Genomic DNA, 57,367 nt, shown 5'->3' on the forward strand with positions numbered 1-57,367 from the left:
GTCCAGCTCATCGGCCATCTGACGCGCAATATCAGAAACGCCAAGGCCGATCTGCGTTTGCAGATCAGCACCGGATCGCTTGCCAATCACAAAGCTCATCAATACAGTCAGGCCAACCAGCAGCAGCGCCGTTGCCAAAGCGACTTGCACGCGGATTCCGACCTGCAACAACTTGTTCAAGGCAGACACTCTCACTCTCGATCTCCGGGGTCTTTTCTTTTATCTGGGACCCTCGACAGCGGTTAATTTATCACACCGCTTTTATGATCGTCGATATAAGCATCCGCATCAGACTTTTTAAGACGACAAGCCAAATAAAAAAAACGCGGCACCCAATTTTGGGTGCCGCGCTGTCATTACGTTGGGTGTTGCGCTCAGATATCAAAAAACACAGTTTCGCCGTCACCCTGCAAGATGATGTCAAACCGGTAAACCGGGATCGGCCCACTGTCATCGCGGGTTGCGATCAGGGTCTTGCGACGTTCGTGTTGCTCGATCAGGTTCAGCACCGGATCATTTGCATTTTTATCGGCTTCGTCAGCGAAATACATCCGTGTGTTCAAGCCGATATTGATCCCGCGCGCCACGATCCAGAAATTGATATGCGGGGCCATATCGCGATTATTGCGACCGGCAACCACGCCCGGTTTGATGGTTTCAAAGCGATAGACAGCCGTATCAAAATCCGTGCCCGTTCGCCCCCAACCACGGAAGTCGTCATCAATCTTGCCGGATGTCTGACGATCGAGTTCGTTGTTATATCGCCCGTCCGCATTGGCCTGCCAGATTTCAAGCAACGCATCACGGAGCGGCGTACCGGTGCCGTCAATCACCCGACCTTCGATGATGATCCGTTCGCCGCGTGTGTTTTCATCAGCCAGAATGTTGGTGAAGTTGTTTTCAAAGATATCAAAACCGGCCTGCTTGGGAATGAGCCCGATATGAACATAGGGCCCTGCTGTCTGGGAGGCTGTTTCTTTGAGATAATCAAGGTTCTGCACCATGGTTCAGTTTCCTTCCAGACGGTTTTCAAACAGGGTTGAACGACGGCCTCGCAAAACGATGTCGAACTTGTAGGCTATGGTATCGAGCGGCACCGACCCTTTCAGATCAATGGGCGCAATCAGTCGGTTAATTGCGTCTTCGTCCGGGATGACATGGACAATCGGGCATTCCTTGATAAGCGGATCACCTTCGAAATACATCTGGGTGATCAAACGCTGGGCAAAGCCGGATCCGAATACCGAGAAATGGATATGTGCCGGACGCCAGCTATTGACGTAGTTGCGCCACGGATACGGACCCGGCTTGATGGTGCGGAAGAAATAGTAGCCGTTTTCATCACTCAGGGCCCGACCACAACCACCAAAGTTCGGATCAATCGGCGCAAGATAGGTATCTTTCTTGTGGCGGTACCGACCACCGGCATTGGCCTGCCAGAATTCGACCAGCGTATTGGGTACCGGGCGGTTGTTTTCATCAAGAACCCGTCCATGCACGATGATGCGTTCACCAATTGGATCGCCATCCTTGGCATAGTTGCGGATCAGGTCGTTATCAAGCGGCCCCAGCTCGTTCTGACCAAAGACCGGACCGGTGATTTCAGACAGCGACCCTTGAAGCGACAGCAGGGACTGGCGCGGTGAACGCGCAACCGACGTTTTGTAAATCGGCGCATAACCAGCAGGCTGAAGCGTTCTGTCACGCTGATAAAATTCCATGATGTTTCCTCCGCAGATGATGCTCCGGACAGTTCAATGTCCGTGTTAAGTCCATCCTGCGTGGACAATTGCATAAAATAAATGCATCATTTATCATCTTATTCATGAGTAATTTTGATCATTTGGAACTGGACGGTCATGCGCTGCGTCTGTTTCTGGCCGTTCTTGAAGAAGGGTCCGTCACCGCAGCGGCCGAACGACTTGGTTTGACGCAGTCCGCGGTCAGCCATAACCTGACCAAATTGCGCCGGATCATGCACGACCCGCTTTTCACCAAATCCGGTCGCGGGATCGTGGCAACGGCGCACGCGCAAAACCTGGCCGAACAGGCCCGGTTTCTTCTCGATCAAATGCAGGCCTTTGCCAGTGGTGCGGATTTTAAGCCCGATGGCGCATCGATGACGCTAACGATTGCGGCCAATGATCTGCAGCGCGATCTATTGTTGCCAACCCTGTTTCATAATCTTGACGAAGCACTTTCCAATATCCGGATGACCGTGGTGCCGTCGCTTCTGCCGGGGCCGGCATTGCTGCGCGAAAATCACTGTGACCTTCTGATTTCGCCGCGCCCGCCCGAAGGGGTCGATATCGTGCAAAAGCGCCTTCTGACCGATCATTACATGGTGTTTTACGATCCGGATATGCGCGACGCACCGCAAAGCCATGACGACTATCTTGGAGCACGCCATATTACGGTGCGCTATGGCAATAACCGCACACTTGAATTTGATGATATGCTTGAAAGCCAAGGCATTGATCGCAACATAGTTTTGCGGGTGCCGAACTTTACCGCCATTGCCGAATTCCTGCGCGGAAGCAACATGATCGCGACCTTGCCGAGCCTTTTGCAAAAGCATGCCCTGCGCGATTTCGCGCGCGCACCAATGCCTTTGAACGACCTTAAAGACGGGACGCTTGATCTGCCGATTTTCATGTGCTGGCACCAACGCTATCAGCATGATCCATCGCACCGCTGGTTGCGTGAGCAGCTTGAAGATGTCGCAGCAACCCGGCTACGTATGCCTGCAAACCGCCCCGTTTCACAATCCACACGTCACGCACATCCCCGCGAAGGACACCATGACGATTACTGAAATCATCTATTGGCTTGAACTGGCCGGGGTTGCTGTTTTTGCGATTACCGGCGCACTTGAGGCATCCCGTCGTCAGATGGACATGGTCGGGTTTGTCCTGATCGCCACCTTTACAGGTATTGGCGGCGGCACGGTGCGCGATGTCATCACCGGCGCAACACCGGTTTTCTGGATCCGCGACACCACATGGCTTGTGACCTGTATCGGGGCTGCGGTTCTGACCTATTTCACGGCCCACCTTGTCGAACGGCGGTATGTTGCCTTGCTGTGGCTGGATGCGCTTGGCTTGGCGATGTTCGGAGTCACCGGGGCGGCCATCGGATTAAATCTGGGCGTATCCCCACTGGTCGCAATCGTTCTGGGCATGATCACCGCCACTTTCGGCGGGATGGTGCGTGATGTGGTCTGTAATGAAATCCCGCTGATCCTGCGGCCAGAGATTTATATCACCTGTGCACTTGTCGGGGCGGGGATCTACGTGATCGGCACCGCAATGCTTGAACTGCCGCGCGGGCCCATCGCCATGATCGCCTTCTTTACTGCCTTCCTGATGCGCGCATGTGCGATCAAATTCAAACTGAGCTTCCCGGTCTACAAGGCCCGTCCGGGTCGGGAGTACTAGGCAACAGGCGCATACAATCGAGAACCTATTCGACGATCAACTGAACCCGGTCGCTTGAAAAGGCGGTCACGCCATATTCGATTGGTACCCCTGCGGAATCGACATCGATACTTTCGGTCGAAATCACCGGCCGGTTGCGCGCCTGTTTCAGCAGGTTCGCAACCCGCGACGATGGCAGGGTCGCGGAAATACGGGTGGTTTTGCGGCTGTAATCATCAATCCCAAAGCGTTTGAGGGCCTCTGTCAGCGATTTAGTCTCGACGAAGATTTCAACAATCCCGTCAAAGCGGGCAGCCGGAAGATAGCTTGTCGCCACCGCAAGCGGCACACCATCAGCCTCCGAGACAGAGAACAATTCAATCACCCGCGTGCCCGGTTTGACATCAAGGCACTGGGCGACCGTCGCATTGGCTTTGAGCACCTCGGACGAGACAAGACGTTTATCGGGCAACCGATGTCGGCCGGATACGATCTGTGAAAAACGGGTTTTGGACCCCAGCGGGTAATCAAGGATCTGTTCCTGAACAAATGCCCCGCGCCCCTGTTCGACACGGACAACATTGGAATCGACCAGTGCAGCCATGGCACGTCGTACCGTGTGGCGATTCACCCCGAAACGCCGGACCAGTTCCATCTCGGTCGGCATCTTTTCACCCGGTGTGAAGACACCATCAGAAATATCCGCCAGAAGCTGCTTTTCTATTTGCTTCCAAATGGATAAGCCCGGTTCCCAATCCATTGCATTCCCCGTTCATAAAACTTTCATGGCAAGACCTTTGCCTTTGGTGCTGGATCGCCTTATAACGTCAATAGGTATAGACGTCTAGACAAATTTTGAATTTGTCGACATAAGTTGAAAAGGGATCAGTTTGATGACGGCGCACCCCGCCCCGAATGCCCGGGCCGATCAGAATCACACCGCAGACACCCCGGTCGATCCGCACATTGCAGCACGCCAAAAATGGATGTCAGTTCTGGCCCGCACATCACGTGCCCGCCTCGAAGCCGAATGGTCGGACCATTACAGCACCGAAAGCTGGAACCACCTGCGCGAACCCCAGATCGGTATGGTGATGGTACGTGGTCGTGCCGGCGGGGCCGGACAACGGTTCAATCTTGGTGAAATGACGGTGACACGCTGCGCGGTCACCCTGTCGGACGGGACTGTCGGCCATTCTTACGTCAAGGGGCGTGACCGCATTCAGGCGCAGTATGCCGCCCTGTTTGACGCGGTTATGCTGCGCAACGGATCAGCAAGCGACTTCATCGACACCCTGGCCAATGAACAGGCAGCCGCCAAGCGCGACCATGCCCGCAAGGTTGCCGCCACCAAAGTTGATTTCTTCACCCTTGTCCGCGGAGAAGACGAATGAACCTCCAAACCAGCGAATTGCTGCCCGGCTTTGATCATGCGGCCTTTGATTCAAACGCCGTGTTTCGCGCCCTTCTTGATGCTATGTCGCGTCCCGGTCGCATCTATGATCTGCCGGTCAATATCTCTGCACCCGACGGGTTGAACGCGGCCGCAACCGCAACACTTCTTGCCATGGCGGACATGGATACCACTGTCTGGCTTTCAAAATCCTGCTCGACCAAGGCCGCTGGCGACCATTTGAAATTCCATTGCGGCTGCCCGATCAGCACGGATGTCAAACAGGCCGATTTCGCCGTTGCCCGCATTTCCGATGACCTGTCCTTTGTCACAGATCTTGCCGTGGGCAATGCAGAATATCCTGATCAATCCGCGACCCTGATCCTGATGGTTGATGAGATTTCAGATAGCCCGTCCATGACCCTTAAGGGACCGGGCATCAAGGATACGCATAGCCTTGCGATCAAGAACCTGCCTGAAAGCTTTCATCGCTGGCGGGCAGATAACCATCACCTGTTTCCGTGCGGCGTTGATGTGATTTTCGCAAGCCCAACCCAGATCGCCGCCCTGTCGCGCACCACCCGGATCGAGGTCAATTAATCATGTATGTTGCGGTAAAAGGTGGCGAGCGCGCCATCAACAACGCCCATAAGCTTCTGGCCGAGCAGCGCCGGGGCGACAAAGACATTGCCGAAATCGAAACCGATCAGATCGAACAGCAACTGTCGCTTTCCGTCACCCGTGTGATGGCCGAAGGATCGCTGTATGACCGCGATCTGGCCGCCCTTGCCATCAAACAGGCGCGTGGCGACTTGATCGAGGCGATCTTTTTGATGCGCGCCTATCGCACGACGCTGCCGCGTTTTGCGTTTTCCAAGCCGATCAAAACCGCCGAGATGGATATATCACGCCGCATTTCGGCAACCTTCAAGGACCTGCCCGGCGGACAGATATTGGGCCCGACCTTTGATTATACCCACCGCCTGCTTGACTTCACCCTGATGGCCAACGGCGAAGCGCCCGCCGAAGCACCGCAAGGCGAACAGCCGGTTGATGAAAACATGCCGCGCGTTCTCGATGATATCCTGAACTATGAAGGCCTTATTCAGGACGAACCAACCCCGGTTGATGACGATGCCCCGGTCGCCGATCTGACGCGGGAGCCGGTCAAATTCCCGGCCGGTCGTGATCTGCGTCTGCAAAACCTGTCGCGCGGGGATGAGGGATTTGTTCTGGCACTCGGGTATTCAACCCAGCGCGGCTATGCCAACAGCCACGCCTTTGTCGGTGAAATCCGATACGGCACGGTGTCGGTCGAAATTGAACCAGAAGAACTCGGCTTTGCGATTGATATCGGTGATATCGAACTGACCGAGTGTGAGACGGTCAACAAGTTCAAGGGATCGAAAACCAAACTGCCGCAATTCACCCGCGGCTATGGCCTTGTGTTTGGTCAGAACGAGCGCAAGTCGATTTCGATGGCGCTGGTCGATCGCGCCATGCGCGCCAATGAAATGGGCGAACAGATCATGGGCCCGGCACAGGATAGCGAGTTCGTGATGGAACATAGCGACAATGTCCAGTCCACCGGCTTTGTCGAACATATCAAGCTGCCACACTATGTCGACTTCCAGGGCGAGCTTGAGCTGGTGCGCCGCATGCGGACCGAGGTCGAGGAACGCCTTGCAAAGCGTGACGCCGAAGATGGCATATCCCACCCCAAAGCTGCGGAGTAATCCCATGGAACAGACTGTCAAAAATCCGGCGGATGGGACCAGCGCCTATAACTTCGCCTATCTGGATGAACAAACCAAACGCATGATCCGGCGCGCCCTGCTCAAGGCCGTTGCCATTCCGGGCTATCAGGTGCCGTTTGCCGGGCGTGAGATGCCGATGCCTTATGGCTGGGGTACCGGTGGTGTTCAGGTCACCGCTGCCGTGATTGGCCCGAACGATACATTGAAGGTCATTGACCAAGGCGCGGATGATACCACCAACGCGGTATCCATCCGTCAGTTCTTTGCCAAGACCGCACAGGTGGCAACGACGGAAAAAACCGCCGAGGCCTCCATCATTCAGACCCGCCACCGCATTCCCGAAAAGGAACTGCGTGAAGATCAGGTGTTGGTTTATCAGGTGCCAATCCCCGAACCACTTCGCTTCCTTGAGCCGCGCGAAACCGAAACGCGGAAAATGCACGCGCTTGAAGAATACGGCCTGATGCATGTGAAGCTCTATGAAGACATTGCCCGCCATGGGCATATCGCGACCACCTATGCCTATCCGGTAATGGTCGATGATCGATATGTCATGGATCCTTCGCCGACGCCGAAATTCGACAATCCGAAAATGAACGACATGGCCGCATTGCAGCTTTTCGGTGCCGGTCGCGAGAAACGTATCTATGCCCTGCCGCCTTACACCAAGGTCAAAAGCCTCGATTTCGACGACCACCCGTTCGAGGTTCAGACTTGGGAAGATGAATGCGGCATGTGCGGCGCGCGCGACAGTTACCTTGACGAAGTCATCCTCGATGATCAGGGCAACCGCATGTTTGTCTGTTCGGACACTGATTACTGCGCAGAACGACAGGAAGCCGGCCATCGTGGCCCGCAACATCATGACCAGCCGCTTAGCAATTCAAAGCGTGAAAAGGCAGCAGAATAATGACCCAGATAAACGAACCGCTTCTGCGCGTTGATGACCTGACCATGATGTATGGCGACCGGATCGGTTGCAAGGATGTCAGCTTTGAACTGCGCCCGGGTGAAGTACTTGGCATCGTTGGCGAATCCGGATCGGGTAAATCAACTTTGCTGCGCAGCATTTCTGCCCAGCAGGAACCGACCAAGGGCACCGTCGAATACCAGACGCGCATCGATGGCATCTGCGATGTCTATCAGATGTCAGAAGCTCAGCGTCGCCTTCTGATGCGGACCGACTGGGCCTTTGTGCACCAGAACCCGCGTGATGGACTGCGCATGAATGTCAGTGCCGGGGCCAACATCGGTGAACGGATGATGGCGATTGGCGATCGTCACTACGGCAATATCCGCAGCAATGCGGACAGCTGGCTGGGCAAGGTCGAAATCGCGTCTGAACGCCTTGACGACCTGCCATCAACCTTTTCGGGCGGCATGCAGCAACGTTTGCAGATTGCCCGCAACCTCGTAACCAGCCCGCGCCTCGTCTTTATGGACGAACCCACGGGTGGGCTTGATGTTTCTGTTCAGGCCAGATTGCTCGATCTGCTGCGCGGGCTGGTTCACGACCTTAATCTTGCGGTGATCATCGTCACCCATGACCTTGCTGTCGCAAGACTTCTTTCGCACCGGCTGATGGTGATGCAACAAGGCAAGGTCATTGAACACGGCCTGACCGATCAGGTCCTTGATGACCCGCAGCATGCCTATACCCAGCTGCTTGTTTCTTCCATTTTGCAGAACTGACCGGGGCGCAGAAAATGTCTGAAATGCTTCATGCTAAAAACGTCGCAAAAAGCTTTACCCTGCACACACAGGGCAGCGTGACAATCCCGGTCTTCGAAGGTGTTGAATTCATGCTTTCGGCAGGGGAATGCATCGCGCTGACCGGTGAATCCGGCTCGGGAAAAAGTACCTTCATGCGCATGCTTTATGCCAATTACACCTGTTCGCAAGGCTCCATCAAGGTGTTCCACAATGGCGACTGGCTTGATATCACCACCGCCAGCCCGCATTCGATCCTTGATATCCGCAAACGCACGCTGGGCTATGTATCGCAGTTCCTGCGTGTCATCCCGCGTGTGCCAACCCTTGATATCGTTGCCGAGCCGCTTGTTGCGCTTGGTACGGACCGCGAAACGGCAACCGACAAGGCGCGTGATCTTTTAACCCGTTTGCGCATTCCCGAACGGCTGTGGCAGCTTTCGCCCCTGACCTTTTCGGGTGGTGAACAACAGCGTGTAAATATTGCGCGTGGTTTTATTGCCGATTATCCGATCATGCTGCTGGATGAACCGACCGCATCGCTTGACGCCCAAAATCGCGCCACAGTTCTGGAACTGATTGAAGAAGCCAAAAGCCGTGGCGCGGCCATTGCCGGCATTTTCCACGACCACGAAACCCGTGATGCGGTCTGCACCGGGTCGTTTGATGTGACTTCCTTTAAAGTTGGGGCCAATGACTGAACAGATTTTCACCAATGCCAAACTGGTTCTGGCAAACGAAGTCATTGATGGTGCCGTGCAGGTCAAGGATGGCCTGATCATCGATATTTCCGATCGTCCATCTAACCTGCCGGGTGCCGCGGACATGGATGGTGATTACCTGATGCCGGGTCTTGTCGAACTGCATACCGACAATCTCGACAAGCATCTGACACCACGCCCAAAGACCCGTTGGCCAGCCACGGCCGCAGTTATTGCCCATGACAATCAGGTGGCCAGTGCCGGGATCACCACGGTGTTTGACGCGGTTTCGATTGGCGATGTCAATGAAGGGTCCGAACGCATTGTTCGGCTGATTGAATCGGTCAAGGCGCTTGAACATGCGCTGGAAAATGCGTTGCTGCGTGCCGATCACAAATTGCATCTGCGCTGTGAAACATCGTTCCCGGGCATGGTCCAGGCGCTTGGTCAACTGATCGACCTGCCACTTGTCAGTATGCTGTCGGTGATGGATCACACACCGGGGCAGCGCCAGTTTGTCAGTCTTGATGCCTATTACACCTACTATCAGGGTAAATATGGCCTGAATGACGAAGAGATGCGCAAATTCATCGCTACCCGTCGTCGTGATTCGGAACTCTATTCCGAAAAGCATCGCCGTCACGTGGTCGAACAGGCCCATGCCAAGGGTTTGGCGCTGGCCAGCCATGATGATGCAACTGCCGAGCATGTGGCCGAGGCCGTTACCGACAAGATGACGGTGGCGGAATTCCCGACCACACTTGAGGCTGCCAAGGCATCGCATGAAGGCGGGCTTGGTGTGATGATGGGCGGACCAAACCTTGTGCGCGGTGGATCGCACAGCGGCAATGTCGCCGCCGGTGATTTGGCAAAGCACGGCTATCTCGACATCATTTCAAGCGACTATGTCCCGCACAGTTTGCTGCACGGGGCGATGAAGCTGTTTGAAGAGTTTGATGGCTATGATTTGCCACGTGCCATTCGCACGGTCTCCCTGACCCCGGCCACCCAGGTCGGATTGAATGATCGCGGCGAGATCGCGGTTGGCAAACGCGGCGATCTGATCCGGGTGCATCATTCGCCGCACCATCCGATTGTGCGCGGCGTGTGGCGCGAAGGTGTGCGGGTGTCATGACCAAGGGCCATACATATAGTGGCCCCAGCGGATATGGACATCTCGTCCTTGTCGTCGGCCCAAGTGGCGTCGGCAAGGACACCCTTATGGATGCGGCGCGTGATCGATTGGCAGATGACAGGCAGTTCTGCTTTCCACGGCGCTGCATAACCCGCCCGGCCGGATCGGTCGGCGAAACCCATATCCCCGTTCGTCCGGAGGATTTCGGGCAGATGGCCCGTCAGGGCGCCTTCCTTCTGAGTTGGATGGCCCATGATCTGGGGTACGGCATCCCACGCCATGTTCTGAACGAAGTCGAGGCGGGCAAAACCGTCATCGTCAATGTATCGCGCAGCGTCATTGCAGATGCCTGTGCGCTTGTCGGGAAGGACAATGTCCGCGTCATCAGCATCCGGGCTAGCAGCGATGCCCTGCGCAAGCGTCTTGAAGCTCGCGGGCGCGAAGATGCCCTTGATATTGAACGCAGGCTCGCGCGGGCATCAGCCTATCAGATTGACGGCGATCATGTTGTTCATGTGGATAACGACGCCGATCTTGAAACCGGCATTGCGCGCTTTATCGCGGCACTTGAAATACCCCAGTCGATTGCAAACCGCGCCTGAGGCGGACTTAATCACCCTAAAATGCTGCACCTTTTAAGTGCAGCATTTTTATCTGATTTTATGGGGCCAGAGGGAAGCGTTTAAGCAATCTGAACGGCTTCTGATCACCCGGATCACCAAACAAGCAGACCTCTTTTACGGTAAACGGCGCCTGACACAGCGGCGCGACCAAACCTGACAGTGCCGCCTTGAAAGGCTCGATCTGATCGTCAGACAGCTTGTTGGTTAATGTCAGATGGAAGCGGAATTCTTCCATGACATAGGGATACCCCCAGCGCACAAGATAATCTTCCTGCCGATCCGTCAAACCAGCCGCACGGCGTTTGTTCATTGCGGCTTCGTCTTCGGGTTGCCGAAAGTCATCAAGCTCCCTCACCAGCGTCTCAGCAAGATCCGCCAGATCTGCGACCGGTTCGGTCGGAACAAGGGCAAGAAAACGACCAATCGCCTTTAAGACCAAAGGTCCGCAAGCTATCGACGCAGTCCTTTTGCAAAGGTCTGAAACGGCTGCTTCCAGATCACTCCGATTAATACCACTTGGCAGGGCGAATGGCGGTTTCAGCGTCCCGTGAAAACCATAGCGGGTCGGCGATGAGGTTGCCGCCACGATTTCAGATTCCGTCAAGCCCGCAACAGTTGGACGGGACAACAGATGTCCGGTTTCCGGATTACGCCCCAGCCAGGCATTGCCAAACTGCCCCAATGCGCCTTGCGGTTCTGGCGCATAATAAAGGCCGTAGCGTTTATACTGGTCGGTCATGATTGAACTCTGGAAAAGGTGTCGCGGCAAGAAACGCCGAAGGTAAATAGCTTACCCTTCGACGCATCTCATATCACAGGGAAATGTTGATCGGTTAGACCGTATCGTATTTCAGGCAAAAGTCCCGGACCGGAAGGCTGCGGAAATCGTGCAACCTTTCGCGCAGAATATCGTGCGACCAATCCCACCAGCGAATGCGTAACAGGGTATCGACGATGTGGTCCTCAAACCGGGGCCGCAACGGCGCTGCCGGAATGCCGGTAACGATCGTGTAGGGCGCAACATCCTTGGTGACCACCGCACCGGATCCAATCACCGATCCGATCCCGATGGTGACACCACCCTGCACAATTGCCCCGTGGCCGATCCAGACATCATGTTCAAGACGCACGCGCTTTTCGCGGCGCCAGTCAAAGAAGGCCGGATCATCCTCACCCAGCTCATAGGCGCTGGAGCGATACTGGAAATGATGCATCGATGCGCGGTCCATCGGATGCTGTCCGGGATTAATGCGGGTATGGGCGGCGATGTTTACGAACTTTCCGATGTCGGAATAGATGATCTCGCTGTCATTCACGACATAGGAATAATCATCCATTTTCGTTTCGCGCATGGAGGTCCGTGCACCGACTTCGGTCCAAGCCCCCATTTCGCAATCAACGACAATCGCAGTCTCATCGATCGTCGGCTGTTCCGACAATGCCTTCATTGCCGGTTTCGCCTGCGTGATCTTGTATCCCATGGATCAGGTTACCAATTTGCGCAGACGCTGGGATGCCATATCAAGCAGGCTGACCGAAATGATGATGATGATCATGACAGCTGCCGTTTCGGCGTAATAGAAACCTCGGATATATTCCCAAAGCACCATGCCGATACCACCGGCCCCAACGATGCCCAGCACAGTTGCCGAACGCACGTTGGACTCAAACCGATACAGCGAATAGGAAATCCAAAGGGGCAGGACCTGCGGGATTACGCCAAAGATGACTTCCTGAAGGGCATTGGCCCCCGTAGCACGAATGCCTTCGACCGGTTCGGGATCAATCGCCTCGACCGCCTCGGAAAACAGCTTGGCCAAGACACCCGTCGTATGAATCCACAGTGCCAAAACACCGGCAAACGGGCCAAGCCCGACCGCAACAACGAACAGCATGGCAAACACCATTTCGTTGATCGCGCGGAAGGAATCCATCAGACGGCGTACTGGCTGATAAACCCAGACCGGGACAATATTTTCAGAGCAGAGAATACCAAACGGGATTGAGCAAACGATTGAAAGTGCCGTCCCCCAGATTGCGATCTGGATGGTAATCCACATTTCTTCGACATACATCTTCCACATCAGGAAGTCTGGCGGAAAGAAGCCATCGGCAAAGTCGACCATGTTGCCGCTGTTTTCAAACAGCGCCATCGGGCGCATGTCAGCCCCTTCCCATGACCAAGCCAGAAGCCCCAGAATGATCGCCCAAAGCAGAAAGCTCGAAGCAGATCGTTTCAGGTCACGCGGCGGAAGTTCCGTTGCGACAGATGATGTCGAAGAAATGCTGCTGTTCATGGTTCTAATCCCGGAAGTAAATGCAAACAGGGAGCGCACGTTTGGTGCACTCCCTGTCGAAAAGTCGGTTACTGGTAGGCAACCAGAATGTCGAGTTCAGCAAGCTTCTTGTCGATTTCAGCAACACGCTCTGCTTTCTCTTCATCCGAAAGCTCTTCGGTGTTCTGGATTTTCAGCTTGTCTTTGAAAAGTGCAAGCTGACGGATCGGGTAAAGCTGCGCGTTGGAGCTTTCCATGAACAGACCCATGCCGTCCGAGTTGTTGGCGAGCACTTCTTTCGCGCCTTCGATATCGCCGAAACGACCATACCCGAGGAAGAACGCCTTGATGCGTGACTTCAGTTCACGCGACATGTCTTTACGGTAAACCATCGGATCAGACGGGATCAGCGGCGAGGTCCAGATAACTTTGACCTTTTCGGTGACTTCCGGTTTGTTCATCTCGGTACGTGCAAGCTGCTCGGAGTTATTTGCAGCGGCATCAACCTGTGCATTGGCGGTCGCCATCAGGTTGGTTTCATGGTTGGCGTTACGTACGGTTTTGAAGCATTCCTTCGGGTCAGCACCGTTCTGTGCGAACACATAATAAGACGGGACGAGGAAGCCCGAGGTCGAGTTCGGATCACCAATACCGAAGTTCAGCGAACCATCACATTTCAGCAGGTCCTCAAGCGAGTTCAGCTTGTCGTTATCTGCCTGGGTGATGATGTGGGAATAATAGCCGTTCGAACCATCGGATTTCGAGGTCTGAACGAAGATTTCGCCACCTGCACGGTCAACAGCTTCCATCGCCGATTTGTTACCGAACCAGCCAACATGGACCTTGCCGAAACGCATGCCTTCGATGATGCCGGCATAATCCGGTGCAAAGAATGCCTCGACTTCCATGTCGAGTGCTTCGGACATGTCATCGATCAGCGGCTGCCACTGGGCTTTGAGGTTTGAAGTGGATTCAGTCGAAATGATACCGAAAACAAGGCTTTCCGGATCCTGTTCGAGCGGCTTGAATTCAACATCGGCTTTGGCAACGACGGATGCCAGCATCGTCGCCGCAAATGCTGCGGATGCGATTGTCTTAACGTTCATAAGAAGTCCCCTGTCAGAATGTATTTGGACATGTTTCGAGAAGGTAAGGCAGTCATGACAACTGGCCCGGCTAGCTTGTTGCGACAGCCAGGTCCTTTTCTGCGATGGGCTTGGCAACCGGCTTGGTCGATACCGCCGCGCCATCGGCAAAAAGTTCGGAAGAATGTTCGCCATACAGTTCCTGAAGGAATTGCGGCGTCAGTTCGCTTGACGGTCCGTCAAAAACAACTTCACCATCGCGCATGGCGATGGTGCGTTTGCAGTAGTCTTTTGCGTAGTCAACCTGATGAAGTGATACGATGACGGTAACGTTGTCTTCGCGGTTTACGCGATCGAGCGTGTTCATCACCTTGCGCGAGGAAGCCGGATCAAGCGATGCAATCGGCTCATCTGCCAGAATAAGGCGGGCACCCTGGGTGATTGTGCGGGCAATGGCCGCGCGCTGCTGCTGACCACCCGAAAGATTGCGCGCCTTTTTGGAGGCATGTGCATCAATACCAACACGCGAAAGCGCGCTCATCGCGCGCATCTTTTCGGCTTTGGTAAACAGGCCAAGCGATCCGCGCCACGCCGGAACACGACCGAGAAGACCCATTAGAACATTGGTCAAAACCGAAAGGCGGCTGACCAAGTTGAACTGTTGGAACACAACACCGATCTCGGTACGCACCTTGCGTGCGCCACGTGAAATCTTGCCGTTTTCCTGAATGGTTTCACCAAACACGGCGATCTTGCCGCCGTCGCGATCCCCGCGCAGCAAACCGGCAATATGACGGATCAGAGTGGATTTACCTGAACCCGATGCGCCAATCAGCGCCACCATCTCGCCTTCCCGCACCTGCAACTTCACATCGTTGAGTGCGCGCTTGTCACGGGTAAAGCTTTTGTTCAGTCCAGAGATATCTACAACCAGCATCAAAGAATCGCCTGCATGTGTTTCGCTGGAGCTAGAAGCTACGCACAAACCGCGACTCTACGGTGACACTGATGTTACAGTTCGATGATTAAGGTGGGCATATTGCCCCGACAACAATTAAACTTGTCTATACATCAAGAATTAATCGAAGTATTTACCTGTAATTCTGACATAATTTCTGTAACATTCGCACATATCTCAACTTATAATTAGTATATTAATTTAAATCTTTAAATATATGTGGAAATCAAAAAACCAGAATAAACGCTCTAAACATCTAAAATTGGCTCTGGTCGTGGGTATTATTTAATCTGATTGATGGTTTCCATGACATCGTCTTCAATTTCAATCCCCTCGGCTTCGGCAAGTGCGCGTGCCTGCTTGCCACGGCGCCCCGGCAGACGAACGCCTTCTTCTGCGGCGATCTCGTTGGCAATATAGGCAAGGTGATCCATTACACCCACACCACCCGTTGCCTTGGGATCAATGGCAATGATCAGTTGACCAAGGGCCGGTGGCGCACCTTTATCATCAAAAAGTGACGATGACTGATGGCCGAACTGTGCCCCTGTAAGACCAGCGGCAAGAAGTTCAACCATCATGGCAAGGGCTGCCCCCTTGACCCCACCGGCCGGGATCATCGTGCCATCAATCGCCTTCACCGCATCAGTTGTCGGGTTGCCATCAACATCGAGCGCCCAGTCATCGGGAATTGCGACGCCCTTTTGTTTCGCCGCCATGATCTTGCCACGCGCCACTTTCGACAGCGCAAGATCAATAATGATCGGATCACCGGCATCATCAACCGGCACACCAAAGGCAATCGGGTTTGTTCCAAACATCGGCCGACGACCGCCCCATGCCGCCATTGCTGCCGGGGCATTGGCAAACATCATCGCCGCCAGCCCCTGTTCCGCCAGTCGTTCGACCGTAAGACCCATGACCCCTGCGTGGTGGGACCGATGGATTGACGCAATCGCAATTCCCTGACCGCGCGCCATATCGGGCAAGTGATCCATCATCAGATCAAGTGCCGGATAGGCAAAGCCATGTTGCGCATCAATCCGCAACACACCGGGTGTTGGTTTTTCAAAGACCGGGCTGGTCATGCCATCGACTTTGCCTGCTTTGGCCTGTGCGGAATAGGCCGGAACCCGACGAAATCCATGCCCACCCTGCCCGGATGCCTCTGCGGCCACCAGTGCCTTTGCCACCGAGGCTGCATTTTGCGCGGTGACATTGCATCGCATCAGAGTATCACGCACAAGCGTATGGGCATCTTCGAGCGAAATCTTCATCGGTGGCGGACCTTGATGTTTGAAAGTGGGAATAATGGCGCAAGGATCATGCGCTAAAGGGCGTTACAGCATAGCCGCAAGCCATCGTACTGCGCAAAGGCGATTTCAACCAAAGGCACATCGGCATGACATGACGTTCATTGGAATTATGGTTTCGTAATCAGCGATGATCGGCAGTAAGGTTTAAGCATGACCGGTCAAGCAACACAGGAGCTCTGATATGCATCGCGTAAAATACAGGTTCTTTTCGCCATTTGCATTTGCGGCCTTGATGACGCTTGCGGCCTGCGACACGACGTCAGGTGTCGGTACGACCACTGACTGGTCGGCGGTGACAGACCAAGAATGGCAATTGGTCAGCGTGAAAGACGGCCGCGCTACCGTGTCGCCAACACCGCAAGTCAAAGCCACAGTGACTTTTTCCGATGATGGTATGGTGACGGGCAATGCCGGTTGCAATCAGTATTCCGGCGGCTACACACAAGCCGGGTCATCACTTGGCATCACCCAACTCGCCATGACGCGGAAGATGTGTGTCGCAGAAGAGGCCATGAAAATCGAGAATGCGCTAAGTGGCGCCTTCGTCCTTGTCGAAAGTTGGGATGTAACGGACGGGCGCCTTGTTCTCAAGGACACCGACGGGAACGCGACGATCATATTGCGCAAAACAAAAAGGGACACCGTTTGGTGCCCCTTTTGCAATACATACATGAATGTATTCTAGTCTTTGCTGTCGGACGCTTCTGCGCCTGCACCGACCGCTTTGGGCTCTGAACGCAAACCCTGAATGATCGAATAGCAGGCAAACAAAAGTACAATCGCGAACGGGAAGCCCGTCGAGACGGCCATCGCCTGCAATGATCCGAGACCACCGCCCAACAACAATGCAATCGCGACCAGACCTTCGAAGGTACACCAGAACACACGCTGTGGAACCGGTGCATCGACCTTGCCGCCAGCAGTGATGGTATCAATCACAAGTGAACCGGAGTCCGACGAGGTCACGAAGAACACAATCACCAGAATGATCCCGATAAAGGATGTAATGGCCTGCATCGGCAACTGGTCAAGCATGGTGAACAGCTTGATCGGAAGGCCTGCCTCGGCAATGGCCGAAACACCTTCACTGACCATGTGGACTGCAGTGCCGCCAAAAGCAGTCATCCACAGAACACAAACCAGCGACGGAATGATCAGCACGCAAGTGATGAATTCACGGACGGTACGGCCACGCGAAACACGGGCAATGAACATACCGACAAACGGTGACCAGGAAATCCACCAAGCCCAATAGAAGGATGTCCAGCCCTGGCTGAAGTTGGCATCTTCACGGCCAATCGGGTTCGAAAGCGCCGGCAGATATTCCACATACGACACCAGACTGGTGAAGAAGCCTGTGATGATATCCATCGTCGGACCAACCAGCACGACAAACAGCAGCAACAGCGCTGCCAGAACCATGTTGATTTCCGAAAGGCGTTTCACGCCTGCATCCAGACCAGCCAGCACCGAAATCAGGGCAACACCGGTAATGCCGATAATCAGGAACACCTTGGACGTGTCAGATACAGAAATCCCGAACAGGTAATCGAGACCGGCATTGGCCTGCTCCGCCCCGAAACCAAGCGAGGTCGCAAGACCAAACAGGGTCGCGAACACGGCAAGGATATCGATGATATGACCAGTCCAGCCCCAGACACGCTCACCAAAGATCGGATAGAAAATCGAACGAATGGTTAGCGGCAGGCCCTTGTTAAAGGAAAACAGGGCCAGTGCAAGGGCCACGGTGGCATAGATCGCCCACGGGTGAAGGCCCCAGTGGAAGATGGTCGCAGCCATGCCAAGATCAAACGCGGCATCTGCATCACCGGCCGCAGCACCAAGAGGAGCCCAGTCGGTACGAAGACCGTCTTCGCCGACCGCAATTCCGCCCATCGAGGATGTGAAATGCGAAATCGGTTCCGATACGCCATAGAACATAAGGCCAATGCCCATGCCCGCCGCAAACAGCATGGCGAACCAGCCGGAATAGGAATAATCCGGTACTGCATCCGCACCACCAAGGCGCACGCGCCCGAGTGGCGAGACAATCAGGAACAGACACAATACGACAAATACATTGGCCGCAGACAGGAAGAACCAGTCGAGCGAAGATGTCAGCCAACCACGCAGGTCGTTGAACATCGGCCCGACACTTTCCTGAAAGGCCAGGGTAAGAAAGACGAAAGCAACAATTGCAAGACCCGAAATCAGAAAGACCGGGTTATGGACATCCAGTCCAAATGGCCCGATCTCGGCCTGAATATTGTCTTGCCCGATTTCATATTCTGTATCAATCGGGTTCGCTGCACCGTCCGGGCTTTCAATGCCCGTGTCAGCTTCAGACCCCATTTGAAACTCCCTAGGTTAAATGAATATACAGCTACCCCTAGCCGTAATAGTTCTTCCGCATTCCTTAACGCACAAGGAACACAGAAAGATCCGAGTGAGACGCCACATATCCGCCATGAGAGGCAAAAATATAGTCCGCAACGCCGGGAACGTGCGATGCCATGACGATAACGTCGACACCAAGTTCGTCGGCCTTGGCGACAAGTTCCTTGCTGAGATCCACCGCGGGATCATGCGAAATATGGACGACTGCCTTGGTGCTCACACCATGCTTGGACGCCAGATCTTCAGCGAATGCCTGAAGTTTCTGTTCGAATTCCTTTGGTGTATGCGCAACCGATGACGGCGTATTGGTACCGACACCGAGAAGGCTTATCTCGGCCTTGTAATGCTTGGCTAGATCGACCGCCGTTTTAATTGCTTTATCCAATTTTTCAACGTGGGCCAAATCGACAGGCACGAGCATCTTCTGATACATTCATTCCTCCGTTATGTGCACCACCCCTGAAGTCCATGATTTCACGAAATATCAGGGTAGCGAGCGAAGCGTAACATCGAAGGTGTTCAAAATCAAAAACCGACTTTCGAAATTGTGCATAAATATTGCTGCAGTATTTCCTGCAACAATTCACGCGAAGGTTTGACAATATTTATGTATGAAATCTGCCAGACTGCGTAGCAATTCTGGACTTCGCAGCGAATCGTCGATCTGAATATTTTTCAAATTCGAATGCGGAAATGAGGTCGCCTTCGTCGCGGATTTTGATGTTCGAACCTGAAAATTTTAAAAATTTTTTCACGGAGAAATCCCCGGTTCCAAACAAACCTTTTCAACGCTTCCAAACCCCTTATCGGACAAGGCATTTCTTGGAAAAATCCATCGAATATCTATTCTATTTTCCAGAGAATATTTGACGGCAAAAATCTATCCCCAGATGCCTGTAAACGGCACACAGATACGCACTTGGCTTGATGAGGCACCACACTCGTGTCACGATGTGCGCGATTTGTGCACTGTCTGTCCCACACAACATGTGCTTCCAGACCAGAACATCATAAGTTCTGTCTGGACATATTTGCCGGATGAGTCCTGCAAAAGGCAATCATCCATGGCCGTGCACATACCCGAAAGGGGAAATTATTGTGGCCAAACGGGGGAGTTCAATTACTGCACACAAACGGTGGCATGGCACAACAGCACACCTTTCCGCTGCATGTCCGTTTCTGTCTGAACGACACCCGACCCTGCACTACCAAACACAATCAAATCGCGGGTGGGAACTGCCACACTATTATAAATAATTCAGCAAGATCAAAAGCATCAGAGAAGGAACAGGGATGACTGACCCTATCAAGCATTTCGCGTCACGCGTCACCGCACATGAAATGAACCGCCGTGAATTCATCGGCCGTTCGATGGCCGCCGGCCTGACCCTTGCAGCTGCTACCAGCCTCTATGGCAAAGCCGCCATGGCACAGGAACCCAAACGGGGCGGGCATCTGAAACTTGGCCTCCAGGGCGGTTCTTCGACCGACGTTATTGATCCGGCAAAATCATCATCGCAATTCACCTTTGCCATGAACCGCAACTGGGGTGACACCCTGGTTGAATCGCACCCGACCAGCGGCCTCGCCGTTCCGTCGCTTGCAGAGTCCTGGGAACCGAATGCGGATGCATCAGTCTGGACGTTTAAAATCCGCAAGGGTGTCGAGTTCCATGATGGCTCCGAACTGACCATCGACGATGTTGTCAAAACCCTGAACCGTCACACCGACGAAAAGTCCGAGTCTGGCGCACTGGGTGTTCTGGGTTCGATCAAGGGCATCGAAAACAAGGGCGGCGATCTTGTTCTGACCCTTTCCGAAGGCAATGCCGATCTTCCGCTGCTGCTCAGTGACTATCACCTCGTCATCCAGCCGGGCGGTGGGTATGACAACCCGAATGCCGGTATCGGTACCGGTCCGTTCAAAATCGACAACTTCGAAGCTGGCGTGCGCGCAACGTTTGTGAAAAACGAAAATGACTGGCGCACCGATCGTGGCTTTGTTGACTCGGTCGAAATGATCGTGATGAACGATGCGACCGCACGTATGGCCGCCCTTTCATCGGGTCAGGTTCATTTCATCAACCGCGTTGATCCGAAGACCGTCGGGCTTCTTAAGCGTGCACCGAACGTCGAAATTCAGACCACGTCGGGCCGCGGTCACTATGTCTTCATCATGCATTGCAATACCGCGCCGTTCGACAACAATGACCTGCGTCTGGCGCTGAAATATGCGATGGACCGCGAAACCATGGTCGAGAAAATCCTTGGCGGTTACGGCAAGGTTGGTAACGATTTCCCGATCAACGAAACCTATGCCCTGTTCCCGGAAGGCATCGAACAGCGTACCTATGACCCGGACAAGGCAGCCTTCCACTTCAAGAAGTCCGGCCATGACGGTTCGGTTCTGCTGCGCACATCTGACGTTGCATTCCCGGGTGCTGTTGATGCCGCGGTCCTGTATCAGGAAACCGCAAAGAAAGCCGGTATCGACATCGAAATCAAACGCGAGCCGGGTGATGGTTATTGGTCGAACGTCTGGAACGTTCAGCCGTTCTCGACCTCTTACTGGGGTGGTCGTCCGACCCAGGACCAGATGTACTCGACCGCATATCTGTCGAGCGCAGACTGGAACGATACCCGCTTCTTCAACACCCACTTCGACAAGATCCTTCTCGAAGCGCGTGCTGAACTCGATCAGGCCAAGCGTAAGGAAATGTATCGCGACATGGCACTGATGGTCCGTGACACCGGTGGTCTTATCCTGCCGATGTTCAACGACTTCGTGAACGCAACCACGACCAACGTTTCCGGCTTTGTCGATGACATCGGTAACGACATGTCTAACGGTTATGTTGCGACACGTCTGTGGATCAACAGCTAATCAGTCGGGGTGCGCTGCATCCCTATGATTGAAGATAGGCGGGATCACGGCCTTTTTGGTCGTGGTCCCCGTCTTGCTGTCACCTGTTTGTTTTAAGACATGGTCTGATCGAAATTTCCAGATGGAGGCAAAACATCCTTTGCCGTCCCACCCGTCTTGAATTTCCGTTCAGGCCACTAAGGGGGAGTATGTGTTCATGGCCAATCCCTTGGCCGGCGTGCGAGCCGCGCGACACAGACTGAAAGAAACCCATCCGTTATCGGTCCTGATTGCCGAACGACTGGGCTTGAGTGTGTTGTTGCTTTGGGCTGTTTCAGTCCTGATTTTTGCCGGTGTAGAAGCCCTTCCGGGCGACTTCGCTGAAACCTATCTTGGGCAGTCTGCGACACCGCAGGCGATTGCCAATATCCGCGAAGACCTTGGCCTGGATCGCCCGATCACGACCCGCTATTTCGAATGGCTTGGCGGTGTTGTTCAAGGCGATTTTGGCAATAGCTGGGCCAGTGGCGCCCCGGTAAGCGAACAGATCACCAAACGTCTGGGGAACTCGTTGTTCCTGGCCTTCTTTGCAGCGGTCATTTCGGTTCCGCTTGCAGTTGGTCTTGGCATGGTCGCGGTTCACTATCGTAACCGGATCCCGGACCGCGTGATTAACGTTGTGTCTCTCGCGGCGATCTCGCTACCAGAGTTCTTTATCGGCTATATCCTGATCGTGTTCTTTGCCGTTCAGATGGGCGTCGCGACCTTCCCGTCCACGGTCTATGACAACATGGGGTGGTCGGAACGCCTTGCTGCCATCGCTTTGCCAACAGCAACGCTGGTTTTGGTGGTTCTGGCCCACATGATGCGCATGACCCGCGCAGCGATCATCAGTGTGATGTCATCTGCCTATATGGAAACTGCCGAACTCAAGGGACTTGGCGCGTTCAAGGCGATCGTCAAACACGCCGCCCCAAATGCCATTGCGCCGATTGTCAACGTGGTTGCCCTTAACCTTGCCTATCTCGTGGTGGGTGTTGTCGTGGTCGAGGTGGTCTTCGTCTATCCCGGCATGGGCCAATATATGGTCGATGCCGTGACCGTGCGTGACATGCCCGTCGTTCAGGCTTGCGGCCTGATCTTTGCGGCGGTGTATATCCTGCTTAACATGGCGGCCGATATCGTCGCCATTGTCGCCAATCCGAGACTGAGGCATCCGCGATGAGATTACGTGAAATCCCGCTGACCGCCTGGATCGGAATTCTGGGCATTCTGTTCGCATTTGGCTGTGCCGTCTTTGCGCCATTAATCGCCCCCTTTGGGGAACGCGAAATTGTTGCAGGTGTTTGGGAACCGGCCAGTGACCTTTACCTTCTGGGCACCGACAACCTTGGCCGTGATCTTCTGTCACGTCTGATTTACGGTGCGCAGACAACCTTGTTTGTGTCGCTTGCGGCATCGATCCTGTCATTCTCGATCGGCATCTTCCTGAGCTTCACGGCCGCTGTTTCCGGTGGTCCGATTGATCAGGGGCTGTCGCGTCTGAATGATTTGATGATGTCGATCCCGACCCTGATTTTCGCCCTCGTGGTTCTGGCTGTCCTGCCGCAGAACATCTTCATCCTGATTGCGGTGATGGCCATTCTGGACTCAACACGTGTCTATCGACTGGGCCGCGCCGTTGCCCTTGATGTGGCGGTGATGGAATTCGTCGAAGCGGCCAAGCTGCGTGGGGAAGGACGGATGTGGATCATCTTCCGCGAAATTCTGCCCAACACGCTTTCGCCGCTTCTGGCGGAATTCGGGCTTCGTTTCGCATTCTCGATCCTGTTCCTGTCGACCCTGTCCTTCCTGGGGCTTGGTATTCAGCCGCCGGCTGCCGACTGGGGTGGCATGGTCAAGGACAACAAAGATGGCATTATCTTTGGCATCCAGGCCGCCCTTATTCCGGGCGGGGCAATTGCAGCCCTGGCTGTCTGTGTGAACATGGTTGTCGACTGGTTGCTTAAACGCACATCCAGCCTGAAAGGAGGCCGCGGCGATGTCTGATCTTTTATCGGTACGCGATCTGCGCATTGGCGCGACCATCTTCCCGCCGGGCGAAGCCCCGCAGGATATCGAGATTGTCCACGGTGTTTCCTTTGATCTGCAAAAGGGCAAGGTGCTTGGCCTGATCGGGGAATCGGGTGCGGGCAAATCCACCATTGGCCTTGCCGCACTGGCTTATGGCCGGGGTGGTGTGCGCATCACAGGCGGCGAGGTTTTCCTCGACGGGCAGGATATCCTGCCGCTGGACAAAAAAGGTATCCGCAACATTCGTGGTGCGCGCGTCTGCTACGTTGCACAATCGGCTGCGGCATCCTTCAATCCGGCGCACAAACTGGGCGATCAGGTGATTGAAGCCACCGTCGAACACGGCATTATGTCGCGCGAAGAAGCCCACAAACGCGCCGATTACCTGTTTGAAATTCTCGGTCTTCCGGACCCCAAGAATTTTGGCAACCGGTTCCCGCATCAGGTATCAGGCGGACAGTTGCAACGCGCGATGACCGCCATGGCGCTGTGTTCCAAACCGGAACTGATTGTCTTTGATGAACCAACCACCGCCCTTGATGTCACGACCCAGATTGACGTTCTGGCCGCCATCAAGAATGCGATTGAAAAAACCGGTACTGCAGCCCTGTATATCACCCACGATCTGGCGGTTGTCGCCCAGATTTCTGATGACATCATGGTGCTGCGCAACGGTGAAACGGTTGAATATGGGCCGGTTCAGCAGATCATTGAAAACCCGCGTCAGGAATACACCAAGGCGCTGGTCAATGTGCGTCAGACCAAACAGACCGAAGCCCGCGATCAAACCGATGCGTTGCTGAAAGTTGAAAATATTTCGGCTGCCTATGGCAACGGGGTGCAGGTTCTTCATGACGTATCACTGCATGTGCCGCGTGGCCAGACACTTGCCGTGGTGGGGGAGTCCGGTTCTGGCAAATCCACGCTGGCCCGTGTCATTACCGGTTTGCTGCCGCCGTTCAAAGGTACGGTAACCTTCGGTGATGAGGAACTTTCCAACGCTCAGAAGGATCGCTCACGCGATCATTTGCGTCGTATCCAGCTGATCTATCAAATGGCTGATACCGCAATGAACCCGCGCCAAACGGTCGGGCAGATCATCGGTCGCCCTTTGCAGTTCTATTTCGGCAAGCGTGGTGCGGAGCGCAAAAAGGAAGTTATCAAACTTCTTGATGAAATCGAGATGGGCCAAGCTTTCTATGACCGCTATCCGGCCGAACTTTCCGGCGGACAAAAACAGCGTGTCGCTATCGCCCGTGCCTTGGCGGCACAGCCGGAACTGATCCTGTGTGACGAGCCGACGTCGGCCCTTGATCCATTGGTTGCCGAAGGCATCCTTGATCTTTTGCTACGCCTGCAAAAGGAACGACAGGTGTCATACCTGTTCATTACCCACGATATCGCGATTGTGCGCGCCATTGCCGACTCTGTTGCAGTCATGCTGCAGGGTAAGCTGGTCGATTTCGGCCCCCGGTCCGAAGTCCTGAACCCGCCGTTTGACGATTACACCGACCTTCTTTTGAAATCGGTGCCGGAAATGGAATTGGGTTGGCTGGAAAAAGTTTTGGCCACGCGCAAAATGGAAAGTGCCGGTCACTAAAATCCGTGCGAAAACACAAAAAGGCGGCCCATCATCCGGGTCGCCTTTTTGAATAAGCCCCACACCTGCAACTCGCCACCAAAAGGACGACGCCCCACTATGTCCGAACGAAACTTCACTGTTATTGAAAACACCTTTATCACCATCGCCGATGGCACCCGCTTGGCTGCACGCATGTGGATGCCCGAAAACGCCGAGAATGATCCGGTCCCGGCGGTGTTTGAATTTTTGCCCTATCGCAAGGGTGACGGCACCTGCGCACGTGATGAGTCGACCTATCCCGAATTTGCCAAGGCCGGCATTGCCGGTGTGCGTGTGGATATCCGCGGATCGGGTGAATCCGATGGTGTGATTGACGGCGAATATACCGAACTTGAACTGGCCAATGCCTGCGAACTGATTGCCTGGATTGCCGATCAGCCATGGTGCAATGGTTCGGTCGGTATGATGGGGATTTCCTGGGGCGGGTTTAACTGTCTGCAGGTCGCGGCCCTTAATCCACCAGCCCTTAAAGCCGTCATTTCCATCGCCTCGACTGTGGATCGCTACAACGACGATATTCACTACAAAAACGGATGTCAGCTGGCCGTGCAATTGTCATGGGCGGCAACCATGCTGGCCTATCAGTCACGAACACCGGACCCGGCTCTGGTCGGTGATGACTGGCGGGCAATGTGGCTGCATCGTCTGAAGGACGAACCGTTCTTCCTTGAAGAATGGTTGCAACATCAGACCCGCGATGACTTCTGGAAGCATGCATCGATCTGCGAGGATTTTGATGCCGTCAAAATCCCGTCGATGGTTCTGGCCGGTTGGGCCGATGGTTACCGCAACACACCAATGCGCGCGATTGAAGGCATGCCTGATCGGTCCAAGGCCCTGATCGGCCCATGGGTGCACAAATACCCGCATTTTGCATGGCCAAAGCCGCGTGCGGATTTCACCGGCGAAGCAATCAAATGGTGGAATAAATGGCTCCGCAACAAAGACAATGGCATCGACGACCTGCCACAGATGCGCGCCTATATCCTTGATGGACCCAAACCGGCCAAGCGGCGCGATTTTGATCCGGGCTTCTGGATTGCCAAGGACACTTGGTCAGAGCCCGAAACCAAAACCCTTTATGTCAATGACGGCAAGCTTGCCTTTGATGCGGCCGAGGAAACGTCAACTGTAGCCGACATTTACCTGAAGTCGCCGCTTGATACCGGCACGGCGGCGGGCGAGTACTTCACACTCAAACCCGATGCCGAAATGGCAATTGATCAGCGCCCTGATGATGCCGGGTCGCTGGTGTTTGAAACCGCCCCGCTTAAGGCAGAGGTCGACCTTCTGGGGCGCCCAGTCCTGCGTGTTGATCTTGAGTGCGACGCGGACTGGTCAAACCTGTGCGCGCGTCTAGTGGATTTGCATCCTGATGGCACGGCGACCCGCGTATCGTTCGGGGTGCTTAACCTTGCCCATAGCGATCTGGATGCGAACTACGCCAATCCCCAGCCCATGCCGCGCGGCAAAAAGGTTACCATCACGCTGGTTCTTGATGCCTGTGGGTATCGGTTCAAACCCGGACATCGGATGCGTCTGGCACTTTCGACATCCTATTGGCCAATGATCCTGCCACCGCCCTTTGACGCGGGACTCACCATCGCGCCATCTTCCATCGCGTTTGATTTGCCGCTTCTGGGCGATTATGAGGCGATTGAGGTCAAGGAACCGGATAACCCCGATCCGTTGCCCAAATATATCGAACACAAACCCAGCCGGACGGAACGCAGCGTTCAGCGCAATCTGACGCAAAATGAAACGCGCTATCGCATCTATGAAGATACCGGTCTTTTCGAACATCCGGACTCGCGCCTGTCGACCCGCGAAGTGCGTAGCGAAACATGGACGATCAATCCGCTTGACCCGACCTCTGTCATGGGTGAGGCCGCTTGGACCTGTGATCTTGAACGCGATGGCTGGTCAGTCCGCACCGATTGTCACGCCGAACTGAAATGTGATCACGACAATTGGTATGTCTCGGCCTGGGTCATCGGCTATGAGGGCAGCGAACAGGTCTTTGAAAAGAAGTGGGAAAAAGCCATTCCCCGAAACTTCATGTAACCTGATGCAAAAAGGGCCGGTCATCCGGCCCTTTTCTTATGACTGGTCGATGATCATGGTGCAACCAGCATCACGCAAGGTTCAGAACTTCAGATCGACTGTGATCAGCATACTAGCTCTTTGCGTCCCCGGATCGCCGGACACACTGAGCTTACTGGAAAACCTGTCATCAAGATCAATCAATGTGGCCCCAGCAGAAATTTCCGGAGCCCCGCTGTCTGACAGGCTGGTACTGACATAAGGTGACGCTATTGCTGCAAAGCCGCCATCAGCCCCAGAGACCTGAAAACCATAGGCAACCAAGGCACTCAGTGTATATTCGCTGTAATCGTCCCGACCAAACAGCCGTGAACCTTCGATAGAACCCGACAAGCCGCTCCCGGCTGCCGCCACACGCAGACCGCCACCAAGGTCAAAGGCCCCGGCATCTCCATTGGTCTGGTCTGTAAAATCGTGGACATAAGCCCCCTTCACAAAGGGTATCAGAGCCGTTTCACCGATTTGAGCCGGATAAGCCAGTTCGACATTCGGCTTCAACTGCACGGTATTGACCGAGGATTCTGCGACGTGGCTACCGTCACTTTCGGTGTAGGCATCCAAAGTACTGCGCGACATTAATGCACCGATTCCGCCGGTCATTTGAAGCGGGTACTCTGCCATCGGTTGGAAAGATTGGCGCATATCGACCTGCAGATACCAGCTTTGGCTATCGGTGTCCCCGGTCACGCTCGTATTACGGCTCTTGACAACATCCCCGAACGAATAGCCCGCAATGGCGGACAAAATCAGTGAGTCGGATGGTGTATAGATGACATAAGGAGAGAGGTTCCACGTATCCTCGTCATATGTGCCTGTCTCAAAGGTGGTGGTAATATCGCTCTGAGCATAGCCAACGGACAGACCCGCCACGATTGCTGGCGAAAAACGGTAGTCCGCCCCCAGATTGTACCCCCAGACACTGCCGTCGTACCGGTTGTCCTCGCCAGTCCGGTTGCGCGTGTTCTCGATATCCGTAAAGGATCCATGCCCCCAGATCGTAATAGGGCTTTCTCTGGATAGCAGCGTGCGTTGTTCAGCTCCATCCGTTGGAATATCAGCCGTTTGCGCAGCGGCGAGCACACGTGACGTATCGAAAGACGCAAGCATCGCCAGCCCGCGCATCGTTGTCCCCTTGGTCCCCGTCTTTTGGTGCAACGTATCGTCGAACACGGTCGTTGAAGCAAAATCGAATTGCTGTGTCGACGTGGTGTTACCGGGCACAGTTCCGCCGGACGGACCAGCCATAACGTTGGCCACACGCGTTCCAAAGTTCTGGCCGATCACAACAGATTGCGACCGCGTCACAGAACCCTGAACCGCGCGCTGTGCAGCAGCAGAAGTGCCGGAGGCCACGTCCGGCGTGGTGATCGTGACCGAGGCGCTATTGTAGGTGAAATTGTTCCCAAGGCCGCCGGCGAGGGTGTAGGAAACGGTCATTCGGATCGTCGACCCGTTTTCCCCGTCGATTGAAACCGTCGCCGTTTCGGTGCCGTTTGTCGTCCGGTTGCTTGAGCAGTTGGCACCTGCTGCGGCGGTAAAGCTCCCCATGGAACAGCCCTTATGCGCCGTAAGACTATGCGTGGCGCCAGTACCGATCCGGAACTGTTCCGGAGCGCCGATCTGATTGAAGAAGACGATATCGAATTGGGCGCTGCTGGGCGAGATCGTATTTGCGGTCAGGGTGCAGGTGCCTGCACTATGATCGTATTGCAGAGTATTCACGTTAGTCTGATTGAACCCTGCTACCGAACAGGTGATTGTCGTAGTGGCCGCAGATGCGTCACGCCCTTCACCGATTACAAGGCCACAAAACAGGATTATCGCCAAAATCAACGACCTTGGCGATTTAGCGATATTAATCATACAGGTCCCCCCGAACCACTACCCACCCGAACGGATTAATCGCACTCAACACTGGCTTGCATAAGAATCTTATAAACTAAAAGTTTTATTTGGATCAATATCGTATCAGTTACAAAGAACCACGCGCAGTTCCGGCAAGCGCAAACAGTACGCCCCGCGTCGCTTTTTGATCAAGCGGGCAACTTCGATCCAAGGCGACGTGATCGCCCCTTTTATGCGGTTTCCAACATAGCCAAAATGGCGTCACACAGATGCCCGAACGCTGTTTTCGTCCCTGGGCTCATATGCCGGGCACGCAGCCAGCCATGGATCATTTGCGGTTCTTCACGGTATTAAACGGAAATGCCCGCACGGGCAAGACGGGCGGTATATACCCGACCATCATCAGGCCTCAGTGATAATGGTCGGCGGCAATCAGCAAGATCACCGGCGGACAAACCATCCGACCTTTTCACGCCACGAAAACATCGCTTAAGGTTCAGAACTTCAGATCGATTGTGATCAGAATATCAGCGCTGCGTGTGGCCGGATCACCTGAGAAATTCAGTTTGCTGGAAAATCTTTCATCAATGTCGGTCAGCGTTGCGCCAGCGGAAATTTCAGGTGTGCCGCTATCAGACAGGCTGGTACCGACATAAGGCGACGCAGTTCCGGCAAAGTTTCCATCCCGACCGCTAAACGAAATGCCATAAGCAACCAGACCGCTCAGCGTGTATTCGCGGTAATCATCACGCCCGACCATGCGCGTGCCTTCGATAGACCCCGACAGACCTGTCCCGCCCGAGGCAAACCGCACACCACCGCCAAGGTCAAAGGCCCCGGCATCACCGTTGGTCTGGTCGGTGAAATCGTGGATATAGCCCGCTTTGACATATGGCGTCAGGGACGTCTGGCTTATCTGGAAAGCATAGGCCAGCTCTGCATTCGGCTTTAACTGAACTGTATTGACCGAGGATTCCGCAACCCGGTTGCCGTCACTTTCGGTGTAGGCAGAAAGCGTATTGCGCGACGTCAACGCACCAAGCCCGCCCGTCACCCGAAACGGGCTATCTGCAATTGGCTGGAAAGTTTGGCGTGCATCAACCTGCAGATACCAGGTCTGGCTGTCGGTGTTGCCTGTCACAGTGCCATTGCGGCTTCTGGCAACATCCCCGAACGCATACCCCCCAATAGCCGAGAATGTCAGCATGTCAGACGGTCTATAGATGACATAGGGCGAGAGGTTCCACGTATCCTCGTCATACGTGCCGCTATCAAAGGTGGTCGTAATATCGGTTTGAGCGTAGCCAACGGACATACCCGTCACGAGTGCAGGCGAAAAACGATAGTCCGCACCGAGGTTGTAGCCCCAGACGCTGCCGTCATAACGGCTGTCCTCGCCGGTCCGGTTGCGCGTATTCTCGACATCGGTAAAGGACCCATGCCCCCAGATCGTAATCGGACTTTCACGAGACAACAGCGTGCGTTGTTCCGCCCCATCCGTCGGACTATCAGCGGTTTGCGCCGCCGCAAGCACACGCGAGGTATCGAAAGACGCAAGCATCGCCAGCCCGCTTAGGGTTGTCCCCTCCGTGCGCGTTTTCCTGCCCATGGGATCATCAAGCAAGCCCACCGAAGCAAAACCGAATTGCTGTGTCGGTGCCACGGTATCTGGCACTGTACCGAGATCTCGACCGGTCGTCGCATTGGCCACCCGCGCCCCAAAATTCTGCCCGAGGATCACGGATTGCGACCGTGTCACCGAACCCTGAACCGCGCGCAGGGCTGCGGCCGCGCTGCCCGAGGACGCAGAATCAGCAGTCGTGATTGTGACCGATGCACTGTGGAAGGTCGCATTACCTCCTAACGGTAGGGTATAATTGACGGTCATCCGGATCGTCGCCCCATTCTCCCCATCAATGGTGACCGTCGCGGTTTCATTAGTGTTAGTAGAGCGATCGCTTTGGCAAGGATTACCAGCGGTGGCGTTAAAACCACCCATGCTACATCCTCTATGCGCACTAGAGCTGCTGCCACTGCCGGTTCCGATCTTGAATTTCTCGTCTACGAGGTTGGTGTTGTCGACTTCGAAGACGATGTCGCGCAAATCGTTGCTGGAGCCACTACCGTTTACTGCGGCGCAGGTACCGGCACTGTCGTCGTAGAACACATAAGAGATCGATGCCTTGGTTCCGAGGTTGGTGCAGGTGATTGTCGTCGTTGCCGCAAATGCGTCACGCCCATCAGCGATCATAAAGCCACAAACGATGGTCATCACCAAAAGCAGCGACGATGGCAATTTAACGATATTGATCATACAGGTCCCCGAACCATTCCGCCCCAAACGGCTTAATCGCACGCAACACTACGTTGCATAACAACCTCGCACGCGAAACTGTGTCACGTAGCAACCTGATTAGCTAAAATTTTGATTTTGATCAACATCTTATGAGCAACAAAGAAAGACACGCGGTTTCACCGCACGCACACTGCAGGTCCTGTCTCGCTTCTTTTTGGTCGGGAGTGCATTCTCAACCCATAGTAGAATATCTGGCCTTCTATGCGGTATCTCGCATGTCAGAAATGGCATCGCACAAATGGCCAAACGCGGTCTTAGCGCCCGGGCTCATATGCCGGGCACGCAGCCAGCCATGGATCATTTGCGGTTCTTCGCGGTACTGCACGGAAATGCCCGCACGGGCAAGACGGGCGGTATATTCCCGACCATCATCGCGCAGCGGGTCAAAATAGGCCGCGGTAATAAAAGTCGGCGGCAGCCCACGTAAATCATCAACCGACAAGGCATGGGCAAACGGATCATCCATCGGCGCCTTTAGCACGTCACGATAGTAAATAACGTCATCGGTGCTGAGCCCGGGTGCACTGGCCATTTGTCCGTAACTTGGCCAGTTCAAATCCCCGCCAAGGGCCGGGTAAATCAGGGCCTGCCCCAACACGCGATCGCCAAAACCTTCTTCACGTGCCCGAACAGCAATGCCTGCGGCCAACATGCCACCGGCACTGTCGCCCACCAGAACAATCTTCTTGCCCGATGCCAGGATGCTTTGGGTCACGCGATGGCAGTCTTCATGCTGAGCGGGCCAGATATGTTCCGGCGCAAGACGGTAATCAATCGCGATTAGTTCGGCCTTTGCCGCCTCGGAGATTTCGGCGCAAATCGCATCATGACTGTCGCGCGACCCGACGACAAAACCACCGCCATGCATATAGACAATCTTGTGATTTGAGGTGCAGTCGGCAGGGCGGTAATGGCGCACCGGAACATCGGCAATCACGTCGTCTTCGACATGCATCCCTTCCGGATGTGGAAAGGCGAATTCGGCGCATAACGCATCATACCAGCTGCGCTGCTGATCAATGGATGCCGCCACCGCATCTGGCGGGTAAAACCCGTCGCATTTGGCGATGAAGGCGCGAATACCTTCTTCTTCTGGCATTGGGTCATAGGTCACTTCGGAGGAAACCTGATCGGAATTGGCCATCAACGGATCCTTGGTCAAAGACGTGATGGTCTAGCCTAACGCGGATGCCCCTGCAGTTAAAGGCTGCAGGGGCATAGCACAACGTTATTGTGAACTGGTTCGATGCAAAACCGACAAGGCATTCGACCTAACCAATTGCGCGGCCAAGCTGATCGCGCATGGACGACCGCGCATGAGGTCAACCAAACATGATGGCCGCTTGGTTTAAAACTTTATGTCGACTGTTATCAACATCTTGGCAATCTGGGTGCCCGGATCACCAGAGAAATTAAGCTTGCTGGAAAAACTGTCTGCAAAACCCGTAAGTGTCGCGCCAGCAGAAATTTCCGGGCTTCCGTTGTCAGACAAGCTTGTACCAAGATAGGGGGACGCAATCCCGACGAAGGCCCCGTCGGCCCCCGTGACAGAAATACCATAGGCGACAAGGCCGCTGAATGTGTATTCCTGATAATCATCGCGCCCGACCAGCCTCGTTCCTTCGACCGAACCTGACAAGCCCGTTCCGCCTGCAGCAAAGCGCATACCACCGCCAAGGTCGAAGGCCCCGGCATCGCCATTTGTCTCGTCAGTGAAATCGTGGATATAGCCCGCCTTCACATAAGGCGTCAGATCCACCTCCCGGATTTGCGTCAAATAGGACAGTTCGGTATTTGGCTTGATCTGTACAGTATTGACCGACGATTCCGCGACCCGGCTTCCGTCGCTTTCGGTATAGGCGTCCAGCGTGTTGCGCGACACCAAAGCACCAAGCCCCGCCACCACCCGGAACGGGCTTTCCGCGATCGGCTCAAAAGTCTGACGTCCATCGACCTGCAGATAGATGCTCCGACTATCGGTATTTCCCGTCACGCTGGTGTTGCGGCTCAGGGCGACATCGCCAAAGGTATAGCCGGCGATGGCAGAAAGCGTCAGCGTTTCGGACGGCGTATAGATGACATAGGGAGACAGGTTCCAGGTATCCTCGTCATAAGTGCCTGTATTAAATGTTGTCGTAATGTCTGTTTGGGCGTAGCCGACAGACAGACCTGCCACAACCCCGGGAGAGAAACGATAATCCGCGCCAAGATTGTAGCCCCAGACAGTACCGTCATATCGGTTGTCCTCGCCGGTCCTGTTGCGTGTGTTCTCGATGTCGGTAAAGGACCCATTCCCCCAAATCGTGATGGGGCTTTCACCAGACAAGAACATGCGCTGCCCTAGACCATCCGCGGGTTGATCGGCTGTATCTGCTGCGGCAAGTACACGCGACGTATCAAAGGATGCAAGCATCGCCAGCCCACGCAAGGTCGTTCCAGCCTGCGTATCGTCCTGCGTTTCCGATGGACCAAGACCGAATTGTTGAGTCCGTGAAGTGTCGCCTGGCAACGTTCCGGGTTGCGTTCCACCCGTTGCCGGACCGGACACGACATTGGTGACACGCGATCCAAAGTTCTGCGCGATGACCACAGATTGTGACCGCGTCACCGACCCCTGCACGGCACGTTGCGCAGCAGATGAATTGTCCGAGGAAGTGCTGGCATCGGCAGTCGTGATCGTTACCGACGCACTATTATATGTGTAACTCCCAGCTCCAGCGATCGTGAGCGAAACCGTCATCCGGATCGTCGCGCCGTTCTCTCCATCGATTGAGACAGTCTCGGTTTCAGTAACGTTGCCAGCGCGTTCATTGCTGCAGTCACCACCCGCAGCGACGCTGAAATCGCCCATGCTACATCCCTTATGCGACGTGGTGCTGCTACCTCCGCCCGTTCCGATGATGAATTCCTCCGAGTTGCCGCCAACATTGTTCCGGAAGGTAATGTCGAACTGCTCAAAAAGAACGGTGGCCGATCCGGGAATCAGGGTGCAAGTGCCCGCACTGTGATCGTATTGAAGGACGTTAAAGCTGGTGGTGTTTGCAGTCCCCAATTGAGTGCAGTTAATCGTCGTGGTTGCAGCGGATGCATGACGCACATCACCGGCCACAAATCCTGTAAGAAGGGCCAGTGCAAAAACCACCGGCGCAACCAGTTTTGCCAAAGCAGTCATGAAGGTTCCCAAACCCCAAATGGCGCTAAATTGCCAAATAAAATCAACCAATAATCACATGAGAATAATCTTAAATTAAACCGGCATTGCAATCAATATCTTTGGTTGCCATAGGAAGCCATCTCTCAACTCTTGGAACCCAGTGGATGCCTGTTCTTTTAAAGCACGTTGCCATTCGACAACAGCGCTACGCCTATTTGCTGGCACGATGGCTTCTTTGACGAAGGCAAGTACAAGTTGCATGGAACTGCATCCTCAAACCAAAAGCCCCCGCAGTTAAAACTGCAGGGGCAAAGCACAACGTAATTGTTAGCTGTTTCGATGCGAAACGGAGAAGGCATTCGCCCTAACCGATTGCCCGCCCAAGCTGTTTCGGCTTTGGAAGGCTTGCATGGCGTTTGGCCATTTCGGCAAGGTTGGTTGCCACGACGCCACCGGGCTCTGAAGTGCGCCGGGTTTTTAGGTCCACATGCAGCAATATGGTTTCGACGGTTGCGGCAACGGCACCCGCATCATTGATCAGGCGATGGAACAAATGAAGTTTCTTGCCGTCACCGTTGATCAGTTGCGTTGTGACGCGAATATGATCCCCGGCACTGATTTCCTGCAGATAGCACACGTGGGTTTCCACGGTGAAATAGCTGCCGCCATTGGCGATATAGTCGGCATCGGCACCAACCATTTCCATGAAGCGGTCGCTTGCCTGCGAACTGACCTCGACATAATGGGCTTCGTTCATATGCCCGTTGTAATCGGTCCAGCTTTGCGGGATCTGCCGATCCCCGGTGACGGGAAGATCATCAAGCGGTGCCGGATCCGGCAGAGAACCCTCATGATCGTTGATCGTACCACCAGCACCACTGCCCGATTTCTTAAGCGCACGCATCATGCCAACAAGGTTGTCATCGCGCAGGCGTTCAAGTTCCCGGATGCTGAGATGACCCGACTGATCATCTGATTGCTGCGCAATACGGGCTGTCAGTTCCGGGGTCAGTTCCGGCACATCCATCAGTTTCGTCCAGGGCCACTTAAGGGCCGGTCCGAATTGCCCGATGAAATGTTCCATCCCGGCTTCACCACCGGCAATGCGATAGGTTTCAAACAAGCCCATCTGCGCCCAACGCAGACCAAAACCAAAGCGGATGGCATCGTCGATTTCTTCGGTCGTCGCGACCTCGTCATGAACAAGCCAAAGGCCTTCGCGCCAGACGGCTTCTAACAGGCGGTCAGCAATGTGGGCTTCGATTTCCTTGCGCACGACAAGCGGCTTAAGACCGACAGAGCGCAAAATATCACATCCCGCAACAAGCAGTTCTGCACTTGTTGCCGCAGACGGAACCACCTCGATCAGGGGAAGCAGATAAACCGGGTTGAACGGATGGGCGACAACGATCTGTTCGGGTTTGATTGAACCTTGCTGCAACTCACTTGGCTTGAAGCCGGACGTCGAAGACCCGATCAGGCATTCCGTCGGGGCATGGGCCTGAATCTGCGCCAGAATTCTATGTTTGAGTGAAAGCTGCTCGGGCACGCTTTCCTGAATCCACTGCGCACCAGAAACGGCTTTTGCAAGATCGTCATGAAAGGTCAGCCTGCCCTCATCTGGCAGGGATCGATCATACAGTGCGGGCAAGCTGCGGCGTGCATTCGCGAGGACTTCGTTGATTTTGCGTTCTGCCTGCGGATCAGGGTCAAAAACCGCAACATCCCAACCATTTAGCAAAAAGCGCGCAGCCCAGCCGCCGCCAATTACGCCACCCCCAATAATCGCGGCCTTTTTAGTGTTTCCATCAGTCATCAGCTTGGCTCCCGCTTGGTCAGACCAAGCTTCTGGCGCACGGCATCCGGGCCAATAACAGTTGCGCCCATGCCTTCGATAATGCCGACGGCACGTTCAACCAGTTGGGCATTCGTGGCCAGCACCCCTTTGGACAGATAGATATTGTCTTCCAACCCGACCCGGACATTACCGCCAGCCAGAACCGACGCGGCAACATAGGGCATCTGATCGCGCCCGATGGAAAAGGCCGACCAATTCCAATCAGAGGGCACATTGTTGACCATCGCCATAAAGGTATTGAGATCATTTGGCGCGCCCCATGGAATACCCATGCACAGCTGCACGAGGGCCGGACTTTTGAGGATGCCTTCTGATACCAGCTGCTTGGCAAACCAAAGATGGCCGGTATCGAATGCTTCGATCTCGGGTTTGACACCAAGATCGGTCATCATCTGCCCCATGGCACGTAACATGCCCGGTGTGTTGGTCATGACGTAGTCGGCCTCGGCAAAGTTCATCGTGCCACAATCAAGCGTACAGATTTCCGGCAGACAATCAGCGATATGGGCCATGCGCTCCGACGCCCCGATCATGTCGGTTGCGGCTTCATTAACCGGAAGCGGCGCCTCGGTCGACCCAAACACGATATCGCCACCCATTCCCGCGGTCAGGTTCAGAACAACGTCAACATCGGCGGCACGCACCCGCTCGGTCAGTTCGCGGTAATATTTGCCATCGCGCGACGGTGCCCCGGTTTCTGGATCACGGACATGGCAATGCACCACTGCGGCCCCGGCCTTTGCAGCGTCAATCGCACTATTGGCAATCTGTTCGGGGGATCTCGGCACATGCGGGGATTTGTCCTGGGTTCCGCCCGATCCGGTAACGGCGGCAGTGATGAAGACTTCCTTGTTCATCGAAAGCGGCATGATGGCCTCACTATTTTTTGTGATCATTTTCTGCCTTCAGGATAACGTGATTGGCGATATTGATTTTGCGTATTCCGTCATTTATTTTTCTAATCATGCCATCCGCACATCACCGATTTGTCTTTGTCCTGTTTGACGGTTTTTCCAATCTGGTTCTGGCCAGCGCGTTGGAGCCTTTGCGTGTTGCCACCGGGCTTCCCAATGGGCCAGAGATCAGCTGGGATATCTGCACAATCGATGGATCCCCGGCGACGAGTTCAAGCGACCTTGTCATCACACCAAAAGCAGCCCTGAACGCCATCCCCGATCCCACGCGGATTGATTATCTTGTGGTAATATCGGGTTATGACATGCGCCATCACTTGTCATCGCGAACACGGGCCCGACTGCAAAATGCTGCGCAGCATTCGCGGGCAGTGATTGGTGTGGATACGGCCGCCTGGTTGCTGGCCGCGTGCGGCATGTTGGCCGGGAAATCGGCAACAATCCATTGGCAGGAACTTGATCAGTTTTCTGAACAGTTCCCTGATGTCGCTGTTCTGACCGACCGCTTTGTCGAAGATGGCAAAATGATCACAGCTGGCGGAGCGGCGACCGTCATGGAATTGATGCTGCATCTCCTTGCCCGGCACTTCGGTCCGGCTGTTGCCTTTGATGTCAGCAATCTGTTTGTCTATGACGTCCGCCATCAGGCACAAGCAGATGCCAACAGCACAATACGCGGGGCGGATCGATTGCATGACCCGGGGGCCGATCATGTCAGGCGTGCGGTCTCCGAAATGATTGCGCATATCGAAAACCCAATCGCACTGAAATCCATTGCAATCCAGGCAGGGTGTTCACTGCGCAGTCTTGATCGGGCCTTTCAGGCCAATTTGCAAATGGCGCCGGGAAAGTACTATCAGATGCTGCGTCTTGGTCGGGCGCGCGATCTGGCGCGATCAACCAACATGAAACTTGCCGATATTGCTCTGCAGACAGGCTTTAAGAGCCACGCGTCACTCAGTCGGGCCTATAAGCAGGCATTTGGCACCACCTTGCGCAACATGCGCGGCAAAGGCCCGTGGGCGGCACACGCCCGATGATACAAAACAGTTTATAGCCGGATCGATTCCACGCTGTCTTTCAAAAGACGGGCACTTTTTTCAAGCCCCTCAAGCTCGGATGCGATCAAGTCCGGCATCAAATCGGTTTCAATCCCCTGCGTGCCAACCACGCGCGGGATGGATAGCGCAACATCATCGACACCAACAATTTCAGGCGTCACGCAGGACACAGTCAGAACATCATGCTGGTCTTGTCCGATGGCTTTGACAATCCGCGCCAAACCGGCCCCGATCCCATAATAGGTCGCACCTTTGCCCTTGATGATTTTATAGGCGGCATTGCGCACCCCATCATCAATGGTTGCCCGGATGTTTTCCGTGATCGGCGCACTGGACTGGGCGGCAATATCGGCAAGCGACAGCGACCCAACCTTGGCATTTGACCAGGCAAGAACTTCGCTGTCACCGTGTTCGCCAAGAACATAGGCATGCACCGATTGCGGCGAAATCCCAAGATGACGGCCCAACAGGCTTCGGAAACGTGCAGTATCCAGAATGGTCCCTGATCCGATCACGCGGCTGGCAGGCAGACCTGAAATCCGCTGGGTGATCTGGGTCATGATATCGACCGGATTGGACGCGATCAGAAGAATTGCGTCAGGCGCAACCGCAAGCACGTTACCCACCACATCCTTGAAAACAGAGGCATTTCTTTCGAGCAACGCCAAACGGGTTTCACCGGGTTTCTGACTGACCCCTGCGGCCAGAATGATCACGGATGCGCCTGCCAGCCCGTCATAATCGGCGGCCTCGACAATGGTCGAGGACATGAAGGGTACAGCGTGCGCAATATCTTCGGCCTGTGCAACGGCGAGATCGTGGTTTCGATCCACCAGAACAACCGAACTTGCAAGTCCCATAACTGCCAGCGCATAGCCCGCCGAACTTCCGACCATTCCAGCCCCGACAATCCCGACTTTCATCGCTTAAATCCCCAGTTTTCTCAGTACATTGTTCTGATGATGCCACTCTGGCCGCAGCACGTCAAAAAAGGGCAGGAAAACTGACATTGGATATTGAAAATTGTCTGCCCAAAGACCACGTAGCCGAGATAGCGTGATAGACAATGATGACTGCGTCGCAAAACTACTGCCCAATTGACTTATGCTTTCTCCCTTAGCGACCTCATTTAGAAATAGATTTTCTGATCGCTCACTCTTTGCCGTGGGCGTACCAAAGAGCAGGTTACCTGCCGGTGGAGTAGAGGGAGACTTTGGGTGCAACTGACAGCCCGCAAACCAGCACGTACATCGTACGTGAACCATTGTTTGTATTCGCGTTTGCTTGCGAATGCCAATTATACTGGCAACCATAGAGTTGCGGGAAAAGGGTTGGTGCGTTCGGGTTCGACACACGATGTGAGAACTCAAAACAGTCAACCACCTCGGCTATACGAGCTCTCTCGCGCGCAGATAGCCACCGAAGACGTCCAGGAAATAAGCCAGAGGCCGGAGAAAACCGGTTTCAATTGTCTTTACACCGACTAATACGTTCGGTGATATGCTTACGCCCTGATGCAAACGGCTAGCCATGCACAGGATTCCATCCAGATACCATTGAGAGAAGCCGAGGTATCCGCCCATGCATTCTTCTGATATTCAAAAACTCGTCGCCCGCCGCCAGACATTCAAGAGCCTCGAAGCACCGTTCTACAGTGATCAGGACATTCTGGATCTGGATATGGAAGTGATCTTTGGCCAGAACTGGATTTTTGTTGGCGTCGAGCCAGAACTTCCGGAACCGGGCGACTGCGTCACCGTTGAAATCGGCGGCGCATCAATCCTGATCCTGCGTGGCGACGATATGGGCATTCGTGCCTTCCATAACGTTTGCCGTCACCGCGGCGCCAAATTGATCGATGAACGCCAGACCACGATCGGCAATATCGTCTGCCGTTATCATGGCTGGACCTATAACGAGGATGGCGACCTTATCCTTGCCGAACACATGGGATCAGACTTTGACAAATCCTGCCATGGCCTCAAATCGGTCCATGTACGTTCCATTGCTGGCCTGATATTCATCTGCCTTGCCAAGGATGCCCCTGCCGATATCGAAGAAATGGCCAAGGTCATGGAACCCTATCTTGCGCCGCACGATCTTGCCAATTGCAAGGTGGCCCACGTTTCCGAACTGATCGAGGAAGGAAACTGGAAGCTGACCATGGAAAATAACCGCGAGTGCTACCACTGCGAGGGCAACCACCCGCAGTTGACCGTGCCGCTCTCGGAATTTGGATTTGGCTTCTCGCCAGATGAACTTGATCAGCGCCGCTCAGCAGACGTTGCCAAATATTCTGAAACGATCACCAATGACCATGCCCGCTGGGAAGCATGCGGTCTGCCGTCTGCCGAACAGGATCAATTGTCAAGCGTGACCGGTTTCCGCACCATGCGTTTGCCGCTGATGCGTGAAGGGGAATCGCATACCCTTGATACAAAATCGGCCTCGAAAAAGCTGCTTGGCAATTTCACCGATGCCAAACTTGGTGGGCTCAGCTTCTGGACGCATCCGAACTCCTGGCACCACTTCATGGCCGACCATGTGGTCACGTTCAGTGTCCTACCGCTGTCGCCGAACAGAACGCTGGTGCGTACGACTTGGCTGGTTCATAAGGACGCGCACGAGAACGAGGATTACACCCTTGATAACCTTACTCACGTCTGGAACATGACCAACCAGCAGGACGCCGACCTTGTGCGTCTTGCCCAGATCGGCAGTGAGCAGCCTGCATACGAACCGGGCCCGTATTCCAAGTTTACCGAACCGCATGTCGAGGCGTTCTGTGACTGGTATATCAAGCGCCTTGAAGACCACTTTGCATCGACCAAAGCCGGGATTGCCGCAGAATGACCGACAAGAACACCGCCGAAGGCAAAAAGGGCGCTGAAGCACCGGTCGAAGAAATTCTGACCGAAGTCACCCGGGTCCCGTTATGGGACCCGGAGAATGACGACGTTCTTGTCTGCCGTCAGGTGCGTCAGGAAACGCATGACGTAAAGACCTTTGTCTTCTCAGGGCGTGAGCCGCGTGCGTTTCGTTTTTACCCCGGCCAGTTCATGACGTTCGAACTGCCGGTCGATGGCATGATTACCCGTTGCTATACGATCTCGGCCTCTGCGGCCCGTCCATACCGTATTGAAATTACCGTCAAACGGGTTCCGGGCGGCCCGGGATCAAACTGGCTGCATGACAACATGCTTCCGGGCAAGGAAATCAATGTGTCCGGACCGGGCGGTGAATTCACAGCCGATGCAACGGGCGATGACAAGCTATTGTTCATATCGGCTGGCAGCGGCATCACCCCGATGATGTCCATGACGCGAACCGCCTGTGATCTGTCAGAGCCGACCGATCTTCATTTTGTTCATGCGGCGCGCACGCCGTCTGATCTGATTTTCCGTGATGAACTTGCCCTTCTGGCCGCACAGAACCCGACCCTGAAGGTTGCACTCACCTGCGACAGCTTTTCTGCAAGCCATCATTGGACAGGTTATACCGGCCGTCTGAGCTTGCCGATGCTGTCGCTGATGTCGCCGGACTTCAAGGATCGCAAGGTGTTTTGTTGTGGACCGGGCCGCTTCATGGAGGGCGTGCGCAACATGCTCGAAGAAGCCGGCTTTGACATGGACAAGTACTACGAGGAAAGCTTTGATTTCGGGGCGGAAACCGCGGGCACTTTCGAAGAGCACGCCTCCGTTGCACCGGAAATCAGCGAGCAAACCTTCCGCGTTAGCTTTAGCAAAACAGGCCATGTGGTTGAATGCAGCCCGGGAATGACCATCCTGTCTGCTGCCAAGGAAGCTGGTCTGATGCCGATGTCATCCTGCCAGCGTGGCATTTGCGGCACGTGCAAATCCAAACTGGTGTCGGGCGATGTCGACATGAACCATGGTGGCGGCATTCGTCAGCGCGAAATCGATCAGGGCAAGATCCTGATTTGCTGCTCGACCCCGCTTTCAGATGTCGAGGTCGAGCTTTAATTCATCTGATATCGCCGAATGATTTAAAACGCCCTGCTCACGTCTTACCGTCAGCAGGGCGTTTTCTTATGCCTGTGCATCCATCTGCGGCGGTGCTTCTTCAACCATGGCATTGGTCGCTAGCGAGTCGGGAATCGGCCGACGCAGGGCCTGCGGCGTACATCCATAGCGACGCCGGAACATACGGCTTAGATGTGACGAATCACAAAAGCCGCAATCAACCGCGATCTGGGCAACCGATTTGTCACTTTTTTCAATCAGGTGCTGGGCAAGATCAAGCCGGATATTTAGGAACGCCACCTGCGGTGACGTATCGAGCGCCAATCTGAAATGCCGTTCGATCTGGCGCTTGCTATTGCCCATACGGCGCGCGATTTCCTGAACCGAAATCGGCATATCGATATTTTGCTGCATGATCAAAAGCGCACGCTGCACAATCTGATCCTGTGTCTTCAGATCCAGTGGAATACCCGGCTGCGGCTTTTCGGCCTGAAGGGCGTCATCAATAATCATGATATGCAGGCTTTTGTTCGCCTGGGCACGCCCAACATGCTTGTCAACCAGATAGGCCGCCAGATGTGCGGAACTCACCCCGCCCGAACACGTCAACCGATCGCGATCAACCACGAAAATCTGCTCGGTGACTGGGTCAAGCCCTTCAAATTGCTCGACAACCTCGGAATGATGGAACCAACTGACACAACAGCGATACCCATCAAGCAAACCTGCTTCATGCAGCATGAATACCCCGGTACAAACACCGACGAGCGGCACACCGGCAGCAGCCGCTTCGTGCAGGAATTTCTGATAGGCAGGACTGAGCTTCTCGGTGTCATCCATCAACCCGCCAACAACAACGATATAGTTGAACCGTCTCGGGTCGCCCAGTCGCTCCTTGGGATGAACCGCAATACCGCTACTTGATGTAATCGGGTCCATCGTGTCGGAAAGAACCGTCCATTTACACAGAATTTGACGACTGCGATCACCTTCGTCCGCGGCCAGTCGCAAGACATCGACAAAATTGGCAAAAGCACACAGCGTAAAGCGCTTTGCGAGGATAAAACCGACGTTCAAACGCGGTGCGGTTTGGGCACGGGAATCAGGCTTCTTGAGCATCGGTTCCTCCGATACAGGCAAGGTTGTCAGGTTTGTCGTAGCGGTAATCTCACTTTGACGCAAACATTCTATTTTTTGGCGCAAAAAGTCGCCAGATTAATTTTCACGATACCGAGGGATGTATCGGGTAAGCAAGAGAAACACAGGGTCTCGGCAGAATCAACAATCGGATTGCGATGAAGAAGCCAAAATCGGCAAACAGTACATTCGCGCCCCGAAACGTTGGCCAAAAAAATGTGTGACAATTGTCCCGTTCCCGGAAATCGGCATCCTGAATTGCACCAAGTTAAATGTCGCCTCCGGTAGTGTCACATCACGTAACGCTTCCAGTCTTTGAAACATAACACGGGTCGCTTTTGCCTGCGGCCACCCCGGACCAGACCGACCTGATCCGGATTTCGTCAGAGAGGGAAATGATGAAGGTTCTCGTACCTGTTAAACGGGTCGTCGACTACAACGTGAAAGTCCGCGTCAAGGCGGATGGTTCCGGTGTTGACCTTGCCAATGTCAAAATGTCGATGAACCCCTTCGACGAAATCGCTGTCGAGGAAGCCATTCGCCTCAAAGAGGCCGGCCAGGCTGACGAAATCGTCGCTGTCTCGATTGGTCCGGCACAGGCACAGGAAACGTTGCGCACCGCCCTTGCCATGGGTGCAGACCGCGCAATCCTGATTACGGTTGATGGTCCTGTGGAACCGCTTGATGTCGCAAAAATCCTCAAGGGCGTTGTCGAAGCCGAAGAACCCGGCCTCGTTATTCTGGGCAAGCAGGCGATTGATGATGACGCCAACCAGACCGGGCAGATGCTTTCGGCCCTGCTGGGTTGGTCACAGGCAACCTTTGCCTCAAGACTCGAACTCTCGGCCGACCATGCGAAAGTCACGCGTGAAGTTGATGGCGGCCTTCAGGCAATCAGCGTCAGCCTGCCGGCAATCGTCACAGCAGATCTGCGCCTCAATGAGCCGCGCTATGCGTCACTTCCCAACATCATGAAGGCCAAGAAAAAGCCGCTTGATAGCAAAACTGCCGCTGACTTCGGCGTAACCGTTGGCTCGCGTCTCCGTGTGATCCGGGTTGAAGAACCCGCAACGCGTCAGGCCGGCATCAAGGTTGTTGATGTTGCCGAACTCACCGACAAACTCAAAAATGAAGCTGGCGTCATCTGACCCAGGCGGAGATTGAAATCATGGCTATTCTTCTTTTTGCCGAACACGATAACACCGCCCTGTCGGAACAGACTGCAAAGGCGCTGAGTGCCTCATCCCAGATCAGTGGCGATGTCGATATTCTGGTCGCGGGCAAGGACGTTGCCTCTGTTGCAGAACAGGCATCCAAGCTTGCTGGTGTGCGAAGTGTTTTGGTCGCTGAAAGCGACGCGCTGGCAAATCACCTTGCCGAAAATGCCGCAAACCTGATCGTCTCGCTTTCAGATGCCTATGACACCATCGTTGCTGCCGCAACCGCCAACGGCAAAAACATCCTGCCGCGCGTTGCCGCCCTGCTTGACGTCATGCAGATCTCCGAAGTCATGGAAGTTGTCGACGCGGAAACCTTCAAACGTCCGATTTATGCCGGTAACGCCATTGAGGTTGTTCAGAGCACCGATGCCAAAAAAGTCCTGACCATCAGAACCTCAAGCTTTGGCGCGACTGAAGCCGGAGAAAATGCGGCAGAGATCAAACCGATTGATGCGGGCTCGACAGAATCCGGAAAATCTTCCTTCCTTGAAAACATTCTGTCGGAAAATGATCGACCAGAACTCGGTTCTGCCAAAATTATTGTTTCCGGTGGTCGCGCCCTTGGATCGGAAGAAAAGTTCAAAGCCGTCATCACGCCGCTTGCTGACAAGCTTGGCGCGGCGGTGGGTGCATCGCGCGCGGCGGTTGATGCGGGCTATGCGCCCAACGATCTTCAGGTGGGGCAGACGGGTAAAGTTGTCGCACCGGACCTATATATCGCCTGTGGCATTTCCGGTGCCATTCAGCATCTGGCAGGCATGAAGGATTCAAAGATCATCGTTGCCATCAACACCGACGAAGAAGCACCGATCTTCCAGGTCGCAGATTACGGCATCGTCGGTGATCTGTTCGACATCCTGCCGCAGCTGGAAAACCAGCTTTAAAGCTTAACCAGAGAAATCGAGACGGAATCAAACCAGTGAACGATACCTCTTACATCCTGCGTGTTGCCTGCGACGACCAGCCGGGCATCGTTGCGACCGTTACCTCGGCTCTGGCCACGCGCGGCGCCAATATCGCCGAGTCCAACCAGTTCTGGGACCGCCACACCAACAAGTTCTTTCTGCGCGTTGCTATCAGCACGCCCTCCGATGTCGACAGGGAATCAATTGCCCTGTCGCTCAACCCGGCAGTTGATCGCTTCAATCTGAAGCTCAAGATCGATGAAGTCGCACGCCGTCCGAAAATCATCATCATGGTCTCGAAGTTCGACCATGCGATGCTTCACCTTCTCTACCAAATCAAGGTCGGCTGGCTTGACGCCGAAGTTGCTGCCATCGTCTCGAACCACGAAGATGCCCGCAAGGTTGCCGACCAGGAAGGCATTCCCTTCTACTACTGGCCGGTGAACAAGGAAAACAAGGCCGAGCAGGAAGCAAAGCTTGCCGACCTGATCAAGGAAACCAAGTCCGAACTGGTGGTGCTTGCGCGTTACATGCAGGTCCTGACCAACGAACTTTCCAGCCAGTTCTATGGCATGATCATCAACATTCACCACTCGTTCCTGCCATCCTTCAAAGGGGCAAAGCCATACCATCAGGCTTATGACCGTGGGGTAAAACTGATCGGGGCGACAGCCCACTATGTCACGCCGGACCTCGATGAAGGTCCGATCATTGAACAGGAAACCGAACGCGTAAATCACGCGATGTCGGCAGACGATTTCGTGGCGGCTGGCCGTGATATCGAATCACGGGTTCTGGCGCGCGCTGTGAAATACCATCTCGAAGGCAGGGTGATGCTCAACGATCACCGAACAGTTGTCTTCACTTTGTAGTAAACTCCCGCAAAAGGGGCCGGCTTTGACCGGTCCCTGACGCGTTTTGCCATGCCGAGCACTGACAAACATCTCGGAAAGAAGGATTGAGAGAAATGAGCGCATTTCCAAGCAAGGCCAAAGTCGTCATCGTCGGTCTCGGCGGTATTGTTGGCTCCTCGGTGGCACATCACCTGATCGAAAATGGCTGGGACGATATTGTCGGCATCGACAAATCGGGCATTCCGACCGATATCGGCTCGACCGCACACGCATCGGACTTCTGCTATGCAACCAGCCACGACCTGCTGACCACCTGGACCACCATGTATTCCATGGATTTCTACGAAAAGATGGGCCATTACGCGCGCATCGGCGGTCTGGAAGTCGCACGTGTTGGTGATGACGAACGCATGGGCGAATTGAAACGCCGTGTTGATTCCGGCAAGGCATTTGGCACCAACGTCAAAATGATCTCGGCCGCCGAAGCCAAGGAAAAATTCCCGCTCCTCGAAGAAGACCAGATTCAGGGCGCAATGTGGGACCCGGATGCCGGCCTTGTCACCCCACGCTCCCAGACGGTTGCCGGCAAACTGATTGATCAGGCCGAAGCAACTGGCAAGCTCAAGATCTTTGCTAACACATCGGCGCTTGAACTCATCACTGAAGATGGCCGCATCAAGGGTGTCGTCACCGAACGCGGCACGATCCATGCCGACTATGTGGTTGTCTGTGCCGGTCTGTGGGGCCGTCTGATTGCTGAAATGGCCGGTGAAGACCTGCCGGTCATGCCGGTCGACCATCCGCTGACCTTCTTCGGGCCGTATAACGAGTTCGAAGGTACTGGTGTTGAAATCGGATATCCGTTGCTCCGCGACCAGGGCAACTCCGCCTATATGCGCGATACCGGCGATCCCAAAAGCACCGAGGGTGGCCAGATCGAATGGGGCTACTATTACGAGGAAAACCCGCGTCTGGTCCATCCGCGCGACATCCTTGAAAAGGATCAGGCACGCCTGTCCCCGTCTCAGCGCGACCTCGAACTCGAAGACGTGATCGAGCCGCTTGAACGCGCCATGGAACTGACCCCGATCCTGACCGAGCTTGGTTTTAACGAAAGCCACTCGTTCAATGGCCTGCTGCAGTCATCCGCTGATGGCGGCCCGTCAATGGGTGAAAGTCAGAACCTGCGAGGCCTTTGGTACGCTGTTGGGATCTGGATTAAAGACGGACCGGGCATGGGCAAACTGATCGCCGACTGGATGACCCATGGCCGCACTCATGTTGACCATGCGTCTGTCGATTTCTCGCGCTTTAACAAGTTCCAGCTGAACGAACAATATATCCATGACCGTTGCTATGAGACGGCGAAAAAGATCTACAACCCGCCGGTCCACCCGCGCGAACCGTTCGCCAATGCCCGTGGCATTCGCCGTTCACCATTCTACGAACGCGAAGTCGAACTGGGCGGCTATTTCATGGAACTGGGTGGTTGGGAACGTGCGCATGGCTACGCCGCCAACGAGCACCTTCTGGAAAAATACGCTGATCGCGTACCGGTCCGTGAACATGAATGGGACACCCGCCATTTCTGGCGCGTCTCGAACGCCGAACAGCTCGCTATGAGTGACGATTGCGGCATCATCAACCTGTCGCACTTCCACATGACCGACATTTCCGGCCCGGATCATGTCGAACTGATGGAATGGCTTTGTGCTGCCAAAATCGGCGGGGATGCCAATATCGGCAAGGGTATCTATACCCACATGCTTGATGACGAAGGCATGGTTCGCGCCGACTTCACCGTCTTCCGCATGGAGGACCGCTGCCGTCTGGTCAATGGTGCCGATGCCGGCCCGCGTGACCTGACCTATATGCGCCGGACCGCCCAGGACAAGGGTTGGGATGTCACCATCACTGATGTGACCGAAGATTACACCACGATTGGCATCTGGGGCCCGAACGCGCGCGAAAACCTCAAAAAGGTTGTCGCGGACCCCGAGGCGCTCAATGTTGAAAACTTCCCGTTTGCCGCCATTCGTCCGATCACGATTGCCGGCAAGACCGTCTCGGCCTTCCGCATTTCCTATGTCGGCGAGCAGGGCTGGGAACTTCACATGCGTTATGAAGACGGTCTGGCTGTCTGGGATGCGCTACGCGACATCGGTGTTCTGGCTGTTGGTGTTGAAACCTACGCCAACTCACGCCGTCTCGAAAAATCGCTACGCCTGCAGAACGCAGACCTGCACACCCAGTACAACCTGCTGGAAGCTGGTCTGGCCCGTCCGAAAGTGAAGGAAGCTGACTTCCGCGGTAAAGCCAAGCATGTCGAGTTCCGCGAACGCGATCATCAGCCGGCAATGCTCTGCACGCTGATCATGACCGAAAACGTCGATGCCAACGGTGTTGCCCGTTACCCGGTCGGAAGCCTGCCGGTGATGGATCCGGAAACCGGCAAGACCCTGATCGATGAACTGGGCCGTCGCTCCTACACCACCTCGATCGCCTTTGGACCGAGTGTTGGGAAAAACATCGCCCTTGCTTACCTGCCCTCGGATTACTGCCAGGAAGGTCGCAAACTGATCGTGTCTTATATGGACGAGATCTACCCGGTCGAAGTCTATGGCATCGGCTACAAACCGATCTACGACCCGGAGAATCTCAAGCCGCGTAGTTAGGTTTTTAGCTCAGCCACAAATGAGAAAGACCCTGTCATCCGTGAGATGGCAGGGTCCTTTTTATTTGGTTGTGGGTAAACACTCAGAACTGGAACATGAGATCGCGCATTTGAATAAGGAGCTTGAGACTGTCCGCATTGGCCTGAACAAGGTCATCGAGGCCTTGGGCCCCGATGCAAGGTCTCACGAAATCCGTGCATTTTTTGACGACAAGTCAGAACAGATTCATCGTCTGAAGCTCGACATCTCCCGATGTGAACGGGAACTGGCCGAGACAACACTGTCCAAAAGCATCGACCGCATTGTCTCTCGCAACAACAAGTTGATCGCAAAGCTGCAAACCTGGTCACGCGATCCGGAGGCCATCGTCCCGCTGCGCCAGATCATCGATAGACTGACCATTCACGTCATCTGGAATGAGGCCGAGGAATGCTGGCAGCGAAGCTGCGAGGTGACGTTTGACTTTCCAGCAATCATCGCCGCCGACAAGCGACTTTCTTCCTGACCGGCAAAACGGCACACTTACTGCGATGAGCCAAAAACTTTGCTGTAAAGCCATGGACAATCGGCGACAGCCGGGGATCTTTTGCCGCGTGCGGCAGCATCAAGACGCATGTCCCGCAATCGCTTGCGACCGTCTTCCTCGGCAAGGTACAGTCTCTCATGCCCCCAGAAGCTGGGACCATCAAATGTCTCGTGTGGCTCCCAGGTCTTTGGATCAATAACCCGTCCGCCCCAACCATTCTCAACAAAGAAACCCGACGGGGAATTGGCATAAAACGACGTCATATAATCGTTTGTGTGCCTTCCGAGGGTGTAAGCCAACCTGCCCTCGTCAAGTTGCGCAAGGTCATACCCCTGACCAACATCGTCGAGGTTCTTGAACTCCACCATAAAATGGTGGAACCCTTGCTTCCCGGACCCGACCATTGCGAACGAATGATGCCTCTCGTTGACGTGGAAAAAATAAATACCGTAGGGACTTAAGCCGTAATCTGTTACCTGAAACCCCAGAAGATCACGGTAGAACGGTAGCATCACAGATACATCCTTCACATGCAAAACCGCATGTCCCATGCCCAATGGACCGGTGTTAAACCCTTCAATCGGTCTACCTGGCACAAAAGGGTCGTTTGCAATCATGGGCTTATAGACCAATTCGACCCTGTTACCCATAGGATCCTCAAACCAGATGAGTTCGGATACAAAACGACGATCACAAAGGGCGGACGATCCGATCCGAACCTCCAAACCAGCGGCATCAAGCTTCTTGGAATAGTCTTCCAAATCACGACGGCTCTCGACCTCCCAGCCAATAAAGGCCAGGGTGTCACCCCGCTCGTCAGAGACCAAGAGCCGTTGCTGACGATCATCCATTCTGAACGCAAGCGCCTTACCCCCGCGATCAAGCATCTGCATGCCAAGCAACTTACTTGCAAAGTCACCCCAATCATCAAGCTTACTTGAACGAATGCCCAAATAACCCAAGGCAGTTATAGCCATGTCGGTAGCTCTCTCTTGTTTCCTAATTTCAATGAAGGGGAGTGGCAGAATAAAAAGGACTCAAACTGTCGAAATACACTTTTGAGGACGTTTTCTGCCACCTGAGCATACAGATGCTACTTTAATAATGAGACATGCTGCGGTAGGGATCACCCCAAAGTACGCCCGCCATCAACGACCAGGTCAGAACCGGTGATGATGCTGGCTTCATCCGAGGCCAGAAACGCGACCGCATTTGCGATATCTGCCGGTTCGGGCAACCGATCAACGCAATGTTGCGCAAGAATGAACTCCAGCGCCTTTTCTTTCGAACCAAACCGCTTCAACAGCATGGCCTCGACAAGCGGCGTCCAAACCCAGGTCGGATGCACGGCATTCACCCGCACCTTGTAGCCGCTTTTTCCAGCACTAAACGCTGCATTGCGGGTCAGGGCGCGAACGGAAGCCTTGCTGACATTGTAGGGAATGGCATCCACACTGCCGACAAAAGCTGTGGTCGAGCCGATATTGACCACGGCCCCGCCGCCCGTATCCTTCATCACGCGGATTGCCTCGCGAGTGCCCAAGAACGTTCCGTCGACATTCACCTTCATGACGTGCTGCCATTCCTGGCTCGGCAACGCATCAATCGTATAGCTCCCGTCGCAAACAACACCCGCCGCATTCACAAGTACGTCGAGCTTGCCACTTTCACTGGTCACGCATTCCAAAGCATTTTTCCAGCTTTCTTCCGAGGTAACATCCAAAGCGAGAATTTTCGGATCCTTTAGTCCATCGAAAGCTTCCGCAACGCTCTTGGTTTTGTCTGGCACGAGGTCAGCAAGAAAGATTTTGCCCCCCTCCTCAGCAATCCGGCGACCAATAGCAGCACCAAGTGCACCGGTTCCGCCCGTGATGAATGCGGTCTTTCCATGAAATCTGTTCTTCATCTCGAAACGCCCTTAACCGACTTGCTGTTGGGTTGCGACTGGCTGCTCTACATGCGGAATATGTTCATTGATGATTCCGTTGCGCAGCATGCCGATCCCGGTAATTTCGACCTCAACCTCCATACCAGGCTGCAGATAGAGCTGTGGCTTGCGAAACTTACCGACACCACCCGGAGTACCTGTGGCAATCACATCCCCTGGCTGTAGCGTGGTTACGGTCGAGATATATGCAATCATCTCCGGGATCGAGATGGCCAAGTCATCCAGTCCTGTGTGCTGAACAACATTGCCATCGACACGTGTAGTAAGAGTTTGCTTGGTTATGTCACCGACTTCGTCTGCAGTGACGATCCACGGCCCTATGGAACCCGAACTTTCAAAGCTCTTGCCCGGCCAAAACTGAGTCGTATGGATCTGATAATCACGGATGGAACCTTCGTTCACACAAGTATATCCCGCGATATGGTCCATAGCACTGGCTTCATCAATGTGACGCCCCGGCTTGCCAATAATGACGGCAAGCTCACCTTCATAATCAAACTCATCACTGGCCTGCGGTCGAACGAGCGGTGTCTGATGCCCGACAAGCGAGGAAGGATAGCGGGTAAAAATTGACGGATGCTTCGGTTTGTCTCGCCCAGTTTCCTTGATATGGGACAGGTAATTCAACCCGACGCACAAAATCTTGTCCGGCGACGGAATCGGCGGCAGAAGCGTGACGGTGTCAAAGGAAACCCTCTCGCCAGCCCCTTTCAGTTCATTGATCGCGTCTGCGGCAAGGACCTGTTTAAGATCAGCAAACCTGTTCTTCAGTATGGCACCGGCATCAAGGATGTACGATCCCTCGACTGTACCAAAACTCGGCTGTCCTGCCGGAGAAATAAAAGACACAAGACGCATTCGTCTCTCCTTTTAGGTATCTTGATGTTTATTCGTGCACCCGGATCACGGGCGCTTTGAGGTATCTGAAAAACAGCCCGGAACTAAGCAGGCTGCTCGTTTTCCTTGGGCCAATGCGAGAGCAACATTTCTTCTGTTGCGCTGTAATGTCTCCGCAGGAGCTCGCAAGCATTGCCCACATCACGCGCCAGGACAGCGTCAAGAATATCTGCATGTTCCTGCTCGACATTCCTTGCGCTGCTGCCGGAGACTGAACCGGACGCGACGCGGTAAATCTCGGTTTCGGCTGCCAACTTTTCACAAATGTCGATCAGTGCCGGAACCCCGCATGCTTCGATCAGTTTGGAGTGGAAAGCACGATGGGCATTAAACCATTCGGGATTGCCATGGCTTTGGTTATCCGAGGTTCGTCGCTGCGTCCGGGCCAAGCGATGATGGGTCGCAAGAAGTTCCGTCTCCCACTCAACGCCTCCACGTTCAATCGCGAGTTTCAAGGCGAGTGTTTCGTTGTGGCAACGGATGAGCGTCAGATCACTGAGGTCTTCCCGATCAAGTTCCGGGACAGAAAACCCCTGGCCTATTGATGACGTAACCAGACGGTCACCACTCAGAAGGATCAGGGCCTCGCGAACGACAGTCGTACTTGCACTATATTGCTTACTCAGCACACTAGGTTGCAACCGCGTACCCGGTTTGATTTCACCTTCAAATATGCCCTGACGAATACGGCAATAAACGTCCATGGCGAGCGACTTTGAATCACCTCGTTTTGACATGGAATCCTGTCCCCAACTTGTTATTTTTATCGAATGTGCAACTATTCATTACTGACTTGCTTGTTCCGGAAGCCAAGTCACAAGATCCGGAAAGACCGTGATCAGCACAACAACAGCCAGTGCCAATGGCACGAAAAGAAAAACCCCGACAAACACGTCTTTGAGCGACACTGTCTGACCAATATTGATCTCCGGGTCCTGAGCCATACGGTGGCCGATAAACACCAGCAGTCCTACCGGTGGGGTCAGGATACTTATTTCTGCCATCAGCACGAGAAAAATGCCGAACCACATCGGATCATACCCGGCGGCGACCACAATCGGCATGATCAGCGGCACCGTTAAGAGCATCATGGCAATAGCATCCATAAACATCCCAAGAACGAGATAGAGCAAAATAAGAAGCGCGAAGAACACAAACAGATTGTCTGACATCAACTTCATGTTTGCCGACAGCCATTGCGCAGCACCAGTTACCGCAAGCAAACGACTTAAGATTGCGGCACCAATCAACAGGATCAAGACAGACCCGACCGTAGAAAGGGTGCTTCGTGCTGCTCCGGTCAACGACTTCAGAAACTGTTCTTTTTTTTGCGCTGCAAAGCAGTACAGAACCGCGCCGATTGCCCCGACAGAGGCACATTCAGTGACAGTGAGCAATCCACTGCCAAGACCGCCAAAAATGACCGCAATCAGAACAGGTACAGGCCATGCTGCCAGAACAATCTTTGTCTTCTCACCGAATGCCAAACTGTCTTCATCACCTGTTAAATGCGTCTTTGCACCTTTAACGCCCGCGCCAACCCACGCCGGTTTTGCCAAGGCTACGATGACGACGGTCAAAACATATGCAAGCGTAAGCAGAATGCCCGGAATTGTTCCGGCAAGAAGTTGTGGTCCGACCGGCACTTCAGCGAAACCAGCAAAGATGACCATCATGATGCTGGGGGGGATCAGTTGCCCGATTGTCCCCGCACTCAGAACCGAACCAACAGCCAGGCGCTTGTCGTAGCCATTCCGAAGCATTTCAGCAATTGCAATGCGACCTAGCGCATAAGTGCTGCCCACGGTTGATCCACTGATCGCACCAAGTCCCGCACCGGCTATATTTGTGGTCGCGGCCTGATTACCTGGCAACCAAAAGAACAATACCTTTGCCGCAGCATAGAGTTTGGTCGTAATGCCGGAATACCAAAGCATGAGCCCCATGAAGATGAACATTGGCAACACAATGAATGTAGAACTCGACGCTGTCGTAAACGGGGTCTGGGACAAAGTGGCGTCCAGCGCACGTTCACCCAGAACGGCATAAAGCCCGACAGAGCCCGATATCCCCATCGCAAGACCGACATTCACCCCAAGCCCCATGAGAGAGAACATCATCCCAAGAGCGACCAACGCCCTAAGTTCCCTTGGCATATCAACAAAAAACAGCCCACTGCAAACAAGAGCCACCAGCAGCAACAAAAGCACAAGAGCAACACCGTGCCACCGGCCCAGATTGCCTCTCGCATCCGTGCTTCCCGCGCCAAGAACCGTCTGAGACCTTGTATTCTTTGGAGTAATTCCGCGCATCACAGCGCCTCCGGATTTTCAGAATGAACAGAGTCACACCGTTTGGGATTCGACAAAGTGTCCACAAGTTGCCTTGCAATCACAAAAGCGAAACTCAGAAAGCCAAGCGCAACCACATACCGTACCGGCCATATCACGATCTTGTAGGCCCCGGCATATTCGCCATCCAACATGCTCTCATATGCCACCTGAAAGCTGAACCAACTGACGATCAACAGCCCTAGTACGGCGGCACATCCAGCAATCGCATCGGCAAGTTTCAGCGCATTTTCACCCAAATTCTCGGTCAGCATGGTAACGCGCACATGCTGATGGGTTCGGCCCGCCCACCAGATTCCGATACAAACCATCGGAACCATCAGCCAGTATTGAGAAACTTCCAGTACACCTGGAACCGGCAAATTAAACAGATTTCGCGACAACACATCGGCAAGTATCAGCAAGACAAGGGCATAAATGCAGAACGTACCGAGACGAACCAGCATCTGCCTGCAAATATCCAACGCGGAGCCACCGAATTTCTTCAGCCCTGATTTCATCAATTGCCTCACGGATCATTTTTAGCGAACCCAGGTTACCTTTGACCTAAGTTGAGTGGGGCGGCAAAGCCCGCCCCGTCTCATTAATCAATCCTGCGATGAAGCGTACGGCGTGACAATATCACTCAGGATACGTGCCTTAAGAGGTTGGAAATCAGGCAATTCTCCGCCTTTGGCCACAAAGTCGCCCCACGAGGTGTAATTCCCGTCAAACCCGAACTCCGCACTCAGGATGTCTTGCCATTTGGTGCGAAGCTCAGAGAGACGTGCAACCTCTGCTGCCGGATTTTCGACTTCTTCCGGACTATTTTCGGCGGCATGCTCGCGCACCTGATCATGATAGACGTCAATTTTGGCACGCATTTCTGCATCCGGTATCGTGTAGGCAACGCCAATTTCGACACTGTCTTTTGCGGCACGAAGTTGCTGTTTCAGCGCAGCTTCAAGAAGTTCGGCTGCATATTGTGCAGTTTCGTCCCATACGATTTCCTTCAGATCCGAAGGGAACGCATTCCAGGTATCAAGATTAAAGCCGTAAACAGCCTGCGCATATGCCGTCAGCCCCATGCCCAGGTTGAAATATTTTGCGTGATCGAAGAAGCCGTTGGCACCTGCATCAGCCAAGCCCCCCATCCAGCAATCGATCACACCGGACTGGAATGACTGATAAACCTCGGTAATCGGCAACGCCACAGGCGTCAAACCGATGTTCTGCGCTTCCTTGGTCCAGATCTCTCCTGCAACACGGCTACGCTTGCCCTCAAGGTCGGCCAAGGTGGCATTATCTTCCTTACACAAAACCCCATACGGCCCGGTAATCGAGAATGACGGCATTATGGCAAAGATACCCGCATCAAGCAGCTGCTGGTTATGCGCTTTGAGACCTGCGGTCCATTCGTAACCCGAAAGTGCCGTTGTCGCGACTTCAAGGATCGGATCGGAGATTGACGGGATCGCGAGACTTCCCTGCCATACGTCGACAGAGAACTTGGCCGCTTCGTAAGCTGGCAACACAAATCCAAAGTCGAACAGCCCGGAACCGAGCCCCGAGGTCAGTTCCTTTGCAGGAACAAGGCTGCCCGCATAGTAATATTCAAACTTCAGCTTTCCGTTACTTCTCTGCTCCAGCCTCTGTGTGTAGGCCTCCATTGGAGCCGTGAACCAACTATCAGGGCCGTACAACGATGCTACACGGAGCGTCATCGTATCCATCTCTGCCATGCTGTCTGCCTGAGCATGAGAAAAAGCAAAAAGCGATGCTGTAAGTGTCGCACCTGCAATCAAGAGCTTCATGTCTAGTTTCTCCCTAGGGTTTTCATCTTGGTTTTTCGAGATTCTAACGACCTCTGAACAATCGCTCATAGAATCGATTATTTTTTCAATAATCGATTCTTATCTTTTAAACCGATTTTCGTCAACCCAAAGATTTTGCAAACCGATTGGTCGCACCACTACCAAAGCCATAGCAACGCAACGAACCTGGCAAACAGGCTTTGGTCTGTTTGCAGAGAACAACTCCATCATCCCAACAGCCAAAGATGCAAAAGGCCCGCCTGCTGGCGAGTCTTTAACATTCTGGTTGCGGGGAGAGGATTTAGCTACGCCCTGCGTGCTTCGCTGAACCTGCGCAAAGCGACGCTTTTCTTGGTTTGAAGAAGAGGCTCAAAACGCCCGCTCCCACCTACCAGACATTAAAAAAGCCCGCCACGAGGGCGAGCTTTTCTAATGTTGGTTGC

General features: G+C 54.3%; 52 protein-coding genes (1 of these 52 only partly in view). 24 read left to right on the forward strand and 28 right to left on the reverse strand.

The genetic code is table 11. The features are described 5' to 3' along the window. From HED22_RS13790 to pcaH, 3 genes are all read right to left on the reverse strand, one after another. Window positions 1-180, reverse strand: the start of a protein-coding gene (locus tag HED22_RS13790) for a GGDEF domain-containing protein (protein WP_167723151.1). Its footprint begins 1,509 nt before the window's first position; only the first 180 of its 1,689 coding nucleotides appear in the window; it begins with the start codon at window positions 178-180; its stop codon lies beyond the left edge, outside the window. A gap of 194 nt (window positions 181-374) precedes the next feature. Continuing rightward, window positions 375-1,004, reverse strand: a complete 630-nt coding sequence (gene pcaG, locus HED22_RS13795; RefSeq protein ID WP_167723154.1) for a protocatechuate 3,4-dioxygenase subunit alpha — start codon at window positions 1,002-1,004, stop codon at window positions 375-377. A 3-nt stretch (window positions 1,005-1,007) separates the two neighbouring features. Further along, window positions 1,008-1,721 carry a protocatechuate 3,4-dioxygenase subunit beta gene (gene pcaH / locus HED22_RS13800; RefSeq protein WP_167723156.1) on the reverse strand — a complete coding sequence of 238 codons (714 nt, stop codon included), beginning with the start codon at window positions 1,719-1,721 and terminating at the stop codon, window positions 1,008-1,010. Window positions 1,722-1,825: 104 nt separating this feature from the next. On the opposite strand from pcaH, the gene HED22_RS13805 reads away from it, so the two are divergent. Together HED22_RS13805 and HED22_RS13810 are read left to right on the forward strand one after the other, a co-directional pair. Further along, window positions 1,826-2,815 carry a LysR family transcriptional regulator gene (locus HED22_RS13805; RefSeq protein WP_167723158.1) on the forward strand — a complete coding sequence of 330 codons (990 nt, stop codon included), beginning with the start codon at window positions 1,826-1,828 and terminating at the stop codon, window positions 2,813-2,815. Next, window positions 2,802-3,437 carry a trimeric intracellular cation channel family protein gene (locus tag HED22_RS13810; RefSeq protein WP_167723160.1) on the forward strand — a complete coding sequence of 212 codons (636 nt, stop codon included), beginning with the start codon at window positions 2,802-2,804 and terminating at the stop codon, window positions 3,435-3,437. The genes HED22_RS13805 and HED22_RS13810 overlap by 14 nt, the downstream gene beginning before the upstream one ends. Window positions 3,438-3,462: 25 nt before the next feature. On the opposite strand, the gene phnF is transcribed toward HED22_RS13810, so the two are convergent. Next, window positions 3,463-4,176 (reverse strand): phosphonate metabolism transcriptional regulator PhnF, encoded by a 714-nt coding sequence (phnF, locus tag HED22_RS13815; RefSeq protein ID WP_167723162.1) that lies wholly within the window; start codon window positions 4,174-4,176, stop codon window positions 3,463-3,465. 133 nt (window positions 4,177-4,309) lie between these two features. Between phnF and phnG the strand changes: the two genes are divergently transcribed. Genes phnG through phnN form a run of 8 tightly spaced genes read left to right on the forward strand, consistent with a single transcriptional unit; the run spans window position 4,310 to window position 10,714 of the window. Beyond that, the gene (gene phnG, locus HED22_RS13820; RefSeq protein ID WP_167723164.1) at window positions 4,310-4,810 is read left to right on the forward strand and encodes a phosphonate C-P lyase system protein PhnG; all 501 of its coding nucleotides are present in this window, start codon (window positions 4,310-4,312) and stop codon (window positions 4,808-4,810) included. Then, a complete protein-coding gene (gene phnH, locus HED22_RS13825) occupies window positions 4,807-5,409 on the forward strand; it encodes a phosphonate C-P lyase system protein PhnH (protein WP_167723166.1) in 603 nt (200 codons plus the stop codon). Before phnG ends, phnH begins: the two co-directional genes overlap by 4 nt. A 2-nt stretch (window positions 5,410-5,411) precedes the next feature. Beyond that, window positions 5,412-6,545 carry a carbon-phosphorus lyase complex subunit PhnI gene (locus tag HED22_RS13830; RefSeq protein WP_167723168.1) on the forward strand — a complete coding sequence of 378 codons (1,134 nt, stop codon included), beginning with the start codon at window positions 5,412-5,414 and terminating at the stop codon, window positions 6,543-6,545. Window positions 6,546-6,549: 4 nt separating this feature from the next. After that, on the forward strand, window positions 6,550-7,476 hold the full coding sequence (locus HED22_RS13835; RefSeq protein WP_167723170.1) for an alpha-D-ribose 1-methylphosphonate 5-phosphate C-P-lyase PhnJ: 927 nt from the start codon (window positions 6,550-6,552) through the stop codon (window positions 7,474-7,476). Further along, the gene (gene phnK, locus HED22_RS13840; RefSeq protein WP_167723172.1) at window positions 7,476-8,258 is read left to right on the forward strand and encodes a phosphonate C-P lyase system protein PhnK; all 783 of its coding nucleotides are present in this window, start codon (window positions 7,476-7,478) and stop codon (window positions 8,256-8,258) included. Before HED22_RS13835 ends, phnK begins: the two co-directional genes overlap by 1 nt. A gap of 14 nt (window positions 8,259-8,272) precedes the next feature. Continuing rightward, window positions 8,273-8,977, forward strand: coding sequence for a phosphonate C-P lyase system protein PhnL (gene phnL / locus HED22_RS13845; protein WP_167723174.1), 705 nt, complete (start codon window positions 8,273-8,275; stop codon window positions 8,975-8,977). Further along, window positions 8,970-10,112: an alpha-D-ribose 1-methylphosphonate 5-triphosphate diphosphatase gene (locus HED22_RS13850; RefSeq protein ID WP_167723176.1), complete on the forward strand. Its 1,143-nt coding sequence runs from the start codon at window positions 8,970-8,972 to the stop codon at window positions 10,110-10,112. Before phnL ends, HED22_RS13850 begins: the two co-directional genes overlap by 8 nt. Continuing rightward, window positions 10,109-10,714, forward strand: a complete 606-nt coding sequence (gene phnN, locus HED22_RS13855) for a phosphonate metabolism protein/1,5-bisphosphokinase (PRPP-forming) PhnN (protein WP_167723178.1) — start codon at window positions 10,109-10,111, stop codon at window positions 10,712-10,714. The genes HED22_RS13850 and phnN overlap by 4 nt, the downstream gene beginning before the upstream one ends. A gap of 58 nt (window positions 10,715-10,772) precedes the next feature. Here phnN and HED22_RS13860 read toward each other — a convergent pair whose 3' ends face one another. The 6 genes from HED22_RS13860 to HED22_RS13885 form a co-directional block, all read right to left on the reverse strand. Next, entirely contained in the window at window positions 10,773-11,474 is a 702-nt protein-coding gene (locus HED22_RS13860; protein ID WP_167723180.1) for a DUF1045 domain-containing protein, read from the reverse strand. 94 nt (window positions 11,475-11,568) lie between these two features. Next, window positions 11,569-12,216, reverse strand: a complete 648-nt coding sequence (locus HED22_RS13865) for a chloramphenicol acetyltransferase (RefSeq protein WP_167723182.1) — start codon at window positions 12,214-12,216, stop codon at window positions 11,569-11,571. 3 nt (window positions 12,217-12,219) lie between these two features. Further along, entirely contained in the window at window positions 12,220-13,032 is an 813-nt protein-coding gene (gene phnE, locus HED22_RS13870) for a phosphonate ABC transporter, permease protein PhnE (RefSeq protein WP_167723184.1), read from the reverse strand. A gap of 68 nt (window positions 13,033-13,100) precedes the next feature. After that, a complete protein-coding gene (phnD, locus tag HED22_RS13875) occupies window positions 13,101-14,117 on the reverse strand; it encodes a phosphonate ABC transporter substrate-binding protein (RefSeq protein ID WP_167723186.1) in 1,017 nt (338 codons plus the stop codon). Between the two features lie 70 nt (window positions 14,118-14,187). Then, window positions 14,188-15,033 carry a phosphonate ABC transporter ATP-binding protein gene (phnC, locus tag HED22_RS13880; protein WP_167723188.1) on the reverse strand — a complete coding sequence of 282 codons (846 nt, stop codon included), beginning with the start codon at window positions 15,031-15,033 and terminating at the stop codon, window positions 14,188-14,190. A gap of 302 nt (window positions 15,034-15,335) precedes the next feature. After that, on the reverse strand, window positions 15,336-16,331 hold the full coding sequence (locus HED22_RS13885; RefSeq protein WP_167723190.1) for an Ldh family oxidoreductase: 996 nt from the start codon (window positions 16,329-16,331) through the stop codon (window positions 15,336-15,338). A 220-nt stretch (window positions 16,332-16,551) separates the two neighbouring features. On the opposite strand from HED22_RS13885, the gene HED22_RS13890 reads away from it, so the two are divergent. Continuing rightward, a complete protein-coding gene (locus HED22_RS13890) occupies window positions 16,552-17,055 on the forward strand; it encodes an META domain-containing protein (protein WP_167723192.1) in 504 nt (167 codons plus the stop codon). On the opposite strand, the gene HED22_RS13895 is transcribed toward HED22_RS13890, so the two are convergent. Next, complete coding sequence (locus HED22_RS13895) at window positions 17,052-18,722, reverse strand: BCCT family transporter (protein WP_167723194.1); 1,671 nt, start codon at window positions 18,720-18,722, stop codon at window positions 17,052-17,054. The genes HED22_RS13890 and HED22_RS13895 overlap by 4 nt on opposite strands. A 64-nt stretch (window positions 18,723-18,786) precedes the next feature. Next, window positions 18,787-19,200 carry a universal stress protein gene (locus tag HED22_RS13900; RefSeq protein ID WP_167723196.1) on the reverse strand — a complete coding sequence of 138 codons (414 nt, stop codon included), beginning with the start codon at window positions 19,198-19,200 and terminating at the stop codon, window positions 18,787-18,789. An 860-nt stretch (window positions 19,201-20,060) separates the two neighbouring features. Here HED22_RS13900 and HED22_RS13905 point away from each other — a divergent pair. From HED22_RS13905 to HED22_RS13925, 5 genes are all read left to right on the forward strand, one after another. Beyond that, window positions 20,061-21,650 carry an ABC transporter substrate-binding protein gene (locus HED22_RS13905; protein ID WP_167723198.1) on the forward strand — a complete coding sequence of 530 codons (1,590 nt, stop codon included), beginning with the start codon at window positions 20,061-20,063 and terminating at the stop codon, window positions 21,648-21,650. A gap of 196 nt (window positions 21,651-21,846) precedes the next feature. Beyond that, on the forward strand, window positions 21,847-22,854 hold the full coding sequence (locus HED22_RS13910) for an ABC transporter permease (RefSeq protein ID WP_167723200.1): 1,008 nt from the start codon (window positions 21,847-21,849) through the stop codon (window positions 22,852-22,854). Next, window positions 22,851-23,678 (forward strand): ABC transporter permease, encoded by an 828-nt coding sequence (locus HED22_RS13915; protein WP_167723202.1) that lies wholly within the window; start codon window positions 22,851-22,853, stop codon window positions 23,676-23,678. Before HED22_RS13910 ends, HED22_RS13915 begins: the two co-directional genes overlap by 4 nt. Continuing rightward, the gene (locus tag HED22_RS13920; protein ID WP_167723204.1) at window positions 23,671-25,302 is read left to right on the forward strand and encodes an ABC transporter ATP-binding protein; all 1,632 of its coding nucleotides are present in this window, start codon (window positions 23,671-23,673) and stop codon (window positions 25,300-25,302) included. Before HED22_RS13915 ends, HED22_RS13920 begins: the two co-directional genes overlap by 8 nt. 99 nt (window positions 25,303-25,401) lie before the next feature. Then, window positions 25,402-27,408, forward strand: coding sequence for a CocE/NonD family hydrolase (locus HED22_RS13925; protein ID WP_167723206.1), 2,007 nt, complete (start codon window positions 25,402-25,404; stop codon window positions 27,406-27,408). Between the two features lie 81 nt (window positions 27,409-27,489). Here HED22_RS13925 and HED22_RS13930 read toward each other — a convergent pair whose 3' ends face one another. The 7 genes from HED22_RS13930 to HED22_RS13960 all read right to left on the reverse strand — a co-directional run bounded on the left by HED22_RS13930 (window position 27,490) and on the right by HED22_RS13960 (window position 37,556). Next, window positions 27,490-29,310 (reverse strand): autotransporter outer membrane beta-barrel domain-containing protein, encoded by a 1,821-nt coding sequence (locus HED22_RS13930; protein ID WP_167723208.1) that lies wholly within the window; start codon window positions 29,308-29,310, stop codon window positions 27,490-27,492. 478 nt (window positions 29,311-29,788) lie between these two features. Beyond that, entirely contained in the window at window positions 29,789-31,606 is a 1,818-nt protein-coding gene (locus tag HED22_RS13935) for an autotransporter outer membrane beta-barrel domain-containing protein (RefSeq protein WP_167723210.1), read from the reverse strand. Between the two features lie 241 nt (window positions 31,607-31,847). Then, the gene (locus tag HED22_RS13940) at window positions 31,848-32,792 is read right to left on the reverse strand and encodes an alpha/beta hydrolase (RefSeq protein ID WP_175581240.1); all 945 of its coding nucleotides are present in this window, start codon (window positions 32,790-32,792) and stop codon (window positions 31,848-31,850) included. A gap of 204 nt (window positions 32,793-32,996) precedes the next feature. Further along, the gene (locus HED22_RS13945; protein WP_167723212.1) at window positions 32,997-34,820 is read right to left on the reverse strand and encodes an autotransporter outer membrane beta-barrel domain-containing protein; all 1,824 of its coding nucleotides are present in this window, start codon (window positions 34,818-34,820) and stop codon (window positions 32,997-32,999) included. A 75-nt stretch (window positions 34,821-34,895) separates the two neighbouring features. Then, window positions 34,896-35,063, reverse strand: coding sequence for a hypothetical protein (locus tag HED22_RS13950; protein ID WP_167723214.1), 168 nt, complete (start codon window positions 35,061-35,063; stop codon window positions 34,896-34,898). Between the two features lie 103 nt (window positions 35,064-35,166). Next, the gene (locus HED22_RS13955; protein ID WP_167723216.1) at window positions 35,167-36,618 is read right to left on the reverse strand and encodes a carnitine 3-dehydrogenase; all 1,452 of its coding nucleotides are present in this window, start codon (window positions 36,616-36,618) and stop codon (window positions 35,167-35,169) included. Further along, window positions 36,618-37,556: a 3-keto-5-aminohexanoate cleavage protein gene (locus HED22_RS13960; protein WP_254870046.1), complete on the reverse strand. Its 939-nt coding sequence runs from the start codon at window positions 37,554-37,556 to the stop codon at window positions 36,618-36,620. The genes HED22_RS13955 and HED22_RS13960 overlap by 1 nt, the downstream gene beginning before the upstream one ends. A 23-nt stretch (window positions 37,557-37,579) precedes the next feature. Between HED22_RS13960 and HED22_RS13965 the strand changes: the two genes are divergently transcribed. Beyond that, window positions 37,580-38,614, forward strand: coding sequence for a GlxA family transcriptional regulator (locus HED22_RS13965; RefSeq protein ID WP_167723218.1), 1,035 nt, complete (start codon window positions 37,580-37,582; stop codon window positions 38,612-38,614). Window positions 38,615-38,625: 11 nt separating this feature from the next. On the opposite strand, the gene HED22_RS13970 is transcribed toward HED22_RS13965, so the two are convergent. After that, window positions 38,626-39,558 (reverse strand): L-lactate dehydrogenase, encoded by a 933-nt coding sequence (locus HED22_RS13970; protein WP_167723220.1) that lies wholly within the window; start codon window positions 39,556-39,558, stop codon window positions 38,626-38,628. A gap of 658 nt (window positions 39,559-40,216) precedes the next feature. Between HED22_RS13970 and HED22_RS13975 the strand changes: the two genes are divergently transcribed. Beyond that, window positions 40,217-41,488, forward strand: a complete 1,272-nt coding sequence (locus HED22_RS13975; protein WP_167723222.1) for an SRPBCC family protein — start codon at window positions 40,217-40,219, stop codon at window positions 41,486-41,488. Continuing rightward, the gene (locus HED22_RS13980; protein ID WP_175581241.1) at window positions 41,485-42,618 is read left to right on the forward strand and encodes a hybrid-cluster NAD(P)-dependent oxidoreductase; all 1,134 of its coding nucleotides are present in this window, start codon (window positions 41,485-41,487) and stop codon (window positions 42,616-42,618) included. The genes HED22_RS13975 and HED22_RS13980 overlap by 4 nt, the downstream gene beginning before the upstream one ends. A 66-nt stretch (window positions 42,619-42,684) precedes the next feature. On the opposite strand, the gene HED22_RS13985 is transcribed toward HED22_RS13980, so the two are convergent. After that, entirely contained in the window at window positions 42,685-43,737 is a 1,053-nt protein-coding gene (locus HED22_RS13985; RefSeq protein WP_167723224.1) for a GlxA family transcriptional regulator, read from the reverse strand. A gap of 416 nt (window positions 43,738-44,153) precedes the next feature. Here HED22_RS13985 and HED22_RS13990 point away from each other — a divergent pair, with 416 nt between their 5' ends. The 5 genes from HED22_RS13990 (at window position 44,154) to HED22_RS14010 (ending at window position 49,914) form a co-directional block, all read left to right on the forward strand. Further along, a complete protein-coding gene (locus HED22_RS13990; protein WP_167723317.1) occupies window positions 44,154-44,903 on the forward strand; it encodes an electron transfer flavoprotein subunit beta/FixA family protein in 750 nt (249 codons plus the stop codon). 20 nt (window positions 44,904-44,923) lie between these two features. Further along, window positions 44,924-45,859, forward strand: coding sequence for an electron transfer flavoprotein subunit alpha/FixB family protein (locus tag HED22_RS13995; RefSeq protein WP_167723226.1), 936 nt, complete (start codon window positions 44,924-44,926; stop codon window positions 45,857-45,859). Between the two features lie 35 nt (window positions 45,860-45,894). Beyond that, window positions 45,895-46,752: a formyltetrahydrofolate deformylase gene (gene purU / locus HED22_RS14000; protein ID WP_167723228.1), complete on the forward strand. Its 858-nt coding sequence runs from the start codon at window positions 45,895-45,897 to the stop codon at window positions 46,750-46,752. A 95-nt stretch (window positions 46,753-46,847) separates the two neighbouring features. Continuing rightward, a complete protein-coding gene (locus HED22_RS14005) occupies window positions 46,848-49,409 on the forward strand; it encodes an FAD-dependent oxidoreductase (protein ID WP_167723230.1) in 2,562 nt (853 codons plus the stop codon). A gap of 109 nt (window positions 49,410-49,518) precedes the next feature. Beyond that, the gene (locus HED22_RS14010) at window positions 49,519-49,914 is read left to right on the forward strand and encodes a hypothetical protein (protein WP_167723232.1); all 396 of its coding nucleotides are present in this window, start codon (window positions 49,519-49,521) and stop codon (window positions 49,912-49,914) included. A 17-nt stretch (window positions 49,915-49,931) separates the two neighbouring features. Here HED22_RS14010 and HED22_RS14015 read toward each other — a convergent pair whose 3' ends face one another. From HED22_RS14015 to HED22_RS14045, 7 genes are all read right to left on the reverse strand, one after another. Then, window positions 49,932-50,912 carry a VOC family protein gene (locus tag HED22_RS14015; protein WP_167723235.1) on the reverse strand — a complete coding sequence of 327 codons (981 nt, stop codon included), beginning with the start codon at window positions 50,910-50,912 and terminating at the stop codon, window positions 49,932-49,934. A 149-nt stretch (window positions 50,913-51,061) separates the two neighbouring features. Next, window positions 51,062-51,841, reverse strand: coding sequence for an SDR family NAD(P)-dependent oxidoreductase (locus HED22_RS14020; RefSeq protein WP_167723236.1), 780 nt, complete (start codon window positions 51,839-51,841; stop codon window positions 51,062-51,064). 12 nt (window positions 51,842-51,853) lie between these two features. Continuing rightward, window positions 51,854-52,741: a fumarylacetoacetate hydrolase family protein gene (locus tag HED22_RS14025; protein WP_167723238.1), complete on the reverse strand. Its 888-nt coding sequence runs from the start codon at window positions 52,739-52,741 to the stop codon at window positions 51,854-51,856. Between the two features lie 83 nt (window positions 52,742-52,824). Next, window positions 52,825-53,517, reverse strand: coding sequence for a GntR family transcriptional regulator (locus tag HED22_RS14030; RefSeq protein ID WP_167723241.1), 693 nt, complete (start codon window positions 53,515-53,517; stop codon window positions 52,825-52,827). 48 nt (window positions 53,518-53,565) lie between these two features. Next, on the reverse strand, window positions 53,566-54,900 hold the full coding sequence (locus HED22_RS14035; RefSeq protein WP_167723243.1) for a TRAP transporter large permease: 1,335 nt from the start codon (window positions 54,898-54,900) through the stop codon (window positions 53,566-53,568). A 191-nt stretch (window positions 54,901-55,091) separates the two neighbouring features. Next, the gene (locus HED22_RS14040; protein ID WP_167723245.1) at window positions 55,092-55,631 is read right to left on the reverse strand and encodes a TRAP transporter small permease; all 540 of its coding nucleotides are present in this window, start codon (window positions 55,629-55,631) and stop codon (window positions 55,092-55,094) included. An 87-nt stretch (window positions 55,632-55,718) separates the two neighbouring features. Then, window positions 55,719-56,993: a hypothetical protein gene (locus tag HED22_RS14045; RefSeq protein ID WP_167723247.1), complete on the reverse strand. Its 1,275-nt coding sequence runs from the start codon at window positions 56,991-56,993 to the stop codon at window positions 55,719-55,721. Between the last annotated feature and the right edge of the window lie 374 nt (window positions 56,994-57,367).

The sequence above is a fragment of the Thalassospira sp. HF15 genome, assembly GCF_011806525.1.
GTDB lineage: Bacteria > Pseudomonadota > Alphaproteobacteria > Rhodospirillales > Thalassospiraceae > Thalassospira.

Coding starts and splice junctions, on each gene's coding strand:
- pcaG (WP_167723154.1), bottom strand. CDS start 1,004: ATGGTGCAGAACCTTGATTATCTCAAAGAAACAGCCTCCCAGACAGCA.
- pcaH (WP_167723156.1), bottom strand. CDS start 1,721: ATGGAATTTTATCAGCGTGACAGAACGCTTCAGCCTGCTGGTTATGCG.
- HED22_RS13805 (WP_167723158.1), top strand. CDS start 1,826: ATGAGTAATTTTGATCATTTGGAACTGGACGGTCATGCGCTGCGTCTG.
- HED22_RS13810 (WP_167723160.1), top strand. CDS start 2,802: ATGACGATTACTGAAATCATCTATTGGCTTGAACTGGCCGGGGTTGCT.
- phnF (WP_167723162.1), bottom strand. CDS start 4,176: ATGGATTGGGAACCGGGCTTATCCATTTGGAAGCAAATAGAAAAGCAG.
- phnG (WP_167723164.1), top strand. CDS start 4,310: ATGACGGCGCACCCCGCCCCGAATGCCCGGGCCGATCAGAATCACACC.
- phnH (WP_167723166.1), top strand. CDS start 4,807: ATGAACCTCCAAACCAGCGAATTGCTGCCCGGCTTTGATCATGCGGCC.
- HED22_RS13830 (WP_167723168.1), top strand. CDS start 5,412: ATGTATGTTGCGGTAAAAGGTGGCGAGCGCGCCATCAACAACGCCCAT.
- HED22_RS13835 (WP_167723170.1), top strand. CDS start 6,550: ATGGAACAGACTGTCAAAAATCCGGCGGATGGGACCAGCGCCTATAAC.
- phnK (WP_167723172.1), top strand. CDS start 7,476: ATGACCCAGATAAACGAACCGCTTCTGCGCGTTGATGACCTGACCATG.
- phnL (WP_167723174.1), top strand. CDS start 8,273: ATGTCTGAAATGCTTCATGCTAAAAACGTCGCAAAAAGCTTTACCCTG.
- HED22_RS13850 (WP_167723176.1), top strand. CDS start 8,970: ATGACTGAACAGATTTTCACCAATGCCAAACTGGTTCTGGCAAACGAA.
- phnN (WP_167723178.1), top strand. CDS start 10,109: ATGACCAAGGGCCATACATATAGTGGCCCCAGCGGATATGGACATCTC.
- HED22_RS13860 (WP_167723180.1), bottom strand. CDS start 11,474: ATGACCGACCAGTATAAACGCTACGGCCTTTATTATGCGCCAGAACCG.
- HED22_RS13865 (WP_167723182.1), bottom strand. CDS start 12,216: ATGGGATACAAGATCACGCAGGCGAAACCGGCAATGAAGGCATTGTCG.
- phnE (WP_167723184.1), bottom strand. CDS start 13,032: ATGAACAGCAGCATTTCTTCGACATCATCTGTCGCAACGGAACTTCCG.
- phnD (WP_167723186.1), bottom strand. CDS start 14,117: ATGAACGTTAAGACAATCGCATCCGCAGCATTTGCGGCGACGATGCTG.
- phnC (WP_167723188.1), bottom strand. CDS start 15,033: ATGCTGGTTGTAGATATCTCTGGACTGAACAAAAGCTTTACCCGTGAC.
- HED22_RS13885 (WP_167723190.1), bottom strand. CDS start 16,331: ATGAAGATTTCGCTCGAAGATGCCCATACGCTTGTGCGTGATACTCTG.
- HED22_RS13890 (WP_167723192.1), top strand. CDS start 16,552: ATGCATCGCGTAAAATACAGGTTCTTTTCGCCATTTGCATTTGCGGCC.
- HED22_RS13895 (WP_167723194.1), bottom strand. CDS start 18,722: ATGGGGTCTGAAGCTGACACGGGCATTGAAAGCCCGGACGGTGCAGCG.
- HED22_RS13900 (WP_167723196.1), bottom strand. CDS start 19,200: ATGTATCAGAAGATGCTCGTGCCTGTCGATTTGGCCCACGTTGAAAAA.
- HED22_RS13905 (WP_167723198.1), top strand. CDS start 20,061: ATGACTGACCCTATCAAGCATTTCGCGTCACGCGTCACCGCACATGAA.
- HED22_RS13910 (WP_167723200.1), top strand. CDS start 21,847: ATGGCCAATCCCTTGGCCGGCGTGCGAGCCGCGCGACACAGACTGAAA.
- HED22_RS13915 (WP_167723202.1), top strand. CDS start 22,851: ATGAGATTACGTGAAATCCCGCTGACCGCCTGGATCGGAATTCTGGGC.
- HED22_RS13920 (WP_167723204.1), top strand. CDS start 23,671: ATGTCTGATCTTTTATCGGTACGCGATCTGCGCATTGGCGCGACCATC.
- HED22_RS13925 (WP_167723206.1), top strand. CDS start 25,402: ATGTCCGAACGAAACTTCACTGTTATTGAAAACACCTTTATCACCATC.
- HED22_RS13930 (WP_167723208.1), bottom strand. CDS start 29,310: ATGATTAATATCGCTAAATCGCCAAGGTCGTTGATTTTGGCGATAATC.
- HED22_RS13935 (WP_167723210.1), bottom strand. CDS start 31,606: ATGATCAATATCGTTAAATTGCCATCGTCGCTGCTTTTGGTGATGACC.
- HED22_RS13940 (WP_175581240.1), bottom strand. CDS start 32,792: ATGGCCAATTCCGATCAGGTTTCCTCCGAAGTGACCTATGACCCAATG.
- HED22_RS13945 (WP_167723212.1), bottom strand. CDS start 34,820: ATGACTGCTTTGGCAAAACTGGTTGCGCCGGTGGTTTTTGCACTGGCC.
- HED22_RS13950 (WP_167723214.1), bottom strand. CDS start 35,063: ATGCAACTTGTACTTGCCTTCGTCAAAGAAGCCATCGTGCCAGCAAAT.
- HED22_RS13955 (WP_167723216.1), bottom strand. CDS start 36,618: ATGACTGATGGAAACACTAAAAAGGCCGCGATTATTGGGGGTGGCGTA.
- HED22_RS13960 (WP_254870046.1), bottom strand. CDS start 37,556: ATGATCACAAAAAATAGTGAGGCCATCATGCCGCTTTCGATGAACAAG.
- HED22_RS13970 (WP_167723220.1), bottom strand. CDS start 39,558: ATGAAAGTCGGGATTGTCGGGGCTGGAATGGTCGGAAGTTCGGCGGGC.
- HED22_RS13975 (WP_167723222.1), top strand. CDS start 40,217: ATGCATTCTTCTGATATTCAAAAACTCGTCGCCCGCCGCCAGACATTC.
- HED22_RS13980 (WP_175581241.1), top strand. CDS start 41,485: ATGACCGACAAGAACACCGCCGAAGGCAAAAAGGGCGCTGAAGCACCG.
- HED22_RS13985 (WP_167723224.1), bottom strand. CDS start 43,737: ATGCTCAAGAAGCCTGATTCCCGTGCCCAAACCGCACCGCGTTTGAAC.
- HED22_RS13990 (WP_167723317.1), top strand. CDS start 44,154: ATGAAGGTTCTCGTACCTGTTAAACGGGTCGTCGACTACAACGTGAAA.
- HED22_RS13995 (WP_167723226.1), top strand. CDS start 44,924: ATGGCTATTCTTCTTTTTGCCGAACACGATAACACCGCCCTGTCGGAA.
- HED22_RS14005 (WP_167723230.1), top strand. CDS start 46,848: ATGAGCGCATTTCCAAGCAAGGCCAAAGTCGTCATCGTCGGTCTCGGC.
- HED22_RS14015 (WP_167723235.1), bottom strand. CDS start 50,912: ATGGCTATAACTGCCTTGGGTTATTTGGGCATTCGTTCAAGTAAGCTT.
- HED22_RS14020 (WP_167723236.1), bottom strand. CDS start 51,841: ATGAAGAACAGATTTCATGGAAAGACCGCATTCATCACGGGCGGAACC.
- HED22_RS14025 (WP_167723238.1), bottom strand. CDS start 52,741: ATGCGTCTTGTGTCTTTTATTTCTCCGGCAGGACAGCCGAGTTTTGGT.
- HED22_RS14030 (WP_167723241.1), bottom strand. CDS start 53,517: ATGTCAAAACGAGGTGATTCAAAGTCGCTCGCCATGGACGTTTATTGC.
- HED22_RS14035 (WP_167723243.1), bottom strand. CDS start 54,900: ATGATGTTCTCTCTCATGGGGCTTGGGGTGAATGTCGGTCTTGCGATG.
- HED22_RS14040 (WP_167723245.1), bottom strand. CDS start 55,631: ATGAAATCAGGGCTGAAGAAATTCGGTGGCTCCGCGTTGGATATTTGC.
- HED22_RS14045 (WP_167723247.1), bottom strand. CDS start 56,993: ATGAGCGATTGTTCAGAGGTCGTTAGAATCTCGAAAAACCAAGATGAA.